This window comes from Burkholderia sp. MR1-5-21, from assembly GCF_053427715.1.
The window spans coordinates 1-57,671 of record NZ_JBSAXD010000016.1; the positions used below are offsets into that span (position 1 = coordinate 1).

Genomic DNA, 57,671 nt, shown 5'->3' on the forward strand with positions numbered 1-57,671 from the left:
ATGTCGGGAAGTTGAGATTGTGCTGCAGCTTCCTTGCTTTCCAAGAACCACTTTTCCGCTTGCGCCCATTCGCCGCACTTCGCAGCGCTGATCGCCGCCTCTCGCAGGGCAAAAGCGCGTTCGACATAATTGTCACGGCCCACCTCGTCTGCGATGTTGCGCAAGATTGATAAGGCATGCTCGTGATCTTGCGAACGCCAGTATATTTTTGCGCGAGCGCGGGATAGCAATACATTATCGCCGAATGCTTCGACGGCCTCGTCCAGCACCTTCAACGCACTTTCGCTATCGTCGACACATTCATCGAGCATGACGGATTGCGCGATCCAGCACTGAATCGTAAGCAGCCGTGTCTCCCAAGTGGCAGTCGTGATCGCCATACGGCGATATCGCTCGGCCGCGTCGGCGGCGTTCAATGCGTCGCGCTGGCGCTCCAAAGTCCATGCACTATTAATAAACACGGAGTAGTCGGGCAATACTTCGCCAACGGCGTTGAGATAAAGGGAGCGTCGGGCTGGCTCGACCTTGTCCATCTGGTTGATCACACTTTCAAGTCTCGCGACGGTGGACGGCCCTGAACTGCCGATGACAAAGAGCTGTCCAAACAGGCTTGAACATTGCTGACCCTTTTTTTCAAAATTGACCTGAAGACTGCTCAAAAATTCGTCTGCTTCCGTGATCGCTTGAAACTGCCCGAGAAGATCGAGCCAGTTGTCAAGATAATTGGCGATGCCCAAAGTGCCGAGAACAACCGCGAAGGACACCACGCGGAACCCGTGACGCATTTCGTCATCCTTCTGTTGCTCCGTCTCGCTAAACAAGGCATACGCGCATTCCGAGATCTTGTCGGTCTCCTCCGCTGCGACCAGGATCTTGAATTGCGCGAGCCGCAGCATTCCGGATACACGCAGATTGTCCGGGTAGATCGGCGCGTCGGTACGAAGTAGCTTGAACGTCGTGAGGTTCTCGGCGAGAAGCCCAACGGTGCGTTCGTCAGATGTCAAAATGCTGTGGGCGAGCATGAACAAGACTCGCTCGTTCTTGCCAAGCATCGCGTGCAGTATGATGACGTCGATGTCACCGCCGTTGATGGTGCCGCTCGACATGAACTGCGTTGCGATCGCGCTATGGATACTGGCCTGCTCGGCGGGCGACATCATCCCCTGACCAGACCGCCCCGCCAACGGAGAAACACGATAGCTGTCGCGGCCCACCGTTTCCAACCACGGCCCGATAAGAGCATCTATGCATTCACCGGCGTGTGCGAGGGGAGGCGGTGCGTTGGCAATGGTTAGTGCCATTGCGCGATCAAAACGGCCGATGGTCAAACTAAGGCGATAGAGCAAATTGCGCGTGTTCTCGGGAAGCACAGAAACAAGCGTGCGCCTCGCCGCCTCCCGTTCCGCGTCGATGTCTCCGGTTGAAAGTCCACGACCGACGATTTCAATGACATCGTTGCGGGGCCAACCGCGGGCGGCCATTCCCGCAATGAACGCATGCACCAATTGTGGATGCCCGAAGGCTCCGGCGACATAAGAAAGGCGCCCCCAAAGCTTAGGATCCCCACCGTGAACCGTTACCAGTTCCGCCGCTTCACCTTCTGTGAAATACCGACACTCAACACTGCAGCCCGCATCGAGGCCGGCGCTTGAGAGCGCTCTCGAAGTAGGTGGGAGATAGCACGTCACGATCACTGCGCGATCGCGCCGGCGCAGTGCCTCGAAGACCCGCGCCATGGACGGCGCGACAAGTGGATCGTTCAAATGATTCAGATCTTCGAAGATGATGATCGGCGAGGTTAGACCGCCGATCCGCGAGACCATCGCATCGAGGCGGGTGCGCGTTTCCTCTGGGTCGCTATTTCGAAAATCGACTATCACGAACTCATTTGCCAGCCTTCTCGCAACCGCGCGTGCCACCGAGGACTTACCGAGACCGCTCGCACCAGTGACAATGCTAGTACCGAGCCGACGCAGCCGGTCGGCAATGTCAGCCTCGATTGCCGTGCGCGGCACCATGCCCTTGGCCGGCGGTAACGCGTTGCCTTCGACGAGCCAACCCGGCTCCGCGACCGCGACAGGTAAACCTGCGCCAAGACCTGCCAATGCAGAAGTCGTCAGGCCAGACGAAATCAAAGCCAGCATGTCGGCCACTGTCCTGGGAACAAAAATCCGAGTGGCTTGGTCGACGGCGAGATAGAGGTCCGCTCGCGTTAAGACGCGATCGGCTGAATTTTTTGCAATGCTCCTCTCAAGCACTCGGTAGATCAGCACATCGGCAATGCGCGTCGCCTCGGGCGCGGCGAGGCCGAAGACATCGCGTCCGACCACGACCAGCCTTACTTCGAATTCTTTACGAAGTGCAGCGAGGTTGGGCTTGCCACAATCCCAATGGATTTTGCGGAGCATGTCGCTGCGAAGAGCCTCATCCTCTCGGTCCTTCACGAATTTCTGGACCGCCGCCGAGAACTTGTCGCTTTCCAATATCGAACGAAGCGGCCCGACATCAGCACCGGTGGCTGCGTTCCGCCAATACGCAAGACCGGATATCCCGCCGGGACGCTCGTCTACCGCTCTTTCCGTCCCAATCTCAGAGGTCGTGAAATACCGAAGCTGCACATTCACATTAGGGTTGCCGGCCACCAACGACACGAAATCTGAAACCGCGTCGCGAACGCTTTCGGTATTGAGTGTGACGGTCCCCGAGGCTTCCGTATCTTTGACCTGTACGGCTTCGAACGCTTGGTGGACGACGACAGCATAATCTTCCGCTACTTCCAAAAAGAGGCGACCCCGTTCATCGAGGTCGAGCCAAGCGAGCGCCGCTGCCGTTACCTGATAGGCATACCCACGAAGTGAATCGACAGCCTGACGGGCAGCATCACCCCGCGGCACCAACCCGTCATTTCCAGCAGTGAAAAGCTCATTTTCGTTCATCGTTGCTATTTCACTTAGTCAGCACGACCGTTTCGGCTCATGCCGGACGGCGACTCTGCGATGGCCTACTTGTCCAAGTTTAGCACTGGACCAAGACGCTTCTCTAGCAGATCGGGTAGATGATCGACGAGGCATTGGGCTTCGTCGGATCGGGCGCCTTTCGCGCGCTGAACCCCTTCGACATCTTCGCCATAAATGCGTTGGATAGTTTACCGGACCCTCGTCACGACAGATCCTCTATTGCGAACGGCCAAGATAGCTGAGGTGACGCCTGTAGGCATTGACCATTGTTTGAGTGGACGGAACGCTCGAACGTCGGCATTTGGTACCGGGCGAATGACTGCAAATGGCCGATTACACCAGTTCTACGAACACCCCACAAATCGGACCTGGCAATCCTCAATGGCAGGTCCTAGGTGGCTCGCGTAAATGCGTAGGGCCGGCACCGGGAGAAGACGTTCAGGAGGTGCCGGCACCGGTCCGGTCCGTGTCATTGTGCTGCCGAGCGCAGGTAACGCCTCTACCCGCTCAATCTGAATTTTTACTGTGCCGCAAACAGGTAACTGGATTCACCGTTTTTCTGCCGTGATGGGCGCAATTCATTCTCGCTTCGGCAACGTTTACCGTCTACATTGAACAGACGCTAAATCTAGCGGCAGGTATTGCCTCTGTGACGCCGACTGCTGCCCACGACGTCATGCGGACCTGCCGAGTGAAAAACGGGGCCATATGGAAAACGTGATATTAGAGGCTATCGCAAACAAACGGTTGATTGAGTTTTATTATCACAATCGTCCGCGAATTGCCGAACCCCACGTATATGGAGTTACAAATGGAGTCAGGCAAGTTCTCGCCTATCAGACGGGGGGACAAAGTAGCAACGGTGGACTCCCTGACTGGCGACGTTTCGACCTCAACCAGATGTCACGACTTGCGATCCTCGCTCAAACATTTCCCGGACGCCGTCCCATCCCCTCTGGGAAACATAGCTCTTGGGATTCGCGTATAGCCATCGTTGACTAGATCTCCGCAGACACGCGGCAACGGCTTCCACTGCGCCACCCCAGCAAACCGAACTGTCGTAGGTCGCAAGGTAGCGGCGCGCTCAACGTTAGCGAATGATCCGGCGAGAGACTGCTCTTTTCGGGTACCACATCGGTATCGGCAAATCTGTCTTCGCCAAAAGACACAAGAAGCTCGAATCCACAATGAAGATACAATCCGTTCGCATAAAAAATTTCCGCACGTTGAAAAACGTGACGATTCCCTTCGATTCCGTTACGACATTCATTGGGCCGAACGGCGCCGGCAAGTCAACTGTGCTTCGTGCGCTCGACTGGTACTTTAACGGCAAACCCGGTTCACTGACGGAGAAGGACTGCTCCTTCGGGGCGACTGACGAAGACATTGAGGTTCAGGTCACATTCGCTGACCTCACCGACAAGGATCGGAACGAGCTTGGCAAGTACGCTCCGGCAGAGGTCACGACCTTCACCGCGTGGAAGCGCCGCGGCCCAGACGGGGCTGAAAGCTTATCTGCGAACTCGAAGAGCTACCCACCATTCAACGCCATCCGTGGTAAAGGATCCGCTGCCGACAAGAAGGCGGCTTACAACGATCTGCGGAGCTCTGATTCGTCACTTGCTCTTCCGGCCTGGAGTAGCGCCGACGCTGCCAACCAAGTTATGACGACTTGGGAGGCTGGTCATACCGAGCATCTCACCGAAGCGCCGGAGTCCCTGCAGACCAACTTCTTCGGCTTCAATAGCGGCGGCAAGATGAGTGGGCTTTTTGACTTCGTCCTGGTCACTGCTGACCTTCGGGCGAGCGAGGAGTCGATCGACGGAAAGTCGAGCATCATTGGTCGAATTCTTGAGCGTTCAGTCGATCGCGCTGCGGCTGATGAGGAGATCGCGAAGATCGTCGAGGAGTCACGCGCAAAGCAGCAGAATGTTTACGAGGAGAAATTCAAAGCGCAGCTTGAGGCCATAACGACGCAGCTCAACGAAGTCGTCACATCTTACTCGCCCGGTCGGGCTGTCACGGTTTCACCTGCAGAGGTTGAACTCAAGGCCCCTCGGACCACATTCGAGGTGGCGGTGCGCGATGGCACAACCGAGACTGCGGTAGAGCGACAGGGGCATGGTTTTCAGCGCACGCTTCTGATCTCGGCGCTTCAACTTTTGGCACAGTCAGGTGCTGCGTCGACAGAGGGTGTCATCTGCCTGGCGATCGAAGAGCCAGAACTCTTTCAGCACCCGATTCAGGCCCAGACGTTCGCGAAGGTGCTCCGGTCGCTCGCCGAGGACGCCGGAAAGCGCATCCAAGTGACCTATGCGACTCATAGTCCTTACTTCCTTGAAGCGCGACATTTCGACCAGGTCAGGAGGCTGACGAGGTCATCTGACGAGATTCCTGTGGTCACTGTCCATCTTGCGACGATTGCTGACGTAAAGACCAAACTGAACGGTGTAGTGAGCGCCGATACAGTTGACCGCCAGCTGGACGGCATCGTGGCGAATCAGCTTGCCGTGGCACTCTTCGCGCATCGCGCTTTCCTCGTGGAAGGTACGACAGAGTCGTCAGTGTTCTATGGTATTGGCGATAAGACTTCTCTCGGCTCGCTCGAGGCCGCTGGCATCTCCATTGTCCCCGTAGGAGGCAAGGCATCCATTCCACTCACACACGCGGTCCTGACGTCAATCGGTATCCCGGTCTACGCGCTCTTTGATGCGGATGGCGGGTTTGAGGCGCGCGCGAAGGCCAATGGGAAGGCGCAAAGCAAGATCGATGAGGAGCGGAAGGGCCATGTAGCAGCGAATCGCGCGGCGCTTAAATACTTCGGTCGAACTGAGGAGGACTTCCCATCTGCCACCGTTGCTGATCAAGTAGCGATCTTTGAGGATCACCTTGAATCGTTCTTGTCGGCGAACTGGGCCGAATGGATCACGGCCTGCAAAAACGTTGAGGCCGCGGCAGGTATCAGTCTCGCGAAAAATCAACTCGCATATCGGACGGCAACACTTAAGGCCGAGGGCGCGGTGCCAGAAATGCTCATGCGGATTCTGGCCAAGGTGGAGGGTAAGTAGTCATGCATGAAATCATCTGCCCGCACTGTGGGAAGGCATTTAAGATCGACGAGGCTGGGTACGCGGACATTCTGAAGCAGGTTCGTGACAAGGAATTCGAGAAGCAATTGCACGAGCGACTTGAGCTGGCCGAGCAGGACAAGCGTAACGCTGTCGAACTCGCCCAGACTAAGGTCACCAGCGAATTGCAGAAGGCAACTGCAGCCAAGGACGCCGAGATCCAGGAACTGAAGTCCAAGCTAGATGCCGGTGAGGTGGCACGGAAGCTCGCCGTGACCGAGGCCCTTAGCGCCGTGGAAAAAGAGCGTGATGCGCTTGCGAACGAACTTCAGCAAGCGAAGCATGACAAGCAAGCCGCTTCCGAGCTAGCCGAGGTGAAGCTCGTGAACGAACTACAGAGCGCCGCCGCCACGAAGGACGCGGAGATCCAGGGCCTGAAGGCCAAGCTCGACGCCATCGAGGTTGCACAGAAGCTCGCGATCACCGAGGCAGTCAGTGCGGTCGAGAAAGAGCGGGACGAACTGAAGAGCGGCCTCGAGCGAGCGGAGCTTGAGAAACAGCTCGCAGAGAAGTCGCTCAAGGATAAGTACGAGACGCAGATCAAGGATCGCGATGATGCGATCGAACGCCTCCGTGACATGAAGGCTCGCTTGTCGACCAAGATGGTCGGCGAAACTCTCGAGCAGCACTGCGAGACCGAGTTCAACCGCATTCGAGCGACGGCGTTTCCGAAGGCATATTTCGAGAAGGACAACGACGCTCGGACTGGCAGCAAGGGCGACTACATCTTTCGTGACTCAGATGACGCTGGCACTGAGATCGTCTCGATCATGTTCGAAATGAAGAACGAGAGCGATCGCACCGCGACGAAGAACAAAAACGAAGACTTCCTGAAGGAGCTCGACAAGGATCGCACCGAGAAGGGTTGCGAGTATGCAGTGCTTGTCTCCCTGCTTGAACCCGACAGTGAGCTCTATAACACCGGGATCGTCGACGTGTTCCACCGCTACCCGAAGATGTACATCGTCCGACCGCAGTTCTTTCTTCCAATCATCACGCTTCTGCGGAATGCGGCGATGAACTCACTCAAGTACAAGTCGGAGCTGGCACTAGTTAAGGCGCAGAACATAGACATTACGAACTTCGAAACCGAACTCGAGGCATTTAAGACCGCATTCGGGAAGAACTACGACCTCGCCTCCAGGCGCTTCCAAACAGCGATCGATGAGATCGACAAGTCGATCGACCACCTGCAGAAGACGAAGGAGGCCCTCCTCGGAACCGATCGGAACCTTCGGCTTGCGAACGACAAGGCGCAGGACGTGACAATCAAGAGGCTAACTCGGGGTAACCCAACGATGGCGACCAAGTTCGCCGAGCTCAAGAATGATGGGGCTTCCGATTCTGAATGAGTCAGATCACCCATGTCCGGGGCGCGTCTTGTACGCGCAGATCGCCATAGTGAGGTCCAGCAGTTTCCGCTGCGGAAGTGTGAGTTCGCTGATGCTGGAAGCTGCCGTTCGGCTGCTCGACGCCGCCACCGTCAGCAATCCGCCGCATTGCTGACGTGGCACCCAGCCTGCCCGAATGGCAGCAAAGGCCGAGTTCCCGTCCGAAGTTGAAAGGTAACTGTCGGCCAGTAGACGACGGTCACCGCCTCGTGAGCAGCGTCATTTAGGCCGCAGCTTGATTCGGTAACCAAGCACTCGCGTGCATATGCCTCGGGTCGGTTTACCATCTTCAGGACAATGAGACCGAGCACAGGGTAATGAAAAAGCACGAACCGGTGTACAACGTGTACACGTATTTCGAAGCCGGCGAACTGCGGGCCGTGGGGATCAAGCAATATTTCCGGCAAGGGAGCGACGCAAAGAAACTGGCGTTTTTGCAAGAGCGCGCAATGCTCGACTTTTCGTCGGCGCGACGCGTGCCGCTGGCCCGACCGATGCGACGCGAGGAGTACCACGCGATGGAGCGCCTGGGCGAAACGGTTCACATGTTCGAACCACTGTTCGCCGAGGTCGGTGCGGGCATTGCCCCGCTTTTTTGCGTCACGCCCATCGTCGATGGCGTGCCCACCATCCACGTAAGTGTGCCGCTGGGGCCGCTCGATGTGTCGAAACTGCCCGACGGCGTTGCAGGACCGGGGAAAATGGACGACTACCTGTTCAAGTACATCAACGAGGAAGCCGGCACGTTCGACATGCCCGGCCTGATCCACGATGACTATTTCAAAGCTATACGGCTGCTGTTCAACAACGGGCACTTCATCTCGTGCCTCAAACTGCTGATGTCGTTCCTGGACACGATCGCTTACGTCGAGTTTGGCGATCGAGGCCGTGGCGAAACGTCGGTGTTCATCGACTGGTTGCGCACGTTCGCCGACCCGGACCCGGCTGGGGCGACGCCCGAGGAACTATGGGAGTTACGCAACAGCCTGCTGCACATGTCCAACTTGGAGTCGCGCAAGGTCGCCACGGGTAAGGTCGCTAGGCTGACGCCCTACGTTGGCGCCCAGGGTCACCCGCCGAGCACCGACCCGATGGTGAAGTACATCAATGTCTACCAACTGATCGAAGCGGTGGCGGCGGCGATCCAGCGCTGGATCATGTCGTACAACGAGCACCCGGAGAAGATGCGCAGGTTCGTGCAGCGGTACGACCGTGTTGTGTCGGACGACCGCCAGGCGATCATCCGAATGCCGCCCGCCACGGGGCCAGGGGACGGCGCGACCGAAGCCGCATGACGGCGTTTGCTGCTCCCCGCCGGTACGTGCCGCTCGCCCTGCGGCGCCGCTGTTCCTCGGTACAATTGTCAACAGACCGGCCAATACATTGGGACCAGCATGGCAACCCTGTCCTCCATCGAAAAGCGGAAACTCGAACGCTTGCTTGGCATGAGCAGCGGCTACGTGCTCAACTTTTCGGACCGCACGTTTTCCCTCTTCTTCGAGGAGCACACCGGTCTGGACATCGACGACGCCAAATACCGGATCAATATGAGTTCGGGTTCCAAGGCCAACCGGATGCGGGGCTTCTGGACCATTGAACCAGACCACATCGTTGCCAAAGTGCTGGTCGCGATGATCGAGCACGCCAACGAATATGAGTGCCTTCCGGCCGACGTGGACAATGCCCTGCTCACCGACGTGCAGAAGATCATCGACCGACTCCATCAAAACCCGTTGATTCCGGTTCCGGAGGTCGACGCGTTCACGGCCAGCGTCAACGACCTGGACTTTGAAGCAGCCGCGAAACACATACGAATGGCAATCGATCAAAACGAACCGGCTACAGCGCTTGATCGCTTGCACGTGTTCACGATCAAGTTTCTGCGCACGCACTGTGAGCGCCGCGGCATCGAGGTGAATCGGGACAAGCCGCTGCACAGCCTTATGGGCGAATACGTCAAAGCAGTTCGGGCGGCCCGACTGCTCGAGTCGGAGATGACCGACCGCATCCTGCGGAGCAGCATCAGCGTCTTGGAAGCGTTCAACGATGTGCGCAATAACAAAAGCCTTGCGCACGACAACCCCATCCTAAACCATAGCGAGGCTCTGCTGATTTTCAGCCATATCGGTGCGTCGATCCGGTTCATTCGAACGCTGGAAGGGCGAGCGGCGGGTCGATCGCGTTGAACGTTGCGTCCGAGCTGGCCCTGCGTAAGGCCGCTACAATGGGGAAAAATTGAACGCGACGCGACGCTGCTACGGCGAGCAGCCGGTTGCGAGGATCGGGGTTGAATGGACATCGCAAAGCAAAAGGAGCAGTTCAACAAGGCATACGTCCGCGCCATCGCGGCGCAGGCCGGGTTCAACCCGTCCGAGCTGGAGGTGGACGATGACAGCGTTGACCTCGAACTAAGTGGTCGCGGGTTCACCGGCGTGCTTCGCAACCCCAAGGTGCAGTTCCAACTCAAATGTACTTCGCGGGACCTTGTCTCGGGCGACGTTATCAAGTTCCCGCTGTCGCGCAAGAACTATGACGACTTGCGCGGCACCAACGTGTTGTGCCCGCGCTACCTAGCTGTTCTACTCGTTCCTGACGATCCAGCCTACTGGGTGGAACATCACCAGGAACACATGAGCATGCACAACGCATGTTTCTACGTGTCGCTGCGCGACCAACCGAGTACGACGAACAGCAATAACGTTACAGTTGACGTACCGCTGAACCAGCGGCTCACGACCGACAGCCTCATGTATCTCATGACGCTTGCGAGCAATCTGGAGCGCGCGTGATGGACCGTAACGATTTCCTGAAACGCTTGGCTGACATTACGACCGATCAACTTGCTGCGTACCTCACGCTCACAGGCTGGAGGAAGGACGCGGACCTTGGCGATCTTGCAACGGTGTGGCACCGGCCCGAACCGGACGCTATCGACGCCGAGGTGGTACTCCCCACGTCGGCGCAGCGGGCCAAAGACTTCCACAACCGCCTCGTTGATGCCGTCCGCGTACTCGCTGACTTCGCGCGGCGCACGCCGGTCGAAATCGTTTCGGATGTAATGGGCCGTTTCGCCGACCGCATCAGGGTGCGCGTGTTTCACTTCGACGTGGAAGGCGGCACCATCCCTCTCAACGATGGTGTGTTGCTGAACGAACACGCACGCGACCTGATGGAAGCAGCGGCGTGCGCATCGATGTCCAAACGCCGGCAGTTCAGCGGGCGTAGACCGGAAGAAGCCACCGAGTATCTGAAATCACTGCGGCTGGGCCAGACCGAGGTGGGTAGTTACATCGTCAACATTATCGCTCCCGTGCCGCAGCAGCAGACCACACAACTGGGCCTACCGTCCATTCCGCTGACCTCCCTGGTCACTGCCACGCTATCGTCTGGTTTGCGAGCGCTCGACAATGCGATCGAGACAGTAGCAAGTGGCGGCAGCCCGGTCGTGCTCGATGAGGCGATCAACAACGGCGCGAGCGCGAACTTATGCGATGCCTTGGTTGGATTGAGCGGTACGGACAGGAAGCGCGGGTTTGAGGTGATGATTTCGCCGGCCGGCGGAAGCGACGCCCCGAGCCTACCCGTTACGTTCGTGTTCGACCGTGACAAGGTGGAGCGGGTTGCTGAGGCCGCAGCCTACTACAAACGCGAGGACTACACCCTCTATGACCGAACGATCACGGGGTCCGTGGAGAAGCTCGATCGACCGTTGGCCGACGAAAGCGGAACGATCACGATCGTCGCGATGATCGAGGGCCTGCACAGGAAGGTGTCAGTCGAACTCGGCAAGGACGACTACCAGGAAGCGATCACCGCTCACGGTGCGAAGCATCTGGTGCAGTGCCATGGCGATGTCCGCGTCACCAATCACTCGACTCGCATGATTAACCCGCGGAACTTCACGGTAATTCGGAACGGTGAGCTGTTGTAAGCACTCAGGGGGCGGGCTACGCTCATGTATTGCTTGGCATCACCTGGTGCGGACTATCGCATTTGTTTTGGTCCGTCGTATTGCGTGCCGGCCGTTGCGCGCGACGCCCACTTGGGCGCTGTCGCGCGCTTCTAATGAGTCGTCGTTGGCCTAGCGACTACGCAAATGGTCTGTTGTAGCTTCGGAGCGGGGCAAGGCGACGGGGTGCAAGGGGTCGGCGATCGCTTTGCCTGAAACGCGCGCGCGAGATGATCGGCGTGTCCGGTCGTGGGACGCAGTGCGGCCAGAAACTGCTGTTCGGTGACTCCGCTTCGCGGTCATCTGATCGTCAGCTTGGGCCTGACAGTGGACCTCGTTGATAGGTGGCCAGTGTGTCGTCCTCCAAAGAAGTACCGCCGTGGAGCCGCGACAGAGCGCGAGGCGCATGCTTTCGCCCAGGAAGAATTACGCCTGTCGAACGATATGAGTTACAGATGCGAATGCACCCAGGCACTTCTAACTTCTAACATGGCCTCATGCTGGTTGCTGGAAAGCCGGTTGGTCTGGGCCGTTGTAGACACATTACCTCATGGGGTAATATCGCGACCATCCCGCACCGCCGCTGTCAGTCATAAACTCGGCACAGTCAGAGACCAGCTGGCAGCCTTTGGTCGTTCTGTTGCGTCAACGCGTCGACAACGTTGTTTGTCGAATCGCTTTAGCCTAAATGGAGCGTTGCGGTGATGACATAGATCGCGAAGGCATAGGATTAAGTTGCGTAATCGCAACGATGAGCATCTTTACAGTAATTTAGATTTCCCGGGGAATGGGATGCAACTTAACTGGCCGCTGATAGTCGCGCTATCGCTCATACTGCTGAAGCAGCTATATAAGCTTTTTCTTCATCACAGGCCTGACCGTATTGACTATCTTAAGGCGCTGGCAGCGCTGCCGATTGATGTATCATTTTTGGTTGTTAGTCTATTTGTAAAAGCAACAATGCAGCCTGCGCCCACAACGCAGGTATTGGTAGCTCTAATGGTAATTTATCTTGTCATTAGCCTGATCGCAACGATATTGTGGCGAGTATGCGATCGAGCAGTCACAAACAAGTTCGGTGGCCACTTCGTCTGGGCGTTTCCGCTGAATGCAGCGATATCTGGCTCCACGTTCTACGTAGCCCTTCAGTTTGTGAGATAAATCATGTCGCAAAATACGATAATTATTTCTGCCTCGATATTTGGGGCCGTCTATGTGATAAGTTTTATCGCGTACCTGGCATTTCGTCAATATATGAGATTTCGCGAGAAGGTACTTCATCTTGAGCACGCAAGGCTTGACGATTTTAGAGCCCACATGGAACGCCAGCTCATGGAGCTCAACACGAGATTCGCTTCATCGGAGGGACGCTGGCGCGAGATTAATCATCTTGTGATTGCGGGCCAAAACAAGAGAGATGATTTGTCGGATAAAAAACCTTATGCGACCCATTCAGAATTTCTTCGCTCGCACGGCATAGAGGCCGAGGACATGAAGGTTCAGGATGATTTAATATTTGTACTGACGCCGTTTCATGATGATTTTAGAGATGATTTCAAGGCTGTTGCAGAAGTGGGGCGCGAGCTTGGCTTTGTAGTGAACCGCGGAGACGAAAAAGCGAGCCATGGAGATATTTTTCCTCAGCTGTTGCGGCAGATCGTTAAGGCAAGGGTCATCGTCGCAAATATTAGTGGCCGAAATCCAAATGTCTTTTATGAACTAGGAATTGCGCACGCGCTCGATAAACCGGTCATACTGTTATCTCATAGTGAAACGGAAGTTCCCTTTGATGTCCAATCCAAGCGCATCGTGTTTTATCAGTCGTCGAATGATCTGCGTCCTGGACTGTTGAAAATGCTATCGCGCGTTCTATCTGCGCGCACTGCATGAGCCGTGTGTGATACATCCACGAGGATATTGTCAGAATTGACTATGGAACGCTCCATAGATTTGACGTGACGGCATTCATTAGGCGCTGAAAAGGCCGCATTATCGCTACCGGACGCTCGCGGCTTGTCTACCAAAAGGTATTGGCGGTCGCGGCAATGCAGTTTGCCCCTCCACGATTAACGCGCCCGGAGGGATGGGTGGCATTGGAACGTTTGGCGGCAGTGTGTTCTTACAAAAGTTCGCTCCTAGACACCGAATCCCGGCGAGCGAGGAGCGCAGCCTTTTGCGTCCAGCTCGGCCTATCGCTCGTCTGCCTACGTAAGTGCGCTAGTGACTGTTGTAGCCCGGAAGCTGCCAACTGGTCCCACGTAACCGACCGTCCGTTGACGGTCGACAGCACGTATTCACTGGCAGTGACAGCGGACATTCGTGGCCGTGATGCTCCGGATGTCCGGAAAGCGATCAATAGCTGCCACGACGAATCGCCTCCCCGAACGTCCGCAAAGGCCGGCGGATTCAACCGGTCGATGCAACACACTAGACGCTGCGTAAGCAGTGGATCCGATTCAATCGAATTGTTTCGAATCGTCAGGTTCTGGTCAATCGTGTCGTTAGACAGATCGACGTTCGCCCTGATTCGCCTTCCTCCTAGCCATCAGCGCACGCAATGACCCTGAACACGGACCAAATCGTGTGCCTATACCTATCGGCTAACGTGCATCCAATCAGCAAACGTTAGGTGACCAACGATGGTCAAATAGGCAATATCCAACTGATATCGATCGCGAGTGCGTTGTGAGCGCCGATGAATACGCCGCACGCCGTAATCTCCCCGTCGAAGCACCGCTTTCATCGAAACGCCAACAAAGGAGGAATCCGAACAATAAACAAACCGCAGTAAACGAGCGCGGGCCGCAGATGCGCCAACACCTACGACCCGCTAACCACAGCCAACTACCTAGGAGTTGCCCATGGCTAAGGCAAATGATAAATCACGCCCACCGATCACGGAGCGTTACGTAACGATTCAGGAATCCTGGGGCTTTCCGAAGGACACGGGAAAGAGGCCCGAGAGTTTTTACCCGTGGTTGAGGATCGGCGGAATGTGGCTCATCCACGACGCGGGTTTTGTCCCGGGCCAAAAGGCGCGGATAACGATCGAGCCGGGCAGGTTGATCATCACGGCGATGTGAGGTGCGTTGCTGCAACGCGATATCGGCTGGATTCGTCTGGAGACGGGCGTGCCGACCGGCTGGTATCGCGCGATCAGCGCTGCCCATCACCACTTGATATTGCACGACGACCGCGACGTCCCCGCGCCACTGGTTGCCGTGCAATGCGTGCCCGTGCCGTCGTCGTAGAACGTATGCGTTTCCGGTTGCGGCACCACGGGTCAAACAGGTTCGGTGCACCGTGCGCACCATGTGCAGCGTCGAACGGCCGCGCGGGCGCATACGAGCGGAGCGACGGCCCACCGCCGGCCGTAACCGGCAGGTCCTTGACGAACGCCTACACCTTCAACGACGCATCCAACGTCCAACGCCAAGCCCACCAAAACCCCCAACCCGACCGACCCTCCACCCGCCCCAGACAAACCCTCATACCGTGCGATAATCGAACGCAATCGCGCGATAATCGAACATTCATAACGCTAGCTCCCTTGTCCCCCTCCGCCACGCCCAGCTACTCTTGTTACCAGTAAGACGACGTAAGTAAATCGTCAATTTATCCAGAGAAACCCGGAGACAACCATGACCACACGCGCGGTTCATGAACCCCAAGGCAAGCACCAGTCGAAGAAGGCCGCCGCGAGCGGCTGGATCGGCTCGGCGCTTGAGTACTACGACTTCTTTATCTACGCGACAGCCGCCGCGCTGATCTTCCCGCAGATCTTCTTCCCGAAGGGTGACCCGAAAACGGCCATCGTCGCGTCGCTTGCGACCTACGGCGTAGGCTACGTCGCCCGCCCGATCGGCGCATTCGTGCTGGGCCACCTCGGCGACACCCACGGCCGCAAGACCGTGCTGCTCTGGTGCATGTTCATGATGGGGTTCTCGACGATCGGGGTTGGCCTGTTGCCCACCTACGACCAGGTCGGCCTGATGGCGCCGCTGCTGCTGGTGATCCTCCGCCTGATCCAGGGCTTCGCGGTCGCAGGCGAAATCTCCGGCGCGAGCTCGATGATCCTCGAGCACTCGCCCTTCGGCCGACGCGGCTTCTATTCCAGCTTCACGCTGCAGGGCGTGCAGGCGGGGCAGATCCTGGCGGCCGCCGTGTTCTTGCCGCTGGCGCACTACATGCCGTCTGACCAGTTCAACATCTGGGGCTGGCGCATCCCGTTCCTGCTGAGCTTTGTGGTCATCATCGCGGGCTATATCATCCGCCGCAAAGTGGACGAGACGCCCGCCTTCATTGAAGGTGAAGGCCGTCAGGCAAAGAAGCGCTCGCCCGTCGTCGACGCGTTCAAGTACAGCACGCCGAACATGCTGCGGGTGGTGTGCATGGCGCTGATGAACGTGATCCCGGTGGTCGCTACGATCTTCGGCGCGGCCTACGCGGTGCAGCCCGCCTACGGCATCGGCTTCGCGAAAGACGTCTACCTGTGGATCCCGGTGGTGGGCAACATCGTCGCGGTGCTGGTGATTCCGTACGTCGGCAACCTGTCCGACAGGATCGGCCGCAAGCCGCCGATCATCGTCGGTTCGCTGCTGTCGGGCCTGCTCGCGTTCATCTACCTCTACGCGATCAGCATCAAGAGCGTGCCGCTGGCGTTCGCGATGTCGCTGCTGATGTGGGGCGTGGTCTATCAGGGCTACAACGCCGTGTTCCCGAGCTTCTACCCGGAACTGTTCCCGACCCGCACCCGTGTGTCCGCGATGGCAATCGCACAGAACGTCGGCACGGCCATCACCGCGATGCTGCCGGCGCTCTTCACGGCAGTGGCGCCCCCGGGTGCCGCCAACATCTGGTTGACCGTCGGCACGATCGCGTTCGGCGTCACCGTGATCGCCGCACTGGCTGCGTTCACCGCCCGCGAGACCTATCGCGTCCACATGAACGACCTGGGCCAGCCCGACGCGCAACCGGTGGACAAGACCGAGTACGACCGCTTGCGCGCGCAGGCCCTGACCGCCTGAACTTAACTGTCGCTTTAGAGAACACCACTGACCATGATTTCCGGAAAGACCACCCTGATCGCGCACATCGGCTACCCGACCGAGAGCTTCAAGTCGCCGATGATCTACAACCCCTGGTTCGACCAGAAGGGCATCGACGCGGTCGTGGTGCCGATGGGCGTCAAGGCCGAGGACTATGCGCAGAGCTTCGAGTCGATCTTCCGCTTCACGAACCTGCGCGGCGCGCTGATCACGATGCCGCACAAGGTGACGACGGTCGGGCTCGTCGACGAAGTCACGCCCGCCGTGCGCATCGCCGGTGCCTGCAACGCGGTGCTCAAGCGTCCGGACGGCACGCTGCTGGGCGACCAGTTCGACGGCGCCGGTTTCGTGCGCGGCGTGCTGCGCAAGGGACGGCGGCTCGACGGCGCGCGTGTACTGATCTCGGGATCGGGCGGGGTGGGTTCGGCGATTGCCGCTTCGCTTGCGGCAGCCGGCGTGGCCGAACTCGCGTTGTTCGACACTCGGAGCAACACGGCCGACGAACTGGCCCAGCGGCTGCGCGAGCATTATCCGCAGCTGAAGGTAAGCACCGGTTCGAACGATCCGGACGGTTTCGAAGTGGTGGTCAACGCGACGCCGATGGGGATGAAGGAGGATGACCCGCTGCCGTTCGACGTGTCACGCCTGTCGCCCGACGCCTTCGTCGGCGAAGTGGTGATGAAATCGGAGTACACGCCGTTCCTGCGCGCAGCCCGCGACAAGGGCTGCGAAGTTCAGGTCGGCACGGACATGCTGTTCGAGATGATTCCGGCGTACCTGGAGTTCTTCGGCTTCGGCACGGCCACCGCCGAAGAGCTGCGGCGCGCCGCGACCATTGCATACTGAGGTCGACTGGAGATCGGCCTCGTCAAAGAAGAACCCCCAAAACGAAAACGATCCCTGAGAGAAACCGGATTCCACCCGCGTCCAGACGCATGCCACTCTGCGATTGCGTCAGCGACGTCACCACGATGATCCTGCCCACAACCGATTTGCTCGGGGACAAGCCTGAATGATTCGCCGCGGTTCCCTGAGCTTTGCATTGCTGTTGCCTTTCCTGCTGGCTGCGCAGCCGGTCGCGACTGACAGTTACCTGCCTGCGCTGCCGGCGATCGCTGCCGTGCTTGGCTCGGCCAGCGCCAGCCTGACGATGTTCGCGCTTGCGTTCGGCATCGGGCAGTTGCCGATGGGGAGCCTCGCCGACCGGTATGGCCGCCGTCCCGTGCTGCTGGCCGGACTGGCGGGCTACGCCGTCGCTGCACTGGCCGGCGCGCTCGCGGACACCGCGTGGATGCTGGCTGCCGCGCGTGCATTCCAGGGACTGGCCATGGCCGCGATCCTCGTATGCGCGCGTGCGGCGGTGCGAGACCTGTATCCGGCCAGCGACGGCCCGCACGTGATGGCGCGCGGGCTCACGGGGCTGGGCGCGACGGCACTGCTTGCGCCGATCGTCGGTGCTTACGTTTCGCAGCACGCGGGTTGGCGCTGGGTGCTCGCGGGCATGTGTCTGTATGCGCTCGTGCTGTGCGTCGCGTGCTGGCGCGGCTTCGAGGAAACCAAGCACCAGAACGAGTTGGCGGAGAAGCCGACCGGCAGCGTTCGAGAGATTTTCGCTAGTCCGGAGTTTCGGGCGTGGGCGCTGCTGGCCGCGACGACCTATGCCGGCGTCTTCTGCTTCCTGTTGCTCTCGCCGATGGTGTACATCGGCTACTTGGGCCTGTCGCCCCAGTTGTATGGCTGGATACCCGCCGGCGGCTCGCTGGTCTACATGGTGAGCACGATCGGCTGCCGGCATTTGCTGCATCGTCAGGGGGTATTGCTGACGGTACGACAGGGCGCGCTGCTGAGCCTGTCGGGCGCGATCATCCAGGCGTTGGGCTGCTGGCTGCTTCCGGGCAGCGCGTGGCCGCTGCTGCTGGGTCACGCGGTGTACTGCCTTGGGCACGGCATCCACCAACCTTGCGGACAGGCCGGCGCGGTCAGCGGCCTGCCGCATCTGGCGGGGCGTGCGGTGTCGTGGTCCGGCTTCATCATGATGTTCGGCGCTTTTTGCATGGGGCAGACGGCCGCAGCCTTCGTCGATCCGCATTACCGCTTCGGTGCGTGGCCGATGGTCGTGCCGATGCTTGTCGCCGGTTCAGCGCTCGTGATCATCGCATTCGCGTGGTTGCCGAAGCTCGGTCATCCGGGCAGGCCAACGTGGCGATCGACGACCGGTTCCGTCGAGTCCAAGTGAACGCGACTGCGGTTTGATCAACTGCTCGCGAGCGGCCCGATAACATCGCATCCCGACATCGGTCGCTGCAAAGTTCGTGGCCTTTGGCGGAGATGGCAGGTGTCCATTAATGTCCGGGACTTGCGACACCACCCGTGGTGCCAGGCGTGACAGTTGTCTCGGTTATCGCCGTGACGCCGGACGAATCAACCGAGCGTGTCGTAGTCACTGACGGCGCGGCAGTTCGCACCGCCCCTTGCTGCAGTGTGGGTCCGGATAGCGCCGCCGTTCCCGGTTGAGTCGCCGTACTCGACCGTACAGTCGTACTCGGTTGCGCGGCGACGCCTGGCTGCGCCGCTACGCCCGACTGAGTCGCCACACTCGGACGCGTTTCCGTACCCGGCTCGGTCACGACAACCGACGTCACATGCGGCTGCGCAGTCGCAGCGGGCTTGGTCACAGCGCTCGACGGACTCGCGACAGGCCGCGCTGACGGCGCAGGCTGAGTCCTCGCCACGGGCTGCGCTGGCGGCGCGGCCTGAGTCGATTCAACCCAACCCCCGCCCAGCGCCTTGTAAAGCTCCACCCGGCTAGTCAACCCGGCGAGCTTGTAAGTCACCAACAACTGCTGCGCCTGAAACAACTGCCGCTGCGCATCGAACACGCCGAAGTAATCGTCGACCCCATTCTGAAACCGCATCTGCGCGAGCCGCTGGGTTTCGCTGACGTCGTGGATCATCGTCTGCTGCGCCTTCACCTCGCGTTCGAAGGTCGTCCGCGCGGCCATGCTGTCCGAGACTTCCCTGAATGCGCTTTGAATCGTGCGTTCGTAGTTCGCGACATTCACGTCCTTCTCCACCGTCGCGAGATCGAGATTCGCGCTGTTGCGTCCCGCATCGAAGATCGGCATCGTCAACTGCGGTGCGAAAACCCACGCGACCCCGCCGGAAAACAACCCGGCGAGACTGGCACTCGCGACCCCGAGCATCCCGGTAAGCGAGATCTTCGGAAAGAACGCCGCCCGTGCCGCGCCGATGTTCGCATTGGCGGCAATCAGCTGATGCTCGGCGGCCATGATGTCCGGCCTGCGCTCCAGCAGCGTCGACGGCAGCCCGTCCGGAAACTCCGCCAGCAGATGCGGGTTGTCGAGCGGCATCGCATTCGTCACGCCGGCCGGCAGCGGGCCGCCGCCGATCAGCAGCGTCAACGCGTTCTCATCCTGCGCAACCTGCCGCGTGTACTGCTCGACTGCGACTTGCGCGGTCTGCACCTGCGTATCGGCACGATGCTCGTCGAGCTGCGCCATCCCGCCCGCGAGCTTGCCGCGATGGATCATCTGGGCGACGTCCTGCTGGTTCTTGAGCGTGTCCTGCGCGAGCTTGAGCAGCGCGCGATCGGCCATCAGCGTCAGATAGGCATTCCCGACTTCGGCCACGAGACTGATATGAACGCTGCGCTGAGCTTCCACGGTCGCAAGATATTGCTCCTGCGCGGCATGACTCATGCTGCGCACGCGTCCGAACAGGTCGATCTCGAAATCGGTCAGCCCGACGCCGGCAGTAAACGTGTTGATCAACGCAGACTGCCCCGGCGCGCGCAGCCCCGGGCTCACGCGCTGGCTGTTGAGTCCGAGGTTGGCGTCGATTTGCGGAAACTGCGCCGCGCGTTGCAGCCGGTACTGCGCGCGCGCCGCCTCGATATTGAGCGTCGCGATGCGCAGATCGCGGTTGTTGGCGAGCGCACGCGCGATCAGCTGCTGCAACTGCGGATCGACAAAGAACTGCCGCCAGCCGAGATCGGCGGCCGCCGGACCATTTTGCTGACCGGCATTGGCACCCGGCGTCGAATAGGCCGCGCCGGTCGGATAAGCGGACGGAATCGGCGCATCGGGCCGCTGGTAAGTCGGCTCCATCGAGCAGGCGGCGAGCGCGACGACGAGCGCCAGCGGCAGCATGCGTATCGGCGGAGAAGGGAACGGAAGGCTACGCATGATCGACGATTCCAGAGCGAGAAAAAGAAGGGCAGCGAGAAGCCGGACTCAGTCCGACAGCGCGCGCTGCATGAGGCGCGAGATCGCCAGCTTCGGCTGGCCCTGCGCTGCGATGTTGTGCGGTGGATCGCCGAACAGCATGCGGATCAGCCCGTGGCGCGCCGCGGTATCCACATGCAGTGCGACGCCGAGCAGGCGGCCCTGGCGGCGCACGATGCGGCACGGGATCCAGCCGAGTTGCGCGAGCCACAGCGCGCCTTTGGCATCGACCGGCAGCGAACCGGCTTGCGGCGTGATCACGGCCGCGCCATTGCACGACAGATCGTGCGTCGTCACCGCGTATTCCTGTTGGCCGATACGCAATCGCGCAGACACGCGATAAGGAAATCGTTCTTCCTTGCGCGGCCGAGGCAATTCCACGCATACCAGCAGCGACGTGAGATACAGCAACAGCGAGATTCCGGTCCACGCCGAATTGAACACGAGCCCCGGCGCATCAGGATCGCTCGTCAGCGCATGCCCGAGCCCGAGCGCGGACAGCACGATCAAGCTCCCGTACAGCGCCGCGAACTTGCCGTGAATGATGAGCTTCGAGCGGTCGAGGCCCTTGTTCGTGACCTTGAACGGCCGCCCGAACGGCCGGAGGATCGCGCTCGCGAGCGACGCGCTCACGGCCATCGCACAGACGATCTGCGTGACCTCGGTAAAGATCGGCAGTGCGCGCCTCCCGGTGATCCACATGCTGTAGCCCCAATAGGCGATCAGCGATGGCACCCCGTACGCGAGAAACTGCATCGGCTCGCCGTACAGCGTCGGCACGTTGAAATACCAGTACAGCAGCGGCCCGAGCAGCAGCATCAGCGTGAACGGCCGGCTCAGCCAGTGCAGCAACCCGTGCACGTAATGCAGCCGCTGCATGAACGTATAGCCGCGGCCGCGCAGCGGGCCGTCGGGCGTCAACGCGACCTGGATCGTGCCGAGCCCCCAGCGGCTGCGCTGGCTGATGTATTCGGCCAGCCCTTCGGCGGACAGCCCGACCGACAGCCGTTCGTTGAGCCAGCGCGTCACGTAGCCGTGCGGCATCAGCCGGTACGTGAGGTGGATGTCCTCGGTGACGGTGCCGGTCGGGAAGCCGCCGATGTGGTCGACGAGATCGCGGCGCACGACGAACGACGTGCCGATGCAGAACGCCGAGCCCCACGCATCCTTGGCCGGCTGCATCACGTCGAAGAACGCGCGCTGCTCGTCGACCCAGCACTCGGTCGAGCGCAGGTTGTACTGCACGGGATCGGCGTTGTAGTAGAACTGCGGTGTCTGCACGACGCCGACCTTCGGATCGGCAAACAGGCCGATGGTGCGCATCAGGATCTTCCGGTGCGGCGCGAAGTCGGCGTCGAGCACCATGATGTACGGCGCGCCGCCTTCCGGGCCCTGCGCGCTGCGATGCAGCCCGTTGTTCAGGTTGCCGGCCTTTGCATGCGTGTTGTCGGGGCGGGTCACGTAGTTCGCGCCGACCTGTTCGCAGAACGCCTTGAGCCAGTCGCGGCGCGTATCGTCGAGCACCCAGACGCGGAAGTCCGGATAGTCGATCGCGAGCGCCGCGACGATGGTCTTCTCGAGGATCTCGAGTCCTTCGTTGTAGGTCGCGATGAAGATGTCGACGCGCGGCACTTTCGCGGCGCGCCGCAGCCGCGCTTCGCCGGCATCGGCGTCGGGCGTGTGATCGCTGGTGCGCGTGAGCACGACGATCGAGATCAGCGTGTACAGCAGCGCGATGCACTCGAAGCCGAAGAAGACGTGCGCCCACACGCTCGGAAAATCCATGCGCGGGTCGGGCAGCGTCTGCGTCACGCGCCAGACCATGTACGTCAGCAGCAGCGTCGCGGCGACGCCGCCGAACAGGATGCGATCGACGGCGCGCTCGCGTTTGCCGAGCCGCGTGAGCACGCACACGATCAGCAGCACGCCGCCGTTGATGACGAGCAGGGATCGGCTTGCGAGAAAGAAATCGAACATCGTTGCTCCTGTCGAACAGATGGCGACCGAACCGGGCGCCTGGTTCGATCCCATGCAAAGTTGTTGATGCTTCAGCGCTTGTGTCGACCGGCGCTTGTGCTTCAGCACCGGCTCCGGCCCCATGCTTCGTACTCGGTCTCACTCGACGCTGTCAGCGCTTCAGCGCCGACTCAGTTCCCGTTCGCGACCTGCGCGTGAGCGCCGCCGCCGGGACAACTGCCACCGGGCAGGCATCCCCCGGGACGAAACGGATTCCACCCGGCCGCCGCGAGCACGGCCCATGCGGTCGCGCCGAGGTGCGGGAGATGGAAGTAATAGAAATCCTCGGTCTTCGACGTCGGCCCGATCGACAGCCCCGTGCGAATGCGCGCGTCGGGCGTCGCATAGAGCAGGCCGGACGGCGCGCGCTGCGACAGCAGCAGCGCCCACAGCGGCCGCACCTTGTCGCCCTGGCCGGCCGCCTGCAGCGTGAGCGCTGCCTGACCGGTGCCTTCGGTCCATACGCCGTCCGGATGCGCGTTGAAACCGTAGCCGCCGTTGATCCGATGCGCGCTGTCGACCCATGCGAGGCTGCGTCGCCAGTCCGGTGGCGCGTCGGGAATCGCGAGCAGCGGCCACAGTGACGCGTCGAGCGCCGACGGGCCGACGTTCGGGCTATGCCCGTCGTCGCGCGTGCCGATCAGGAAGCGGCCTTGCTGCGCATCCCACATCGCCGCGACGAATCCACGCGACCGATCCGCGGCCGCACGCCAGCGCGCGTCCCCGGTGCGATCGGCGAGCCAGTGGAACACCGCGTACGTATCGACGTTGTGCTCGGTCGATTTCCATCCCTGATGGATTTGTGTCGGCTCATACCCGAACTCGCCGCCGACATAGCCGGCCGGCGACGTCGCATCGAGCCGGCCCGGATCGACCCAGCCCATCAGCGCGGCGGCGCCGTCGAGATAGCGTTTTTCGTGCGTCGCTTCATGGACGGTCAGCAGCGCGAGCGCGGCCCACGCGACATTGCCGGTGGCGGTGCCGTCCTGATACGCATCCTCGAACCAGCGCTTGCTCGGTTCGTCCCACCAGCCGGGCAGCGGCGCGGGCCCGGCCGGCAGCGCGCCGGCGCGGTACGCATTGCGCAGCCGCATGTCGTGGAAGTGGCGGTCCTGCGTGCTCGCCTGCAGGAACGCGTCGGCGATGCGGCGCGCGTCGTCGGGGCGATGGCACGCGACCAGCGCGATGCTCGCGAGCGCGTTGTCGTAGACGAACGCGGCATGCGTCAGCGCGGGCGCGAGCGGCGGGCCGCCCGGCACCGCCTCGTAGCTGTCGACGAACACCGGCCCCGAGCCCGGCACGGCCGCGACGCGGTCGGCGAGCGTCTTGCAGCCTGACGCCAGCAGGTCCGCGCGCTGCGGCGACGGTGGTGCGTTGTCGGCGCCAGACGCAACGGGCGCGGCGAACATCAGCGGCGCGAGCGGCAGCATCACGATCCAGGCGATCTTGCGTAGATGGTGGATGACGGGCAGCTTCATCGGCATCGGTCCCGGTGCACGCGGCGCTACGACAACTGGCTGCGCAGCCAGTTCAGGCCGTGGCCGGCGGCCGCGCCCAGCGCGTCGAACCACGGTTGCGCGTGATCGGCGAACGACCGGAAGCCGGCTTGCCAGTTCACGTCGTCCGGAACGAAGTCGGACACGCTGCTGCCGAGCCAGCTCTGGTTGAGACTGACCTTTGCCCAGCGGCCCATCGCGCAGCTGTCCGAGGGATCGGCGCGCGTGCCGACGGGCAGCGTCGACAGCGGCCGGTCGAGCTTCGCGATCACGTAGATCTCGTTCTTCTCGATCGGCGGGAACGGCACGAAGTAGCGCGCCTGCTCGCCGTCGGACGCGCGCGGCAGCACCTCGGACACGGACGCCGGCACCGCGCGGGGCACGCCGTCCATCCGCACGTTCAGGCGCGTGCCGGGCAGCAGTTCGTCGCTCAGGCTGCGCGGGAACACGGCGACGACGCGCGACTGCCCGCAGTTGCTCGCGCGGATCAGCGTCGCGCCAGCCGCGACGCGCGTACCGGGCGGAGCGACCACGTCTTCGACGACGCCCGGTTCGCTGGAACCGATCTTGAGATTGGACAACCGGTCGAGCCGCGCCTTCTCGGCATCGATCATCTTGCCGACGGACTGGCCGTACGACTCGTACTGTGTCATCTGCGCTTTCAGTTGCACGATGTCCGCGCTGAGCAGCCGGCCGTGCTGCTCGAGCGACGACACGGAGCCGTCGCTGGCGGACGCGTAGACCTTGTTGCGCGATGCATTGCCGTCGGCCGTCGCGTGATCGAGCTCGGCGGCCGCCGCGGCCTTCGCGTTCGACAGGATCGACAACTGGTAGCGCGATGCATTGGTGTAGGCCTCGCTGACCGCACCGGCCTCCTGCATCGCCTGGTTGCGGCTGACGACGTCGGCCTGCTGGTCGACCTGCGCCTTCGCGACATTGAGCCGTGCCTGCAGCGCGCGGATGCTCGCCGCGTGTTCCTGTTGCGACGCGCTCTGGTAGCGCTGCAGGTCGTGGCCGTTGGTGGCGAGCTGGCTCTCGTCGCCCGCGAGCTGCGCACGCGCGGCGTCGTAGTGCTGCTGGTTGTCGAGCGCCTTGCCGGTGAGGTCGATCAGCAACGCGCGATCGATGTTCGGGTTCTGCACCGTCATCAGCGGCTGGTTCGCCGCGAACGGCTTGCCGGTCGCGACGAGCTGCTGCATCACGATGCCTTCGACCGGCGACGTGACGAGCGCCACCTGGCTGTCGACCACGGCCCGTTCCGACGAGCGCGTGAAGATGTTCGGGAACATGATGGTCAGCACGACCCACGCGACGAACAGCACCACGCCGTAGCCGACCGAGCGCACGGCGAGGTGCCACAGCGGACGCCGCACGGCGGACGGGCGGCGCGCGACGGGGGCGCCATGCGGCGCGGGCGCGCCGGGGACGCTCTCGGGCGGGCGGTTGTCGAGTTGCTGGTCAGACATAAGGCTCTCCTGCAAGGCAAACGCGCGAACGAGCGGACGAAACGCATCGCATGCCCGGTGCGGGCATCAGCGCCGGGCGCCGTCGTCGAAAGCAAGCCGGTGCCGCTGCGCACGAACGCGTGCGCGCTGGCCCCGGCCCACCTGTGTCGCTGGTTGTCCGCAGTGCATCCGCTCCGAGCGTTCGTCGGATCGACACACTGTCTGAACGGGCCGGCTTGGGCCGGCCACCTGATTGGCCCCTCTACCGCAGGCCTTGCTGAATGTGGTCTTGCAACCGTGTTGACGGCTCGCAGTCATTCGCCGAGGCACACCTGGAAGCGGCGCTGCGAGTCAATTCAGACTAGTGAAGTCGCCGGGCCGGTACTGTAAGTGTGTGTAAAAGATGATTTCTTTGAGACCCCAAATAACGCGTGTTAAGTGACTGCATAGTTATGCCGCTATCGTTGTCGGCCGTTTGTAACGCAATGGGCCCGATCCGAAGACGGATCGCAGTGGTCATCACATGCCGTCATCCGGCGGTATCCGTGGCAATCGGGCACGACGCGACGTCTCGCTGCGCTCGATGCGATGCGGACGTCATGCATTGCCGCGGTCGCACGACGATGCGACCGCACGATCCGTACCTGTTGGTCGGTCATCGTCGCGACCATTCGAACGGGCCGTTCGGCGTCGGGCGTCATGTTTGCATCCGGTACGCATCCGCCATGCGGAACTGTGCATGCACCGACCATTGCTCGACATCCGCGCGCAGATCGGCGACGATTTCGCAAACAACATCCTGACGTCACGCACATGACTGTCGATCACCAACCGGTATGGATGCCTGTCGCGATGAGAGAGCGCGGCGTGCGTCGTTTCCCCGCGGGCGAGACGAATCCCCGCATCGTCGAGTACAACAACCACACGAACCTCGTCGGCTATGACGACAAGATCTCGTGGTGCTCGTCGTTCCTCAACTGGTGCATGACGCACGCGGGCTTCCGCGGCACGGGCTCCGCGCTCGCGCGGTCGTGGCTCGAATGGGGCAGGGTGCTCGAGCGGCCGGTCTACGGCTGCATCGCGGTACTGACGCGCGACGACCCGGCGAGCTGGAAGGGGCACGTCGGGTTCTATCTGCGCCACGACGACGAGAACGTCTACCTGTTCGGCGGCAATCAGCTCGAAGAAGTGCGCGAGCTTGCCTATCCGCTCGACACCGTGATCGGGTACCGGTGGCCCGAATAGCGGGCGTTCACGTCTCGAACCGTCACACGCAGCCCGGCTGCGCGTTGCTACACTCCTGCAGGTTGGTCGCGGCATTCACTTGCTTGTCGCTTCCTCGGGCGCGTCGGCCTGTCGCACGCGCCCATGCCCTGGTGCAAATGAACAAGGAGAGAGCAGTGCAAAACGGGAACCTCCGTCTTTACGCGGATTCGGAATACACGAGCCCGTACGTGATGTCGGTCTACGTCGCGCTTCAGGAAAAATCGCTGCCGTTCGAGATGATCACCGTCGACCTCGGCAATCGCGCGCATTTCGCGCCGGACTACGCGGCGGCATCGCTGACGCAGCGCGTGCCGACGCTCGTTCACGACGACTTCGCGTTGTCGGAATCGTCGGCGATCGCCGAGTATCTGCATGACGCATTCCCCGGCGCGCCGCTGTATCCGGCCGACAGTCGCTTGCGCGCGCGAGCGCGGCAGGTGCAGGCGTGGCTGCGCAGCGACCTGATGCCGATCCGCACCGAGCGTTCGACCGAGGTGCTGTTCTACGGGCCGTCCAGCGAGCCGCTGTCGAATCTCGCGCAGGCCGCCGCGCAGAAACTGTTCACCGCCGCCGACAAGTTGCTCGCGCCGGGCGCGGCAAATCTCTGCGGCGACTGGTGTATCGCGGACGTCGACCTCGCGGTGATGTTGAACCGTCTCGTGCTGAATGACGATCCGGTGCCGCCGCGCCTCGCGGACTACGCGCGTACGCAGTGGGAGCGGCCGTCGGTGCAGCAGTGGGTGAAGTTGAAGCGTCCGCCGCAATAAGCGGCACGCGACCGCTGGATCGGTAACACCGCATTCCGGCATGACGGGCCGTTCCGGCCACCCCCGGACGGCCCGCCGCGCATCACTGCACGACGCGTCACGCGCGGCTCCCATTGCCACGATCGATCAATTCGCTGCGACCGCTTCCGCCTTCGCGCCATCCGCCGCATCGTTCCTGCTCCACCCGCCGCCCAGCGACCGATACAGCGCGACCGCCGACAGCGCATGTTCGCGGCGTACCTGATTGAGCGCATCCGAATCGCGCAGATACACTTCCTGCGCGGACAGCACGTCCAGGAAATCCGTCGCACCGCCCTTGTAGAGCTTGTTCGCGAGATCGAGCGCCTTGTCCGACGCGGTGAGCGCGCTGTTCAGCCGCTGCGTCGCCGCGGTCGTGCTGACGAGATCCGCGCGTGAATCCTCGACTTCGCGCAGCGCCTGCAGCATCGTCTGCCGCAGCCCGAGTTCCGACTCGCGCATCCGGCTTTCGCTTTGCGCGATGTCGGCCGTGATGCGCCCCGCATTGAAGATCGGACTCGTCGCGCTCAACGCCGCGCTGAACAGGTTGTCGGTCAGCGTCGGCAGGCCGAGGTACGACGCGGCAAGAATGCCGTCGGACAGGTTCAGCGAGAACTTCGGATACCGCTCGGCCTTCGCGACGCCGACCTGCGCCGCGCGGCGTTCGACCTGCGCATACGCGGTCAGCACATCCGGCCGGCGCAGCAGCGCTTGCGACGGCAGCGTCTGCGGCGTGCCGGCCGGCGGCGCCGGAATGTCGGCCGCCTGCGCGAGCACGAGACGATCGACCGACTCGGGTGTACGGCCCGAATACACGGCGATCAGGTTCAGCTGATGCGCGATCTGCGCCTGCGTCGGCGGAATGCGCGCTTCGAGCGCATCGAGCTGGTTCTGCGCGCGCGTGACGTCGAGTTCGGTCGACAGCCCGAACGCCTGCCGCTTGCGCGTCAGGTCGAGCGCGCGCTGCCGGATCTGCGCGTTGTCCTGCAGGATCCGCAGCTCCTGCTGCGCCCACCGCAGGTCGACATAGGCCGACGCGGTGTCGGCCGCGAGCGCGAGCCGCATCGCGTCCTCCGCATGTTTCTGACCGACGAGTTCGGCCTTCGCGGCGAGCAGATCGAGCCGTTCTCCGCCGAACACATCGGGCGACCAGCTCAGCGCCAGGCCGGCACCGGCCTGCTTCACGTAGCCGAGCGGCGGCGGCGTGTTCTGGCGCGTGTAGGCCCCGTGCGCAGTCGCATCGAGTTCGGGCAGCAGCACCGAGCGTTTCTGCACCGTCAGCGCCTGCGCCTGCTGCACGCGCTCGGCGGCCGCCTTCAGGTCGAGATTGCCGTCGAGCACGGTCGCGATCAGCTGGTCGAGCACGGGATCGCGGAACTGCGCCCACCACGTGGCGGCATCGACATCGGCATGCGGCACGTCGGTGTCCCATGCGGCCGGCGCGAGCGTTTCGACCGACTCGTGCAGCGCCGGATGCTGCGCGGGCTGCACCGCGCAGCCGGCGGCGAACACGCTGACGGCGACTGCGACAAGAAGCTTCTTCATGGTGAATTCCTTAGTGCGCGTCCGGCGGTGGCGCGCCCGCTGAAATGGGTTCGGAGAACATCACCGCGGCCAGCGCGACGACGAAACACAGCGACAGCGCATAGAACGCATCGGCATAGGTGAGCGTCAGCGCTTCGCGATAGATCAGGTGATGGAGGTTCGCGAGTCCGGACTGCGCGGCGTTCAGCGTGTCGCCGGCAACGGACATCCAGTACGCGGTCTGCCGGTCGAGCAGCGCGGCGATCTGCGGCTGGCCGGCCGTCACGTGCTCGTTGAGGCGCAGGTAATGAAAATTCAGCCGGTCGTTGAGCATCGTCGCGCTGACCGCGATGCCGATTGCGCCACCGAGGTTGCGCATCAGGTTGAACAGGCCGCTCGCCGACTTGAGCCGCGACTGTGGCAGCGAGCCAAGCGACATCGTGACGATCGGCGGCACGCTGAACTGCTGGCCGATCCCGCGCAGCGCCTGCGGCAGCAGCAGCTCACGCCAGCCCCAGTCATGCGTGATCGGCGTGTACAGATAGCAGCCGAGACCGAAGCACACGAGCCCGAACACGAGCAGCACGCGCATGCTGACGAAGCGCGTGGCGAACGCATACGCGCCGAGCGCCAGCATCTGGAACGCGCCGACCGACAGCAGTGCGATGCCGATCTGCAGCGAATTGAAGCCGCGCACCTGAGCGAGGAACAGCGGCGTCAGGAACACCGTCACGAAGATCCCGATGCCCGTGACGAACGACAGCAGGCTGCCGATCCCGAAGTTGCGGACCGCGAGCGCGCGCAGATCGACGATCGGATCCTTTGCGGTGAGCGCGTGCACGATGAACAGGAAGCCGCAGATCCCGGAGATCCATGCGCACGCGACGATCACGTGATCGCTGAACCAGTTCTTGCGCGGGCCTTCTTCCAGCACGTATTCGAGGCAGCCGAGGAAACCGGACATCAGCACGATGCCGAGATAATCGCCGCGCTTGAGCAGTCCGAGGTCGGGTTTGTCGATGTGCACGTAGCGCGGCACCAGCGCCGCGACGGCGATGCCCGGCGCGAGGTTCAGGTAGAACAGCCAGTGCCACGACCACTGATCGGTGATCCAGCCGCCGATCACGGGGCCGATGGCCGGTGCGAGCGACGCGAGCGCGCCGATCGTCGTCGATGCGACGATCCGCTGCTTGCCGGGGAACAGCACGAACGCGGTCGTGAACACGGTCGGGATCATCGCGGCGCCGAGCGCGCCCTGCAGCCCGCGAAACAGGATCATCGAGTTGATGTCCCACGCGAGGCCGCACAGCATGCTCGTGATCGTGAAGCCGACCGCCGACGCGACGAACAGCCAGCGCGTCGACAGCACTTTCGACAGCCAGCCCGACATCGGGATCACGATGATCTCCGCGATCAGGTAAGCGGTCTGCACCCACGACAGCTCGTCCTGGCTCGCGGACAGGCCGCCGCCGATGTCGCGCAGCGACGACGCGACGATCTGGATGTCGAGCGTCGCCATGAAGAACCCGACGCACATCAGCGCGAACGCGAACACGCGCTGCTTCATCGGTTGCGACGCGGGGTCGCCGGAGAAACCGGTGGTCATGAGCGGCTCCGCGTCAGTGCGTAGGGTCGGTATGCACGGTCACGACCGCGGACAGGCCCGGGCGCAGCACGTTGTCGAGGCCCGGCTGAGCGTCGAGATGCACGCGCACCGGCACGCGCTGCACGATCTTCGTGAAGTTGCCGGTCGCGTTCTCCGCCGGCAGCACGCTGAACGTCGCGCCGGTCGCGGGCGCGAGGCTGTCGACGCGGCCGTGCAGGGTCACGCTCGATGCGTCGAGCGACACGTCGACACGGTCGCCCGCGCGCATCCGTTTCAACTGGTCTTCCTTGAAGTTCGCATCGATCCACAGGCCCGACGCAGGGACGATCGTCAGCAGCGGCACGCCGACGTTCGCGAGCATCCCGACCCGGCCCGTGCGGTTGCCGACGTAGCCGTCGACGGGCGAGCGGATCGTCGTGTACTCGACGTTCAGCGCCGCGACCCGTTGCGCGGCGAGCGCGGTGTTCACGCGCGCGCGCGCGTCGACGAGTTGCGCGCCGAGCACGTCGAGCTGCCGTTTCGCGGCGAGCAGCGCGGCGTCGCTGCGGTCGACTGCCGCGGTCGCCTTCGAATAGTCGGCATCGGCGCGCTCGACGATCTGGTTGGAGACGGCGTCGGATTTCACGAGTTCGCGGTAGCGCGACTTGTCGGAGGCGGCGCGCGTCAGTTCGGCAGACGAAGCGCTTTTCTCCGCCGCGCTCTGGCCGATCACCGCGTATTGCAGCTGCTGCTTCGCTTCGAGTTCGGTCACGGCCGCACGCGCGCTGTCGACTTCGGCCGTCGCCTGCGCGAGTTTCGCGTCGTAGTCGCGCGCGTCGAGCCGGACGAGCACGTCGCCGGCCTTCACGCGCTGGTTGTCGGTCACCAGGATGGCGTCGACGAAGCCGTTCACCTTCGGCGCAAGCACCGTGACGTTGCCGCCGACGTAGGCATCGTCGGTGCTTTGCTCGAAGCGCAGCACGAGATCCCAATAGAGTCCCGCGGACGCCACCACGACGACCACGGCCAGCACGGCGACCTTCATCCACGGCACGCGGCGGCGCTGCCGCGCGACGTGCTCGACGGGAGCCGCCTCTCGGGAAACGGATGTCTGGGTCGTATCCATCGATTCACCTATGTATATGCACCTATTGGATCGATCGACGCGACGCGCCGATCGGAGGATTGCTTCAACGTTCCGGAATGTTGTGCGTGATCCGGAACAGTTCGTCTCTGAGCTGGGCGGCTTGCGTCGGTCCGAAGCGCCGTTCGAACGCCTCCTGCGCGGCCAGCCAGTGCGTGTGCGCGTGCGCGATCTTCGCTTCGCCGTCGCCGGTCAGCGCGAACGTGAGCCGCCGGCCGCTGCCTTCGTTGCGGCCGGCGACGAGCGCCGCGCCGACGAGCGGCTTCAGCGCACGCAGCAGCGCGGTGCGTTCGATGACCAGCACGGCCGACAGTGCCGCCATCGTCAGGCCGGGGCGGTCGCGCAGCAACGCGAGGATGCTGTACTGCGACGCGGTGACGCCCGCGTGTGAAAGGTAGCGCTCGTAAAACTGCGAGATCCGGCGGGCGGCCTGCCGGACAGCGAAACAGTCGTCATCGGTGAGCGAGTACTTGTGCATGTGCACATCATAGTGAGCGGGGCCGCGCGAAGCGATGCGCGGCGACAGATCAGATTGGTTCGCCGGTTGTACCAATCGGCGGGCGGCAGCGTCGTGTCGGGTGTTCATCCGGCCGGATGCCGGACGCGCGCGTTTGGCGGCGTTCGGCGACGCGCGCCGTCCGGAGGCGTCTTCGATATCGGCAATCGGCGCGGCGCCGCTAGCCGGCGGTGACCGGCTCGACAGCCTCGGCGGCTTGGCCGGCGTAGGCCGTCGCATACTCGATGAACGCCTTGACCTTCGCCGGCAGCAGCGCGCGGTTCGCATACGCGAGCTTGATTTCGACGAACGCATTGACGAGATCGGCGTCCTCGAGCAGTTGAACCAGCGTGCCCGACGCCAGCTCCTGCTCGACGAGTCCCCTCGGCACGACGCCGATCCCGAAATGGCGCAGCACCATCTCGCGGTTGAACACCGGGCTGTTCGACGACATGTCGAAGTGGTACGGCACGGTCAGCGTGTCGCCGTCGACGCGGAACGCGAGCGCCGGGCGCCGCAGCGACGGCGACAGCGGCACGAACGGGTGGTCGGCCAGATCAGCCGGCGTGGCCGGGTGGCCGTGCGTGCGCAGATACTCGGGCGTCGCGACGATCACGACCGGAATCCGCTCGAGCAGCCGTACGACGGTCGATTCGGTGGTCAGCATGTACGGCACGACGATGCCGATGTCGTAGCCCTCGCCGACGAGATCGACCGGGCGCTCGGTCAGCGTGACGTCGAGGCGCACTTTCGGATACGCGGCCTTGAAGCCCGCGATCAGCGGCACGAGCCGGCTCAACGCGGCGGTGGTGTGCGCGACGAGCCGCAGCAGGCCGTCCGGCTCGCGCGTGTGCGTCACGGCTTCCGCTTCGAGCGCGTCGAGTTCGTCGAGCACGGCCGCGCAGCGCTCATAGATGCGCTCGGCCGTCTCGGTCAGCGACACCTGCCGCGTCGTCCGGTGCAGCAGGCGGCTGCCGAAACGCATTTCCAGATCGGCGATCGCACGCGACACGACGGGGCGCGCGAGGCCGTGGATGTCGGCGGCGCGGGTGAAGCTGCGATGCTCCACCACCGACCGGAAAATCCGCAGCTTGTCGAAGTAGTCCATGTGCGTCTCCTCGCGCTCGAACTTGGGGCTGGGCAGCGGGGCAGTCGTGAACGGCTCGCGACGATCCGGCCCCGGGTGCATGCGGCGATCCGCGCGGCGACGGCCATCCCCACAGCCACCCGATACGGCGAAGTATACGTTGACTTTATGCATATGCACATATAAATTGCCTGCCATGGATGACATTCAGATTGCCGGTGCGTGCAACTGCTTCGCGCTGCGTCAGGCGACGCGGTTCGTCACGCAAATCTACGAGCGCCATTTGAGCCCGGTCGGCGTGACGCCGGCGCAGTTCTCGATCATGGCGATCCTGTCGCGCCGGCCCGACGTGATGATGAGCGATCTCGCCGATGCGCTGGTGATGGACCGCACGACGCTGCTGCGCGCGCTGAAACCGCTGCAGCGCGACGGATTGGTCGCCACCGGCATATCCGAGCACGACGCGCGCGCGCATGCGCTCAATCTGACGAAACAGGGCGTGCGCGTGTTCGGTCAGGCGAAGCGTGCGTGGCAGGCCGCGCAGGAAGAGTTCGAGACGCAATTCGGCCAGGGCCGCGCGAAGGCGCTGCGCGACGAGCTGTTCAGCCTGACGGGCAAGCGGTGAATCGACGGGGAAGGCAACGCTCGGACAGCGCCGCTGCATCGGCTGTTCTGTATCGTCCCCGTGTTCTTGCCGCGTAGCGATCCCGCCCGTTCATCGACCGCCGGCGACTTGATGGGCACGCGGCAATTGCCGGGATCAGCGCCGGAAGGCGCGCGTGAACGTCCCCGATCCCGGCTCCGCGAACGCATCGTCGCTTGGGGCGCGACGCTCAAGGTTCGCCATCGTTTCCTTTTTCATGCGTGGCCGCTGTCCCCGTCAACGCGGCGGCCGCGTCGCGAAATGCGCTCGGCGTCTGCCCGGTCCAGCGCCGGAACGCCCGCGTGAAATTCGCCGGATCGGTGAATTGAAGGCGCTCGGCGATGGTTTTCAGGTCGAGATCCGACGCCGCGAGCAACTGCTTCGCATCCCGATACCGCGCTTCGTCGAGCAACCGCCGATAGCTCGCGCCAGCTTCCTCTAATCGCCGCCGCAGCGTGCGCGTCGACACGAGCAGTTGCTGCGCGAGTGTCTCCGGCCCCGGATACCCGCCCGCCGCGCGCGCCAGCTCGGCCCGCACACGCTCGACCAGATCGCCTTCCTCCTGCCTGACCTGCGCGAATTCGCGCTCGACCTGCACAAGTGCCTGCCGGTGCGCGACTTCGTCGGCGAGCGGCAGCGGCCAGTCGAGCACGTCGTGCGCGATCCACAGCGCGTTGGCTGCGCAGCCGAATCGCACCGGAGGCAGCTGATCGCGATAACGCGCGAAATATTCCGGTTCCGGCCACGCGAACTGCAGCGCGATGTCCGGCGATGCGCGCCCGGACAACTGCGCGATGCTCTGCGCAAGCCCGGTCAGCACGAACTCGAACATCACGTGATGCTGCAGCACGGGGCTTGCCTGCACGCCATGCAGTTCGAGCGTCGCGCCGTGCGCGTCCTCGGCATAGGTCAGACGGTATTGCCGGTTGCGCATCCGGAAGTAGCGGATCGTCACCTGCAGCGATTCGCGGATGTCCCGCGCGGTCAGCGTCGCGTAGCCGAGAAAGCCGTGCACGGTCGTCTTGAGCTGGAGCCCGAACGCGAGGCCGATCCCTTCGTCGCCGCCGATCGCGATCGCGTTCAGCACGAGCCGGCCCCATTGCGACGGCGCGACGCGCGCGTCCGGCTCGGCCAGCACGGTGTCGCGCAGGCCCGTGCCCGCGCGCACCGCGGCAAGATCGACGCCGCGCGCGGCCAGCACCTGCAGCAGCAGGCGCGGATAGGCGACCGGAATCGTTGGCCGGCGCAGCCCGAGGCGGTCCTTGGCAAGCGGGGAAGTCATCGGTTCCTTGGCCGGAAATGACAAGCATTATGGCTGTTTGCCCCCTCACGTTCAAGGCGGCGCGCGGCCTACGATGACAGTCATCGCTTTCCGTTCCAACGATCATGACGACACAGTTTCCGCACCTGCTGGCGCCGCTCGATCTCGGCTTCACGACGCTGAAGAACCGCGTGCTGATGGGCTCGATGCATACGGGCCTCGAGGACAGCCGCAAGACGCTGCCGCGGCTTGCCGAGTATTTCGCCGAACGCGCGCGCGGCGGCGTCGGCCTGATGGTCACCGGCGGCTTCGCGCCGAACGTGGCCGGCTGGACCAAGCCGTTCGGCGGCACGCTCGCAACGTCGTCGGCCGCACGCCGGCATCGCGTGATCACCGACGCCGTGCACGCCGAAGACGGCAAGATCGCGTTGCAGATCCTGCACACGGGCCGCTACGGCTATCACCCGTTCGCGGTCGCGCCGTCGAAGCTCAAGTCGCCGATCTCGCCGTTCACGCCGCACGCGCTGACCGCGCGCGGCATCGAGCGGCAGATCCGTGCATTCGTCCGCTGCGCGCAGCTCGCGCGCGAGGGCGGCTACGACGGTGTCGAGATCATGGGCTCCGAGGGCTACCTGATCAACCAGTTCATCTCGCTGCACACCAACAAGCGCACCGACGAGTGGGGCGGTGCTTACGAGAACCGCATCCGCCTGCCGATCGAGATCATCGAGCGTACGCGCGAGGCGGTCGGCCGCGACTTCATCCTGATCTACCGACTGTCGATGCTCGACCTGATCCCGGACGGCAGCGACTGGAACGAGGTCGTGCAGCTCGCGAAGGCCGTCGAGCGCGCGGGCGCAACGATCATCAACACGGGGATCGGCTGGCACGAGGCGCGCGTGCCGACGATCGCGACGTCGGTGCCGCGCGGCGCGTTCGCGTGGGTCACGAAGAAGATGAAAGGCGAGGTCGGCATCCCGCTCGTGACGACGAACCGGATCAACCGGCCGGAAGTCGCCGAGCAGATCCTGGCGGACGGCTGCGCGGACATGGTGTCGATGGCGCGTCCGCTGCTCGCCGACGCCGAATTCGTGAACAAGGCCGCGCAGGGGCGCGCGGACGAGATCAACACGTGCATCGGTTGCAACCAGGCGTGTCTCGACCATGCGTTCAAGAACCGGATCGCGTCGTGTTTGTTGAACCCGCGTGCTTGCCACGAGACGGAGCTGAAATACGCGCCGGCGCCGAAGGCGAAGCGCATCGCCGTCGTCGGCGCGGGGCCGGCCGGGCTCGCGTGTTCGACAGTGCTCGCGCAGCGCGGCCATCGGGTCGACCTGTTCGATGCGGCGGCCGACATCGGCGGCCAGTTCAACATGGCGAAGCGGATCCCGGGCAAGGAGGAGTTCCATGAGGCGCTGCGCTATTTCCGCCGGCAGATCGAGTTGACCGGTGTGTCGCTGCACCTGAACCGGCGTGTCGACGCGAGCGACCTGATCGCGGGCGGTTACGACGAAATCGTGCTCGCGACCGGCGTGTCGCCGCGCGATCCCAAGATCCCGGGGCAGGACGGCGCGAACGTGTTGAGCTATATCGACGTGCTCGCGGGCAACCGGCCGGTCGGCAAGCGGGTCGCGGTGATCGGCGCGGGCGGGATCGGCTTCGACGTCGCGGAGTTTCTGGTGCAGGACGGCGTGTCGCCGGCGCTCGATCTCGACGAATGGAAGGCCGAATGGGGTGTGACGGATCCGGCCGCGACGCGCGGCGGCGTGACGCGCGCGCAGACGACGCCGCCGGCCCGTGAGGTCACGCTGCTGCAGCGCAAGGCCGCGCCGCTCGGCAAGGGGCTCGGCAAGACGACCGGCTGGATTCACCGCGCGACGCTGAAGATGAAGCAGGTGAAGATGATCGGCGGCGTGAACTACGAGCGGATCGACGCGCGCGGGCTGCACGTGTCGTACGGCGAGAAGCGCACCGATCCGGAGCTGATCGAGGTCGACACGATCGTGCTGTGTGCGGGCCAGGAACCGCAGCGCGCGCTCGTCGAGCCGCTGCAGGCGGCGGGGCGGTCGGTGCACCTGATCGGCGGCGCGGAACTGGCCGCCGAACTCGATGCGAAGCGTGCGATCGACCAGGGCGCAAGGCTGGCGGCGCGGCTGTAACGCGCGTATTGCGTGCCGCAGGGCGGTGCTCCCGTACGGCCACGTACTTGTCGCAGCGTCAGCTCCCGCCCAACGATCGCTTTCGCATCGCGCGTGCGATCGTCGGGCCTGATTCGCCATCGGCGGTGTGAACAGCGGCCGATATTGGCTGTCGGCCGGTTCACACCGCTGACGGCGCACGCTGCCGATGCTCAGGCGGCCTCGGCCTGCTCCGCGGCTTCCGCCTCGAGCATCGCCTTCACGATCAGATAGACGGCCGGCAGGTCGTCGTCGTCGCGGCGCCAGTCCACCGGATCCTCGACGTCCGCGGCCAGCAGGCGGCTGTCGCGCAGCCGGATGAACGCGTCGATCACCGCCGGATCGTTCCGGTTCAGGAACCCCGAATTCGAGAAAGCCAGCTCCTCGACGTCGAGCAGCGCGCGCCAGCTCATCGTGCGCACCGCGGCCGGGTGCGTGCGCCGGCGCAGGCCGAGCGCACGCTGGGCCGGCCCGCCGACGACACGCTGCAGGTCGACGACCGCCCGCTGCGCGGCGCGCTCGAAGTGGACGGGATTGAAGCCGGGTTGCTCGGGATCGAAAGCGGATGACTGGAACATGGTCGCCTCACAAGGTCCGTCCGTCGAAGGTGACGGAAATCGGGTCATATGGTCAAAAGCACTGTAAATATATACAGTGATTCGGGCGGTTTCAAGTCCTGGATCGAGAAAATTGGCAGTGGCTGTCAGCGAGCGGGTGGGGAGATTGGCGAGGGCGATCAGCGAGGGCACCGGATGAGGGTGACTGGCGAAGACGATCAGCGAGGGCAACGGATGGGGGCGACTGGCAAAGACTATCCGCGCGAGTAACCTGCGGAGGTGGCCAGAGTGGGGAGCCGGCGGAGTCACTCGGCGAGCGCCATCGACAGTCCGTCGTTGCGACGCGCCGAGCCGGCCGCATGCGGGTCACACCGAAGCGGCGATCGTGTCGCGCAGCCAGCGATGGGCCGGGTCGCGATGCGCGCGTTCGTGCCACAGCATCGACATCTCGTAACCGGGCACCTCGACAGGCGCATCGACGATCCGCAGCGCGGGTGCGTCGCGCACGAGGCGCTCGGGCAGCATCGCGACGAGATCGGTATGGGTGACGGCCGAGATCGCGAACAGGAAATGCGGCACGGACAGCGCAACCCGGCGCGTGACGCCGAGCGGCTCGAGCGCCTTGTCCGTCACAGCGACGAATCCTCCCCCGTCCGGCGACACGATCACGAACTCGAGCGCGCAGAACTGCGCGAGCGTCGGCCGCCGTTTCAGCTTCGGATGTCCGGCGCGGCCGACGAGCACGTAGCGCTCGGTGAAGAGCGCGCGGCGCCGCATGCCCTCCGGCGAACCGTCAGTCGTGTGAAACGCGATGTCGATTTCGCCCAGCTCGGCCTGCTTCGTGATGCGCGGCGGCGCGAGTTCGACGACCGCGACGCGTGTGCCGGGCGCGGCCGAGTACAGCTTGTTCAATGTCGGCAGCACGATCGTCGATTCCGCGTAGTCGGTCGCGGCGAGTCGCCACGTATGGGTCGCGGTGCCCGGATCGAACGGCGTGGCAGGCAGTACCGCACGCTCGACGGATTCGAGCGCTTCCCGCAGCGGTTCGCGCAGCGCCTCGGCGCGTGCGGTCGGCCGCATTCCGCGCGGGCCGGGCAGCAGCAGCGGATCGCCGAACACGTCCCGCAGCTTCTGCAACTGCACGCTGACCGATGGCTGCGACATGTTCAGCTTCTCGGCCGCGCGCGTGACGTTGTGCTCGGACAGCAGCACGTCGAGCGTGACGAGCAGGTTCAGGTCGAGACGTCTGAGATTAGTCATGGCTATACCTGGGATATTGGAAATTCATTTCAAATATACCTACAGGTTCGGCATCCTGCTGACATTCAAGCAACGGAGTGCCTGGTCATGAATGTTCTTATCGTCTACGCCCATCCCGAGCCGCGGTCGCTGAACGGCGCGCTGCGGGATTTCGCCGTGCAGCGTCTCGAAGCGGCAGGCCATACGGTGCAGGTGTCGGACCTGTACGCGATGAACTGGAAAACGACGCTCGACGCGGACGATATCCCGGACCTCGCGCCCGATATGCGCTTCGATCCGTCGGTCGACTCGAAGCGCGCGTTCGAGCGAGGCACACAACCCGACGACATCGCGCGCGAACAGGCGAAGCTGAAGTGGGCCGATGCGGTGATCCTGCAGTTCCCGCTGTGGTGGTTCACGATGCCGGCGATCATGAAGGGTTGGGTCGAGCGCGTGTATGCGTGCGGCTTCGCGTATGGGGTCGGCGAGCATTCGGATTCGCACTGGGGTAATCGGTACGGCGAAGGCTCGCTCGCGGGCAAGCGCGCGATGGTGCTCGTGACGACGGGCGGCTGGGAATCGCACTACAGCCCGCGTGGCATCAACGGCGCGATCGACCAGGTGCTGTTCCCGATCCAGCACGGGATCCTGTTTTACCCGGGCTTCGACGTGCTGCCGCCGTTCGTGATCTACCGGACGGGAAAGATGGATGACGCGCGGTTTGCGGCAACGCGCGATGCGCTCGGTGCGCGTCTCGACAGTCTGTGGGAGACGTCGCCGATTCCGTTCCGCCGGCAGAATTTCGGCGATTACGACATTCCTGCGTTGACGTTGAAGGCGGAGATCGCGCCGGAACGGGTGGGGTTCGCGGCGCATGTGGAGGAGGCGGGGCGTTGACGCCCGATCAGTGACGGTCGCGGAGGCGCCGTTCGATATGCAGGCGTCCGGGCGGCGGGGAGCGCCCGGAGATGCAGACCGTGCGAGCACGCGATAAGGCGCGCAAAGCCCGATCACGAAGTGAAGCGGGCGGCCTGAGTGGAATCACAGGTCGCCCGCGTTGCGCATTCTCGCGGCCGCACTGCGACGGCCACGTTTGCACTGCTCAATTACCGATCATCTTCCCGAATCGAAGACGGATGCCGGCACAGCGCCCGCACCTCGAGGTTCATGTACGGAAACAGCGGCAACTGGCTCAACGTGTCATGCAGTTGCTGCACGCTGTCGACATCGAAAATGCTGACGTTCGCATACTGCCCTGCGATCCGCCACAGATGTCGCCAGACGCCTTCGTGCATCAGGCGCTGGCACATTGCCTTCTCTTCGGCCTTCAGCGTCGCCGCCTTGACCGGATCCATATCCGCCGGCAGATGGACGGTCATTTCCACATGAAACAGCATCACTCGCTCCTTGCGTTATCGGTTCGTCGCACAACCGCTCAGGCTTGCGCGCGCACGCGTTCGACTTCGCTCTCCGGCACGTTCGCGCGATCCTTGATCAGCGTGAAGTCGAAGTCGATCAGCGCGAACTGGCCATCGACGCCGTAAGGCTTGCCTTCCGCGCCTTCGGCTTGCTTGACCTTCGGAATCAGCCCTTCGCGAGTCGCGAACGCGAAGTCGTCCCAGATGTGCGGATCGCCTTCGATGTTGATCTGCGTCGTCAGCTTACGATAACCGTCCGCGGAAACGAAGAAGTGAATGTGCGCGGGACGATGGCCGTGACGGCCGAGCTGGTCGAGCAGCTGCTCGGTCTTGCTGCCCGGCGGCACGCTGTAGCCGACCGGCAGCACGCTGCGGAAGCTGTAGCGGCCTTCGGCGTCGGTGCGGATCGAGCGGCGCAGGTTGAACGCCGGCTGCGATTGATCGAAGTACGAATAGTTGCCGAGATGGTTCGCGTGCCACACTTCGACGAGCGCGTTCGCGAGCGGCGCACCATCGTCGCCGAGCACCTGGCCGCGCATGATGAGCGTCTGGCCCGGATCGGTGCCGTCGTCGAGGCGCGCGTGGCCGACCGATTCCGGCGCGCCCGCGACATACAGCGGCCCTTCGATCGTGCGCGGCGTGCCGCCGTGGATGCCGGCCTTCGCTTCGGCTTCGTCCATCCGCACGTCGAGGAAGCGTTCGAAACCGAGGCCCGCGGCGATCAGGCCGAATTCCTTGCCGGCTTCGTTCAGGTAGTTGAGCGCGGTCCAGAACTCGCTCGGCTGCACGTCGAAATCCTCGATCGTGTAGCACAGGTCCTTCACGATCCGGTTGACGATCGCGCGCACGCGCGGGTTGCCGGGCTTTTCAGCGGCATCGTCGAAGGTCTTCAGCAGCGCGTCGATGGCGTCCTTGTTCATCTGTGTCTCCAATATCGGGTGTCGTGCGGGGAATCAGCGGGCGTCGCGTCGCATCCGTTCGATGCGGGCCCAGTCGAAGGTAATGCCGAGGCCGGGCGTCGCCGGCAGGTGCAGCTTGAAATCCTCGTAACGCAGCGGCTCGACGAGGATCTCCTCGGTCAGCAGCAGCGGGCCGAACAGCTCGGTGCCCCATTGCAGCGAGCCGAACGTGCTGAACAGTTGCGCGGATGCCATCGTGCCGGCCGCGCCTTCGAGCATCGTGCCGCCGTACAGGCCGATGCCGGCCGCCGACGCAATCGCCGCGACGCTCGCCGCGCCCTGCAGGCCGCCCGATTGCGCGATCTTCACTGCGAACACGTCGGCTGCGCGGTCCTGCGCGAGCGCGAATGCATCGACGGGGCCATGCAGCGCTTCGTCGGCCATGATCGGAATCTGCGCGAGCTGCGTGAGGCGCTTCAGGCCCGCGCGGTTGGCCGCCGCGATCGGCTGCTCGACGAGGCTCACGCCGGCCTCCGCGAGACGCGGGCCGGCCCAGATCGCGTCGGTTTCGGTCCACGCCTGGTTCACGTCGATCCGCACGTCGCCGCGCTCGCCGAGCGCGCGCTTGATCGCGATCACGTGCGCGACGTCGTCGGCCACCGCGTTCGAGCCGATCTTCAGCTTGAACGTGCGGTGGCGGCGCGCGTCGAGCATCGCTTCGGCTTCCGCGATGTCGCGCTGCGTGTCGCCGCTCGCGAGCGTCCAGGCAACGTCGACCGCGTCGGTCGTGCGGCCGCCGAACAGCTCGGACAGCGGCACGCCGAGGCGGCGTGCCTGCGCGTCGAACAGCGCGGTTTCGAGCGCGCACTTCGCGAAGCGGTTGCCCTGGAACAGCTTGCGCGCCCGCGCCATCGCGGCGCCCGGACGGGTGGCGTCCAGCCCTTGCAGCAGCGGCGCGAAGTAGGTGTCGATGTTGACCTTGATGCTCTCCGGGCTTTCCTCGCCGTATGCGAGGCCCCCGATCGTCGTCGCTTCGCCGACGCCCTCGATACCGTCCGAGCATCGAACCCGGACCAGTACGAGGGTCTGGCAATTCATCGTGGCGACCGACAGCTTGTGGGGGCGGATCGTCGGCACGTCGACAAGCAGTGTCTCGACGCGGTCGATGGTGGCGGCAGTTGCTATCATGCGATTCCTCCTGTTGGTGCACATGGTAGGAACAACCGCCCGGCGGCGTCCAACACTCTTTCCGACTACTTCCATACTTTCGAGGTATGCAATGGAATTGCGTCAGCTCCGGTACTTCATGGCCGTCGCCGAGGAGATGAACATCACGCGGGCGGCCGAGCGCCTGCACATGACGCAGCCGCCGCTCAGCCGCCAGCTTCAGGCGATCGAGGACGAGATCGGCCTGCCGCTGTTCGAGCGCGGCGCGCGGCCGCTGAAGCTGACGGAGGCGGGGCGGGTGTTCTATGCGCAGGCGAAGCGGCTCGTCGACCAGGCCGACGAGCTCGGCCCGCTGACGCGGCGGCTCGCGCAGATGTCCGAGCGGATCGTGATCGGCTTCGTGCCGTCGACGCTGTACGGCGCGCTGCCGGACGTGATCCGCGCGTTCCGCGAGGCGCAGCCGGACGTCGAGCTGTCGCTGATCGAAATGTTCACGCTCGAGCAGCTCGGCGCGCTGAAAGGCGGGCGCATCGACGTCGGGTTCGGCCGGCTGCGGTTCGACGACGACCAGCTCGTGCGCGAGGCGCTGATCGAGGAAAAGCTGATCGCGGCGCTGCCGGTCGGCCATCCGCTCGCCGATCCGGACCGGCCGCTCACACTGGCCGATGTCGCGAACGAGACGCTGATCGTCTATCCGAGCACGCCGCGGCCGAGTTTCGCGGACCAGCAGTTGTCCGCGCTGCGCGACGGCGGGCTCGCGCCGGCCGCCGTGCATGAAGTGCGCGAATTGCAGACGGCGCTCGGGCTCGTCGCCGCAAAGGTCGGCGTGTCGCTGGTGCCGGAGAGTGTCGAGGGCGTGCGGGTGAGGGGCGTCGTGTACCGCCGCCTGCCAGAGCCGGTCGCGACGTCGCCGATCATCATGAGCCGCCGGCTGCATGACGAAAGCCCCGCGACGGCGGCGTTCTGCGCGATCGCCCGCGCGATGATCGCGCCGGCGGGCTGACGACGGCTTTTGCGACGCGTATCGCAACTAACGGTCAGTTCCGGGGCCCTACATCGGCACGGGGCCGTGCAGTGAACCTGCTTGCAGGCGCAGGCGCAGGCGCAGGCGCAGGCGCAGGCGCAGGCGCAGGCGCAGGCGCAGCCGCAGGCGAAAAAAATGATGAAGAACGTGAACGCCGTGGCCGAAAACGCGCAGGAAATTCGCCCCGCACGCCGCCTCAGCGCTTGCCGTCGAGCGTCTCCGACGGCAGTTCGCCGAACGTTTCCCGATACGCGATCGCAAACCGGCCGAGGTGCGTGAAGCCGCAGTCGAGCGCGATGTCGGCGATCCGCCGCTCGCTGCCCGCGGCGCGCAGCAGGTCACGTGCATGCTCGAGCCGCGCGTGGCGCAGGTACTGCATCGGACTCATCCCGCGAAACTGGATGAACGCATCGCGCAGTGTGCGCTCCGGCACGCCGGCCGCGCCGACGATGTCGGCGAGCTGCAGCGGCTGCGCGTAGTGGGCCGCGACGAATTCCTGCGCGCGCCGCATGAAGCCCGGCACGGGGTCGTGGCGCGATGGGGGAATGGCCGACGGCGGATGCCCTTCGATCAGCAGGTCGATCAGCAGGTGTTCGAGTTGCGACGCGACGCGCGGATTCGCGCTCGCGCGCTCGAGCAGGGCCGGTGAGCCCGCGACCAGCATCAGCTGCTGGCGCCACGCGGCAAGCGCCGCGTCGCTCACGCGCAGCACGGGGTCGAGCGTCGCGCGCGGATCGCCGGTCAGCGCAGCGACGGTGGCCGCATCGATGCGCAGCACGAACTGCTCGCAATCGGCGGACAGCTGCGCATCGAAGCGCTCGCCTGGCGCGCACAGCACGCCGGTCTGCCCGTCGACGCCGACCTGCCGGCCCATCGCCCGCACGTCGGCCTGCCCGGACAGGCAGAACATCAAAAGGTAATAGCCGTCGACCGCGTCGACCTGCACGCGCATCGGTTCGCCGAACGCGATCGCGCCGATCCCGAGCCCGCCGATCCGCACGAAATCCATGTGCGACGCGCCGTGCACGCGGCCGCTCGGCAGCAGCGCATGCGGCTGCATCACGCGCGAGATCCGCTCGCGCGTCTCGTCGAGATCGCGGGATTCGAACAGCCGGTGCGCGCGCAGCGCGAGCGGCTCGAACGACATTGGGGGCATGGGCATCGGTCTGGTTATTGGGACGCGTGCTTCGATCCGACGAATGGGGCGGGATCGGACGACGGCGTCACGTGTGCCGCCATCCTAGCGCAGAAACCTGCCGGAAGTGGATACTGCGCCGCCACATTTGCAGATTCCGGATAGACGGCGGATTTTAGGTTTTCAAAAATTGGCTCCATCAAAACATCCCAACCGGATCGACAAGGAGTCCGACATGGAGCAGACAGAATCGCCAGTCCTGTTCGCGGCGCGCGGCGACGCGTCCGACGTGAGGTTCCCGCACGACGACGGCTCGCGCGTGCCGTACAAGGTGTTCAGCTCGCGCGCCGTCTATGACCGCGAGCAGGAACGCATCTTCCGCGGCCCGACGTGGAACTTCGTTGCGCTGGAAGCCGAAGTCCCGAATGCGGGCGACTTCAAGAGCACGTTCGTCGGCGACACGCCCGTCGTCGTCACGCGCGCCGAGGACGGCTCGCTTGCCGCGTGGGTGAACCGCTGCGCGCACCGTGGTGCGCAGGTGTGCCGCAAGTCGCGCGGCAACGCGACGTCGCATACCTGCGTCTATCACCAGTGGAGCTTCGACAACACCGGCAACCTGCTCGGCGTGCCGTTCCGGCGCGGCCAGAAGGGCATGACCGGGATGCCGTCGGATTTCGATCCGAAGCAGCACGGGCTGCGCAAGCTGCGCGTCGACAGCTATCGCGGCCTCGTGTTCGCGACCTTCAGCGACGACGTGATGCCGCTGCCCGACTATCTCGGCGAGCAGATGCGCCCGTGGATCGACCGGATCTTCCACAAGCCGATCGAATACCTCGGCTGCACGCGCCAGTACTCGAAGTCGAACTGGAAGCTGTACATGGAGAACGTGAAGGACCCGTATCACGCGAGCATGCTGCATCTGTTCCATACGACCTTCAACATCTTCCGCGTCGGCATGAAGGCACGCTCGATTCCGGATGCGAACCACGGGCTGCACAGCATCATCACCGTGACGAAGACAAACGACGACACGTCGGCCGCGTACAAGCAGCAGAACATCCGCTCGTTCGACGAGGGATTCCATCTGGAGGACGAATCGATCCTCGATCTCGTGTCCGAGTACGACGAGGACTGCACGAACCACATCCAGCCGATCTTCCCGCAACTCGTGATCCAGCAGATCCACAACACGCTGGTCGCGCGGCAGATCCTGCCGAAGGGGCCCGACAACTTCGAGCTGATCTTCCACTTCTTCGGTTATGCCGACGACACGCCTGAGCTGCGCGCGCTGCGCATCAAGCAGGCGAACCTCGTCGGGCCGGCCGGCTACATCTCGATGGAAGACACCGAAGCGACCGAGCTCGTGCAGCGCGGCACGGTGCGCGACGGCGACGCGACGTCGGTGATCGAGATGTCGCGCGGCAATCCGGACCAGCAGGACACGGTCATTACCGAAAGCCTGATCCGCAAGTTCTGGGTCGGCTACCAGAAGCTGATGGGCTATTGAAGCGGGAGCGTGAAATGACGGAAGACATGAAGACGTGGTTCGAAATCCACATGCTGCAGAACCGCTACATCGGCCACCTCGACAACAACCGGCTCGAACAGTGGCCGGAGATGTTCACCGAGGACTGCACGTACGAGATCGTGCCGAAGGAAAACGCCGACCTCGGGCTGCCGGTCGGGATCGTCCACTGCACGAACCAGCGGATGCTGCGCGACCGTGTGGTGTCGCTGCGGCACGCGAACATCTTTGAAGAGCACACGTACCGGCACATGACGTCGGGGCTGACGATCGTCGCGGCGCGCGACGGCGAGATCGACACCGAGAGCAACTATGTCGTCGTGCAGACGCGCAGCAACGGCGAATCGAACGTGTACCAGGCCGGCAAGTACTACGACACGGTCGTGCGTACGCCCGACGGTCTGCGCTACAAGACGAAGCGCGTGATCTACGACACGTCGCGCGTGCAGACACTGCTCGCCACCCCGATCTGACAGTGAGGAACGACATGAGCGAAGCAACGTTGACCGAGTGGCATCCGCTCGGCGCCTTCGACGAATTCTCCGAAGACGAACCGGCGGCGCGCGTCGCCGGGCAGAAACCGATCGCGATTTTCCGGATCGGCGACGAACTGTTCGCGATGCACGACCTGTGCACGCACGGTCACGCGCGGCTGTCGGAAGGCTATGTCGAGGACGGCTGCGTCGAATGCCCGCTGCATCAGGGGCTGATCGACATCCGCACCGGTGCGCCGAAATGCGCGCCGATCACGGAACCGGTGCGGACCTATCCGATCCGGATCGTCGACGGACAGGTGGAAGTCAATGTCGGCTGATCCCATCGTGATCGTCGGCGCCGGGCACGCCGCGCGGCGGGCCGCCGAGGCGCTGCGCGAGCGCGACGCCGACGTGCGCATCGTCATGATCGGCGCGGAGCGCGAACTGCCTTACGACCGGCCGGCATTGTCGAAGGACGCGTTGCTGAGCGACGACGGCGAGCAGCGTGCGTTCGTGCGCGATGCCGCGTGGTACGACGCGCAGCGGATCGAGCTGCGGCTCGGCACGCGGGTGGACGCGATCGAGCGCGACGCGCAGCGCGTGCGGCTCGCCGACGGCGCGACGCTGCCGTATCGGCGGCTCGTGCTTGCGACCGGCTCGCGGGTCCGCACGTTCGGCGGGCCGGTGGACGCGGGCGTGCCGCTGCACTATGTGCGCACGGTCGCCGATGCGCGCGCGCTGCGTGCGGCGCTGGCGCCGGGCAAGCACGTCGCGGTGCTCGGCGGCGGGTTCATCGGTCTGGAAGTCGCGGCGGCCGCGCGCCAGCTCGGCTGCGTAGTGACGGTGATCGACCCGGCTGCGCGATTGCTGCAGCGTGCGTTGCCTGAAGTGGTCGGCGCGTTTGCGCAACGGATGCACGACGGGCGCGGCGTCGGGTTCCGGCTGTCGACGCTGCCGCGCGCGATCCGGCGCGGCGCATCGGGCAAAGATTCGGGCGGTGCGGTGGTCGAGACGGATCGCGGCGACGTGCCGGCCGATGTCGTGGTCGTCGGGATCGGTGTCGTACCGAACGTCGAGCTCGCCGAAGCGGCGGGGCTCGACGTCGACAACGGCGTGCGCGTCGACGCGGGCTGCCGCACGAACGATCCGGCGATCTTCGCGGCGGGCGAGGTGACGATGCACTTCAATCCGCTGCTCGGCCGGCACGTGCGGATCGAGTCGTGGCAGGTCGCGGAGAACCAGCCGGCAGTCGCGGCGGCGAACGCGCTCGGTGCTGACGAGACCTATGCGGAGCTGCCGTGGCTCTGGTCGGATCAGTACGACTGCAACCTGCAGATGCTCGGGCTGTTCGGCGGCGAGAGGACCGCGGTCGTGCGCGGCGATCCGTCCAACGGGCCGTTCACGGTGTTCGGGCTCGGCGACGACGGCAAGATCGTCGCGGCCGCCGCAGTGCGCGCGGGGCGCGATATCGGTGCGTGCCGCCGGATGATCGCGGCGGGTGCGGTGCCCGATCCGGTGCGGCTTGCCGATCCGGCCGTGAACCTGAAGATGTTTTTGTGACGAAAGGGCGTGCGGTGGGCGTTGCCGGCTCGCATCGGCGATGACGCAGCCGGTCGTGCGCGCGTGGCAGGCGACTGCGAGGCGTGAGGCGTAAGGCGTAAGGCGTAAGGCGTAAGGCGTAAGGCGTAAGGCGTAAGGCGTAAGGCGTAAGGCGGCGGCGGCGGTGGCGCGGCCCCGTCGCGCTCGCCAGCGCGTTTGTCGGCCGCCGCGAAATCGGGGATATTAGCGCCATCGCCGATTCGCCTGCCGCCATGACGCCGGACAAAGCCCTCGAACTGAATCGCAGCAAGCGACGCGCGCTGTCGTTGCTGCTCGTCGCCGTCGCGGTGTTCGCGACCACGATCTTCCTGCCGCGTGGCGTGTGGGTCGACGGGATCAAGGCGGTGGCCGAGGCCGCGATGGTCGGCGCGCTCGCCGACTGGTTCGCGGTCGTCGCGCTGTTCCGCCGCGTGCCGATCCCGATCGTGTCGCGCCACACCGAAATCATTCCACAGAACAAGGACAAGATCGCCGACAACCTCGCGATCTTCGTGCGCGAGAAATTCCTCGGCCCCGACGCGCTCGCCGCGCAGATCCGCCAGCACGATCCGGCGCAGATGCTCGGTGCGTGGCTCGGCGAGCCCACGAACACCGACGCGCTCGGCGGCTACGTGACGAAGCTGATGAGCTTCGCGCTCGACATGACCGACGACGCGCGGATTCAGTCGTTCGTACACGACGCGTTTCGTGCGGTCGTCGACAAGGTCGACCTGTCTCAATCGGCCGGCGCGATCCTCGATACGCTGACGAAGGACGGCCGCCACCAGGCGCTGCTCGACGATGCGATCGAGCAGGTCGTCGATGTGCTCGCGAAACCCGAGAACCGCGAGGTGATCGCGGGCTTCATCGTCGAATGGCTGAAGACGCAGTATCCGAAATTCGAGAAGATCATGCCGACCCACTGGCTCGGCGAGAACGGCGCGGAACTGGTCGCGAACGCGGTCAGCCGTGTGCTCGAAGGCGTGGCGGCCGATCCCGAGCATGAATTGCGCCAGCGCTTCGACCGGGTCGTCGAACGCCTGACCGAGCGCCTGAAGCACGACCCCGCATTCATCGAGAAGGGCGAGGAGATCAAGCGCTACATCCGCGACGGCGATGCATTCAACACGTACGTGAAGGATCTGTGGGACCAGTTGCGCGCGTGGCTGAAGGCCGATCTCGCGCGCGCCGATTCGACGCTGCACCGGCAGGCCGCGACGCTCGGCGGCTGGCTCGGCGCGCGGCTCGCGGAAAGCCCGGCATTGCGTGCTTCGCTGAACGAACACATCGAGAAGGCCGTGTACGAGATGGCGCCGGATTTCGCCGACTTCCTGATGCGCCACATCCGCGACACGGTGCGCAACTGGGATGGGCGCGAGATGTCGCGGCAGATCGAGCTCAACATCGGCAAGGACCTGCAGTACATCCGCATCAACGGCACGCTGGTCGGCGGGCTGATCGGGCTCGGGCTGTATCTCGTGTCGCTCGTGCCGCGTTGGGCGGGCGGCTGGCTGCATTGAGGCAGCAGTGGTCGCGGATGCGATCTCCAGCGTGGATTGCTTTGCGGGACGCGTGCCTATGCGTGCGTGTGCGCGCGCGGTTCGACCTTCCGATCGATCTCACTGCGCGTCGGCAGCGTTTTGAGATCGTACGTGGCTTGCAGGTTCAGCCAGAATTCCGGCGACGTGTCGAAGTAGCGTGCGAGCCGGTAAGCGGTATCGGCCGTGATCCCGCGCCGTTCCTTGACGATTTCATGCAGGCGGGTAGCCGGTACGTTCAACGCGAGTGCAAGCGCGTTGACACTCATTTCCAGCGGCGTCAGGAATTCCTCTCGCAGGATTTCGCCCGGGTGGATCGGACGCATTCCATTCTTGAGCATATCGTTCTCCAATCAGTGATAGTCAACGATCTCGACGTTGGCGCGACCGGCGCTGGCAGGGAAAGGGCGCGACGTCGCGCGCCCCGATTCAGACGTGCGCTTTCGACCCGTGCAGTTGCAGGCCGAGCGCCTTGATGACCTTCAGGATCGTGCCGAAGCTCGGGTTGCCGTCGTGCGACAGCGCCTTGTACAGACCTTCGCGCGACATGCCGGCATCGCGCGCGACCTGCGACATCCCGCGTGCGCGCGCGATCACGCCGAGCGCGTGCGCGATGAAGGCCGGATCGTCGCCGGCCTCCTGCAGACAGGCTTCGAAGTACTCGGCCATGTCGTCTTCGGTCTTCAGATGTTCGGCCGAATCCCACGGCCGGGTCTTGATCTTGTCCATCGATCACTCCGTATCGAGATGCTCGAGCATCGCGTGGGCGGCGCGTATGTCCGCCTGTTGCGTCGACTTGTCGCCGCCGCAAAGCAGGATTACCCATACCGATTCCCGCCGGACGTAGTAGACGCGATAGCCGGGGCCGTGGTCGATACGCATTTCGACGATCGGCGAGCCGGCGGATTTCCAGTCGCCCGGATTGCCCATCGCGAGACGGTCGATGCGTGCCTGGATGCGGCGTTTCGCGATGCGGTCCCGCAGGCCGTCAAACCATGCGTCGAAGACTTCGGTGGTTCGGATGGTGAATGATGGAGGAATGTAGGGCATCGATTGCAATATGTCAACCATGGTTCACAGGCGTGACGTGCTGATTTCCGTTGCCCTCACCATAAGGCCGCCCGCTACATTTGTCGGTTCAATGGCCATTCGGCCGATCCATCCGTGACAGCTCGGCGCGGCCGGCGATCGAAGTCGGCATTTCCCGATTCCGTCTACAATCGAAAACGTCTTTGCCGCCGGCGCGCGTTCGTTGCGCGCCGGCGGATCCGTTCGTTCTCCGGGTTCCGGGGACGCCGCCGCGCGCTGCGCGGCGGGCAAGTGCAGTGGTGTGTGTGCAGCAGGTAAACGTCCGCGCGCCGTAGGCCGGCGCGCGTCCTGAGCGCCGCGCGTCCGTAGGCCGGGCGGGCGGCATCAACCGAGAGTCCCCCATGAAAGCATCGGATCTGTTCGTGAAGGCGCTGGAAGCCGAAGGCGTCGAGTATGTGTTCGGCATTCCCGGCGAGGAAAACCTCGATCTGCTCGAATCGCTGCGGCGATCGCGGATCAAGCTCGTGCTGACCCGGCACGAGCAGGCGGCCGGTTTCATGGCCGCCACCTACGGGCGCTTGACGGGCAAGACGGGCGTCTGCCTGGCGACGCTCGGTCCGGGCGCGACCAACTTCGTGACGGCGGCCGCGTACGCGCAGCTCGGCGGGATGCCGATGCTGATGATCACCGGGCAGAAGCCGATCAAGTCCAGCAAGCAGGGCCACTTCCAGATCGTCGACGTCGTCGACATGATGCAGCCGCTGACGAAATTCACGCGGCAGATCGTGTCGATCGGCAACATTCCGTCGGCCGTGCGCGAAGCATTCCGGCGCGCGGAGGAAGAGCGCCCCGGCGCGGCCCACCTCGAGCTGCCGGAGGACATCGCGCACGAGGAAGGCGACGGCAAGCCGATTCCGCGCAGCTACAGCCGGCGGCCGATCGCCGAGGAGAAGGCGGTCGCGCACGCGGTCGATGCAATCCAGGCGGCGCGCTATCCGCTGCTGATGATCGGCGCGGGCGGCAATCGCAAGACGACCCGCAAGATCCTGGTGGAATTCGTCGACCAGACGGGCATCCCGTTCTTCACGACGCAGATGGGCAAGGGCGTGATCGACGAGACGCACCCGCTGTGGCTCGGCAACGCGACGCTGTCGGACGGCGACTTCGTGCACCGCGCGATCGAGCACGCGGACTGCATCATCAACGTCGGCCACGACGTGATCGAGAAGCCGCCGTTCTTCATGCGCGCGGACGACAAGACCGTGATCCACGTGAACTTTCTCGGCGCGCAGGTCGACCCCGTGTATTTCCCGCAGATCGAGGTGGTCGGCGACATCGCGAACGCGGTGTGGCAGATGAAGGAAGCGATCGCGCCGCAGCCGCACTGGGACTTCGCGCGCTTCGCGATGATCAAGGAGCACTTCGAGGCCCACCTGCAGAAGGGCCAGCACGATCCGCGCTTCCCGATGTATCCGGTGCGGATCGTGAACGACCTGTACAACGCGCTGCCGGCCGACGGGATCGTCTGTCTCGACAACGGGATGTACAAGATCTGGTTCGCGCGCTACTGGCGCGCGCACGAGCCGAACTCGCTGCTGCTCGACAACGCGCTCGCGTCGATGGGGGCCGGCCTGCCGTCGGCGATCGCGACGAAGATCGTGCATCCGCAGCGCAAGGTGATCGCCGTCTGCGGCGACGGCGGTTTCATGATGAACTCGCAGGAGCTGGAAACGGCCGTGCGGCTGAAGCTCGACATCGTCGTGATGATCCTGCGCGACGACGCGTTCGGGATGATCCGCTGGAAGCAGGAGAACATGAACTTCCCCGACTTCGCGATGACGCTGCAGAACCCCGATTTCGTGTCGTATGCGCAAAGCTACGGCGCACACGGCCACCGCGTCGAGGCGGCCGACGATCTCGAGCCGCTGCTGCGCGAATGCTTCGCGTCGCCGGGCGTGCACGTGATCGACGTGCCGATCGACTATTCGGACAACGAACGCGTGCTGAACCGCGAGATCAAGCGCCTGTCGGCGCAGCTCTGAATTTCCCGTTCACAGGAAGGAGTCGTTCCATGTTGAAGGAAACCTATCCGTACTACCTCGCCAACGAGGCCGTCTACGCGAACACCGATCTGGAAGTGACGGACAAGTTCAGCGGCAAGGTCGCGACGCGCGTCGCGCTGGCCGACGCGCAGGCGATCGATGCGGCGATCGGCGCGGCGGTCGATGCCGCGAAGCCGATGCGCGAGCTGCCGGCCTACAAGCGCCAGGCCGTGCTCGATCACTGCGTCGCGCGCTTTCGCGAGCGCTTCGACGAGCTGGCCGAGGCGCTGTGCATCGAGGCCGGCAAGCCGATCAATGATTCGAAGGGCGAAGTGACGCGGCTGATCGACACGTTCCGCGTCGCGTCCGAGGAATCGGTGCGGATCGACGGCGACGTGATCAACCTCGAGATCTCCGCGCGTGCGCAGGGCTACACGGGCTATACGAAGCGTGTGCCGATCGGTCCGTGCTCGTTCATCTCGCCGTTCAATTTCCCGCTGAACCTCGCCGCGCACAAGGTCGCGCCCGCGCTCGCGGCCGGCTGCCCGTTCGTGCTGAAGCCGGCGAGCCGCACGCCGATCGGCGCGCTGATCATCGGCGAAGTCCTCGCGGAAACCGACCTGCCGAAGGGCGCGTTCTCGGTGCTGCCCGCGCATCGCGACGGCGCGGACCTGTTCACGACGGACGCGCGCTTCAAGCTGCTGTCGTTCACGGGCTCGCCCGCGGTCGGCTGGGCGCTGAAGGAGAAGGCCGGCAAGAAGAAAGTCGTGCTGGAGCTGGGCGGCAACGCGGCCGTGATCGTCGACGCGGACCAGCGCGACCGGCTCGACTACGTGGTCGACCGGCTCGCGTTCGGCGCGTTCTATCAATCGGGCCAGAGCTGCATCGGCGTGCAGCGGATCCTCGTGCACGCCGACGTGTACGACGCGCTGCGCGAAAAGCTGATCGCGAAGACACGTTCGCTGAAGATGGGCGACCCGAAGGATCCGGCGACGTTCGTCGGGCCGATGATCTCCGAATCCGAGTCGCGCCGGCTCGAAGGCTGGATGGACGCCGCCGTCGCGGCGGGCGCGAAGATCGTCGCGGGCGGCAATGTCGACGGCGCGATGTTCGAGGCGACCTTGCTCGAACACGTCGGCCGCGAGCAGGACCTGTACCGGAAGGAGGCGTTCGGCCCGGTCGCGATCCTCGAGAAGTTCGACGACTTCGACGATGCGCTCGCGCGCGTGAACGACAGCGACTTCGGGCTGCAGGCCGGCGTGTTCACCGATTCGCTCGCGCATGCGCAACGCGCATGGGACGAGCTCGACGTGGGCGGTGTCGTGATCAACGACGTGCCGTCGTTCCGCGTCGACAACATGCCGTACGGCGGCGTGAAGGATTCGGGCCTCGGCCGCGAAGGGATCCGCTATGCGATCGAGGACATGACCGAGCTTCGCCTGATGGTCGTGCGGCGCAGGTAGCGCGCGGCGCCTTGCAATCCTCCGGCGGCACGCGGGCCGGCGATGGCGCCGGCCACGTGCCGCGTTGCATTTCGGCCTGTGTGAATGTGCACCGATACACAACGCAGCTTCGGCGTCGGGCACGCTGCATGGCTATGGGCATGGGCATGGGCATGGGCATGGGCCGGGCAAGGCGTGCGCGCCGAACGCCCTCGACTGCCTGCACGGCATCGTGATGTAATCGCGCGACACGGGCAATTGGGGTATGACACCCGGCTGCCGGCGGATTAATTCCTCGCGAGGTTGATTCATGTCCCCCGTCTCGGCATTCAAGCTGGTCTTGTTGTCATTCGTCGCGATCGTCGCGCTCGAATGCATCGCGAAGCGCCTGCGGCTGCCGCCCGCCGCCGCGCTGCTGATTGGCGGCATCGGCATCGCGTTCATTCCGGGCCTGCCGCCGATCAACCTCGACCCCGATCTCGTGCTCGTCGTGTTTCTGCCGCCGCTACTGATGCACGGCGCGTATTTCTCAGTATGGGAGGAGTTCAAGCGCAACGTCGGCGGGATCCTGCTACTCGCGATCGGCGCGGTCGTGTTCACGACGTTCGCCGTCGGCTTTGTCGTGCACTGTGTCGTACCGTCGCTGCCGTGGGCCGCGTGTTTCGCGCTCGGCGCAATCGTGTCGCCGCCCGACGCGGTCGCCGCGAAGGCCGTGCTCGAACGTGTCGCGTTGCCGCGCCGGCTGATGGTGCTGCTCGAAGGCGAGAGCCTGCTGAACGATGCGGCCGGCCTCGTGCTGTTCCGCTTCGCGGCCGTCGCCGCGCTGACCGGCGCGTTCAGCTTCCAGCATGCGCTCGTCCGGTTCGCGGAGCTAGGGCTCGGCGGCGTCGTCGTCGGCATCGTGATCGGCTGGCTCGTCGTGCGTTTCATGAAAGTGCTCGACGACGACTACCTCGTGATCACCGTTTCGATGCTCGCCGGATGGATCGGCTACATCGCGGGCGAAATGCTTGCGGTGTCGGGCGTGATCGTGACCGTCGTGGTCGGCATGATGCTCGGCTGGCACCAGCACGAAGTGTACTCGGCGGCGGTGCGCACGCGCGGCACCGCGTTCTGGCTGGTCATCGTGTTCCTGCTCGAGGCGCTCGTGTTCGTGTTGATCGGCCTGTCGCTGCGCGGCGTGATCCACCGGCTCGGCGGCTTCGAGCAGGTGATCGGCACGATGATGCCGGCCGTGCTTGCGGTGCTGGCCGCGGTGGTCGTGTCGCGCTTCGTGTGGATCTATGCGGTCGAGGCGCTGAAGTGGCCGACACGTGCACTGACGCGCAGCCAATGCGGGCCCGACTGGAAGGCCGCGACGGTGATGAGCTGGGCCGGGATGCGCGGCGTCGTGACGCTCGCGGTCGCGCTGTCGCTGCCCGACGCAATGCCGGGCCGCGACCTGATCCTCGTCGCCGCGTTCGCGGTGATCCTCGTCACCGTGCTGCTGCAGGGCACGACGATCGGCCCGCTGATCCAGCTGCTGCGGCTCGCGCAGCATCCCGCGCAAGCCGCGCACCACCTGAGCGAGCCGCAGGCCTGGGCGCGCGTCGAGGCCGCTCAGCTCGCGGCGATCCAGCCGCTCGTGCGCGATGCGAGCGGCGTGGTGATCCACCCGCGCCTGCTCGAGCAGTACACGTATCGCGCGGAACTGACGCAACGGATGCAGCATGAGCCCGCGTATCCGGAAAGCGCGCGCGCCGCGCACTACGACGTCGTGCTGGCCGCGATCGCGGCGGGACGTGCGGAACTGCTGCGGCTGCATCGCTCCGGACAGATCCACGACGAAATGCTGCACGCGCTCGAGCGCGACCTCGATCTGCAGGAAGTGTCCGCGCAGCACGCGCGCGGCTGAACGCCGACCCGCCCGACGCTCGCGTATACCCCGTTCCGGCCCCTTCCACAGCGGCGCCGCTTCGCCGCCTTGCAGCGCATGCAAGCATGACCGCGGCGGCTATGTCGCGATGCGCGGTTTCTGTCCGGAAAATGATTCGATTCAACCAAACGCGACACTTTTCGTGAATTTGGCAAAACCGGCACGGGACAAGATAGATGCTTGACTCTAATTTCATTTAGAATCAGCCGGTTATGTTTATTGAGAGACGCAGCGGGGGAAGGAGTGCGAGCGGCGACGGGGAAAATCGATGCTCGCAGCCCCGTGAGGCAATGCCGACGGGCCAGATCGGCAAATACATACAGGTCTCTCTTCCGTAAAAATAAGATTGTGTTTAAGTCGGATAAACAACTCTCATGAAAGAATCGATTGGATATTCGGCATATGAAACGGCATTTATGAAAGAATCGAACGAGGAAAACCCGTCGGATTGTCTTGAATCCGGGTTATCGGTCCTGCTCGTCGACGATCAACCGTTCGTCGGCGAAGTGATCCGCCGCGCGCTGCGCAGCGAGCACGACATCGACCTGCACGTGTGCACCGACGCGCAGCGGGCGATGGCCGTCGCGCGCGACGTGAAGCCGACGGTGATCCTGCAGGACCTCGTGATGCCGAACATCGACGGTCTCGACCTCGTCCGCGCGTGGCGCGCGGATCCGGGCACCGCACGCGTGCCGATCATCGTGCTGTCCGCGAAGGAAGAGCCGGTCGTCAAGCGCGAGGCGTTCGTCGCCGGCGCGAACGACTATCTGGTCAAGCTGCCCGACGCGATGGAGCTGACGGCGCGCATTCGCTACCATTCGAATTCCTATCTGATGTCGCGCCAGCGCGACGAAGCGCTCGATTTCCTGTCGCACGACATGCGTTCGCCGCAGACGTCGATTCTCGCGCTGCTCGACGTATACCGCGCCGAGCACGGCGACATGCCGCCGATCATGGAGCGGATCGCGGGCCATGCGCGCCGCGCGCTCGCGCTTGCCGACGGCTTCATCCACCTGACCCGCGCGCAATCGGAGCGGCGCGCGCA

Annotated in this window: 48 protein-coding genes and 1 pseudogene (1 of these 49 running past the window's edge); 29 read left to right on the forward strand and 20 right to left on the reverse strand. The window is 64.1% G+C overall.

Features of this window, described 5'->3' with window-relative positions:
• A partial coding sequence (locus ACV229_RS21605) for a hypothetical protein (RefSeq protein ID WP_448085142.1) occupies positions 1-2,936 on the reverse strand: 2,936 nt, incomplete at its 3' end.
• A gap of 119 nt (positions 2,937-3,055) precedes the next feature.
• Here ACV229_RS21605 and ACV229_RS21610 point away from each other — a divergent pair.
• The 14 genes from ACV229_RS21610 (at position 3,056) to ACV229_RS21675 (ending at position 18,709) form a co-directional block, all read left to right on the forward strand.
• A complete protein-coding gene (locus tag ACV229_RS21610) occupies positions 3,056-3,199 on the forward strand; it encodes a hypothetical protein (protein WP_448085143.1) in 144 nt (47 codons plus the stop codon).
• A gap of 945 nt (positions 3,200-4,144) precedes the next feature.
• A complete protein-coding gene (locus ACV229_RS21615; protein ID WP_448085144.1) occupies positions 4,145-6,025 on the forward strand; it encodes an ATP-dependent nuclease in 1,881 nt (626 codons plus the stop codon).
• A 2-nt stretch (positions 6,026-6,027) separates the two neighbouring features.
• Entirely contained in the window at positions 6,028-7,437 is a 1,410-nt protein-coding gene (locus ACV229_RS21620) for a DUF2130 domain-containing protein (protein WP_448085145.1), read from the forward strand.
• Between the two features lie 356 nt (positions 7,438-7,793).
• The gene (locus ACV229_RS21625; protein ID WP_448085146.1) at positions 7,794-8,771 is read left to right on the forward strand and encodes a hypothetical protein; all 978 of its coding nucleotides are present in this window, start codon (positions 7,794-7,796) and stop codon (positions 8,769-8,771) included.
• 99 nt (positions 8,772-8,870) lie between these two features.
• Positions 8,871-9,662 (forward strand): abortive infection family protein, encoded by a 792-nt coding sequence (locus ACV229_RS21630; RefSeq protein ID WP_448085147.1) that lies wholly within the window; start codon positions 8,871-8,873, stop codon positions 9,660-9,662.
• 105 nt (positions 9,663-9,767) lie between these two features.
• Positions 9,768-10,265, forward strand: coding sequence for a DUF4365 domain-containing protein (locus ACV229_RS21635; RefSeq protein WP_448085148.1), 498 nt, complete (start codon positions 9,768-9,770; stop codon positions 10,263-10,265).
• Positions 10,265-11,407, forward strand: coding sequence for a hypothetical protein (locus tag ACV229_RS21640; RefSeq protein WP_448085149.1), 1,143 nt, complete (start codon positions 10,265-10,267; stop codon positions 11,405-11,407). Before ACV229_RS21635 ends, ACV229_RS21640 begins: the two co-directional genes overlap by 1 nt.
• Before the next feature lie 810 nt (positions 11,408-12,217).
• On the forward strand, positions 12,218-12,586 hold the full coding sequence (locus ACV229_RS21645) for a hypothetical protein (RefSeq protein ID WP_448085150.1): 369 nt from the start codon (positions 12,218-12,220) through the stop codon (positions 12,584-12,586).
• A 156-nt stretch (positions 12,587-12,742) separates the two neighbouring features.
• Entirely contained in the window at positions 12,743-13,315 is a 573-nt protein-coding gene (locus ACV229_RS21650) for a hypothetical protein (RefSeq protein WP_448085151.1), read from the forward strand.
• A 971-nt stretch (positions 13,316-14,286) separates the two neighbouring features.
• On the forward strand, positions 14,287-14,508 hold the full coding sequence (locus ACV229_RS21655) for a SymE family type I addiction module toxin (RefSeq protein WP_448085152.1): 222 nt from the start codon (positions 14,287-14,289) through the stop codon (positions 14,506-14,508).
• A gap of 6 nt (positions 14,509-14,514) precedes the next feature.
• Positions 14,515-14,676, forward strand: coding sequence for a hypothetical protein (locus ACV229_RS21660; protein ID WP_448085153.1), 162 nt, complete (start codon positions 14,515-14,517; stop codon positions 14,674-14,676).
• 390 nt (positions 14,677-15,066) lie between these two features.
• A complete protein-coding gene (locus ACV229_RS21665; RefSeq protein WP_448085154.1) occupies positions 15,067-16,452 on the forward strand; it encodes an MFS transporter in 1,386 nt (461 codons plus the stop codon).
• A gap of 33 nt (positions 16,453-16,485) precedes the next feature.
• Entirely contained in the window at positions 16,486-17,319 is an 834-nt protein-coding gene (locus ACV229_RS21670; RefSeq protein WP_448085155.1) for a shikimate dehydrogenase family protein, read from the forward strand.
• Positions 17,320-17,485: 166 nt separating this feature from the next.
• Entirely contained in the window at positions 17,486-18,709 is a 1,224-nt protein-coding gene (locus ACV229_RS21675; RefSeq protein ID WP_448085156.1) for an MFS transporter, read from the forward strand.
• Between the two features lie 106 nt (positions 18,710-18,815).
• Here ACV229_RS21675 and ACV229_RS21680 read toward each other — a convergent pair whose 3' ends face one another.
• The 4 genes from ACV229_RS21680 to ACV229_RS21695 all read right to left on the reverse strand — a co-directional run bounded on the left by ACV229_RS21680 (position 18,816) and on the right by ACV229_RS21695 (position 25,695).
• Positions 18,816-20,678: an efflux transporter outer membrane subunit gene (locus ACV229_RS21680; protein ID WP_448085157.1), complete on the reverse strand. Its 1,863-nt coding sequence runs from the start codon at positions 20,676-20,678 to the stop codon at positions 18,816-18,818.
• Between the two features lie 48 nt (positions 20,679-20,726).
• A complete protein-coding gene (locus ACV229_RS21685) occupies positions 20,727-22,694 on the reverse strand; it encodes a glycosyltransferase (protein WP_448085158.1) in 1,968 nt (655 codons plus the stop codon).
• Between the two features lie 170 nt (positions 22,695-22,864).
• Complete coding sequence (locus ACV229_RS21690; protein ID WP_448085159.1) at positions 22,865-24,211, reverse strand: hypothetical protein; 1,347 nt, start codon at positions 24,209-24,211, stop codon at positions 22,865-22,867.
• A gap of 26 nt (positions 24,212-24,237) precedes the next feature.
• Positions 24,238-25,695 (reverse strand): HlyD family secretion protein, encoded by a 1,458-nt coding sequence (locus ACV229_RS21695; RefSeq protein WP_448085160.1) that lies wholly within the window; start codon positions 25,693-25,695, stop codon positions 24,238-24,240.
• Positions 25,696-26,487: 792 nt separating this feature from the next.
• Between ACV229_RS21695 and ACV229_RS21700 the strand changes: the two genes are divergently transcribed.
• Together ACV229_RS21700 and yfcF are read left to right on the forward strand one after the other, a co-directional pair.
• Positions 26,488-26,919, forward strand: coding sequence for an NlpC/P60 family protein (locus ACV229_RS21700; protein WP_448085161.1), 432 nt, complete (start codon positions 26,488-26,490; stop codon positions 26,917-26,919).
• A gap of 155 nt (positions 26,920-27,074) precedes the next feature.
• Complete coding sequence (gene yfcF / locus ACV229_RS21705; RefSeq protein ID WP_448085162.1) at positions 27,075-27,707, forward strand: glutathione transferase; 633 nt, start codon at positions 27,075-27,077, stop codon at positions 27,705-27,707.
• A 126-nt stretch (positions 27,708-27,833) separates the two neighbouring features.
• Here the strand turns inward: yfcF and ACV229_RS21710 are convergent, their stop codons facing one another.
• The 5 genes from ACV229_RS21710 to ACV229_RS21730 form a co-directional block, all read right to left on the reverse strand.
• Positions 27,834-29,270 (reverse strand): efflux transporter outer membrane subunit, encoded by a 1,437-nt coding sequence (locus tag ACV229_RS21710; RefSeq protein WP_448085163.1) that lies wholly within the window; start codon positions 29,268-29,270, stop codon positions 27,834-27,836.
• Between the two features lie 10 nt (positions 29,271-29,280).
• On the reverse strand, positions 29,281-30,855 hold the full coding sequence (locus ACV229_RS21715) for a DHA2 family efflux MFS transporter permease subunit (RefSeq protein WP_448085164.1): 1,575 nt from the start codon (positions 30,853-30,855) through the stop codon (positions 29,281-29,283).
• A gap of 13 nt (positions 30,856-30,868) precedes the next feature.
• Positions 30,869-31,960, reverse strand: a complete 1,092-nt coding sequence (locus ACV229_RS21720) for an HlyD family secretion protein (RefSeq protein WP_448085165.1) — start codon at positions 31,958-31,960, stop codon at positions 30,869-30,871.
• 64 nt (positions 31,961-32,024) lie between these two features.
• Positions 32,025-32,456, reverse strand: coding sequence for a MarR family winged helix-turn-helix transcriptional regulator (locus ACV229_RS21725; protein WP_448085166.1), 432 nt, complete (start codon positions 32,454-32,456; stop codon positions 32,025-32,027).
• A gap of 199 nt (positions 32,457-32,655) precedes the next feature.
• Positions 32,656-33,582 (reverse strand): LysR family transcriptional regulator, encoded by a 927-nt coding sequence (locus ACV229_RS21730; RefSeq protein WP_448085167.1) that lies wholly within the window; start codon positions 33,580-33,582, stop codon positions 32,656-32,658.
• Between the two features lie 175 nt (positions 33,583-33,757).
• Here ACV229_RS21730 and ACV229_RS21735 point away from each other — a divergent pair, with 175 nt between their 5' ends.
• Positions 33,758-34,186, forward strand: coding sequence for a MarR family winged helix-turn-helix transcriptional regulator (locus ACV229_RS21735; protein ID WP_448085168.1), 429 nt, complete (start codon positions 33,758-33,760; stop codon positions 34,184-34,186).
• Positions 34,187-34,394: 208 nt separating this feature from the next.
• On the opposite strand, the pseudogene ACV229_RS21740 reads toward ACV229_RS21735, so the two are convergent.
• A pseudogene (locus ACV229_RS21740) lies at positions 34,395-35,514 on the reverse strand (AraC family transcriptional regulator ligand-binding domain-containing protein).
• Between the two features lie 76 nt (positions 35,515-35,590).
• On the opposite strand from ACV229_RS21740, the gene ACV229_RS21745 reads away from it, so the two are divergent.
• Positions 35,591-37,624 carry an oxidoreductase gene (locus ACV229_RS21745; protein WP_448085169.1) on the forward strand — a complete coding sequence of 678 codons (2,034 nt, stop codon included), beginning with the start codon at positions 35,591-35,593 and terminating at the stop codon, positions 37,622-37,624.
• Between the two features lie 191 nt (positions 37,625-37,815).
• Here ACV229_RS21745 and ACV229_RS21750 read toward each other — a convergent pair whose 3' ends face one another.
• Both ACV229_RS21750 and ACV229_RS21755 read right to left on the reverse strand, forming a co-directional pair.
• Positions 37,816-38,220, reverse strand: a complete 405-nt coding sequence (locus ACV229_RS21750) for a DUF2471 family protein (RefSeq protein WP_448085170.1) — start codon at positions 38,218-38,220, stop codon at positions 37,816-37,818.
• Positions 38,221-38,565: 345 nt separating this feature from the next.
• Complete coding sequence (locus ACV229_RS21755) at positions 38,566-39,459, reverse strand: LysR family transcriptional regulator (RefSeq protein ID WP_448085171.1); 894 nt, start codon at positions 39,457-39,459, stop codon at positions 38,566-38,568.
• An 87-nt stretch (positions 39,460-39,546) separates the two neighbouring features.
• Between ACV229_RS21755 and ACV229_RS21760 the strand changes: the two genes are divergently transcribed.
• Positions 39,547-40,335 (forward strand): NAD(P)H-dependent oxidoreductase, encoded by a 789-nt coding sequence (locus tag ACV229_RS21760; protein ID WP_448085172.1) that lies wholly within the window; start codon positions 39,547-39,549, stop codon positions 40,333-40,335.
• A 209-nt stretch (positions 40,336-40,544) separates the two neighbouring features.
• Here ACV229_RS21760 and catC read toward each other — a convergent pair whose 3' ends face one another.
• The 3 genes from catC to ACV229_RS21775 are packed head-to-tail and all read right to left on the reverse strand — an operon-like array spanning position 40,545 to position 42,943.
• Positions 40,545-40,835: a muconolactone Delta-isomerase gene (gene catC, locus ACV229_RS21765; RefSeq protein ID WP_448085173.1), complete on the reverse strand. Its 291-nt coding sequence runs from the start codon at positions 40,833-40,835 to the stop codon at positions 40,545-40,547.
• Between the two features lie 38 nt (positions 40,836-40,873).
• Entirely contained in the window at positions 40,874-41,776 is a 903-nt protein-coding gene (gene catA / locus ACV229_RS21770; RefSeq protein WP_448085174.1) for a catechol 1,2-dioxygenase, read from the reverse strand.
• Between the two features lie 33 nt (positions 41,777-41,809).
• Positions 41,810-42,943: a muconate/chloromuconate family cycloisomerase gene (locus tag ACV229_RS21775; RefSeq protein WP_448085175.1), complete on the reverse strand. Its 1,134-nt coding sequence runs from the start codon at positions 42,941-42,943 to the stop codon at positions 41,810-41,812.
• A 91-nt stretch (positions 42,944-43,034) separates the two neighbouring features.
• Here ACV229_RS21775 and ACV229_RS21780 point away from each other — a divergent pair, with 91 nt between their 5' ends.
• Positions 43,035-43,925, forward strand: coding sequence for a LysR family transcriptional regulator (locus ACV229_RS21780; RefSeq protein ID WP_448085176.1), 891 nt, complete (start codon positions 43,035-43,037; stop codon positions 43,923-43,925).
• A gap of 217 nt (positions 43,926-44,142) precedes the next feature.
• On the opposite strand, the gene andR is transcribed toward ACV229_RS21780, so the two are convergent.
• Positions 44,143-45,102, reverse strand: coding sequence for an anthranilate 1,2-dioxygenase regulatory protein AndR (gene andR / locus ACV229_RS21785; RefSeq protein ID WP_448085295.1), 960 nt, complete (start codon positions 45,100-45,102; stop codon positions 44,143-44,145).
• Between the two features lie 214 nt (positions 45,103-45,316).
• Here andR and andAc point away from each other — a divergent pair, with 214 nt between their 5' ends.
• From andAc to ACV229_RS21810, 5 genes are all read left to right on the forward strand, one after another.
• Complete coding sequence (gene andAc, locus ACV229_RS21790) at positions 45,317-46,588, forward strand: anthranilate 1,2-dioxygenase large subunit AndAc (protein WP_448085177.1); 1,272 nt, start codon at positions 45,317-45,319, stop codon at positions 46,586-46,588.
• A 14-nt stretch (positions 46,589-46,602) separates the two neighbouring features.
• Entirely contained in the window at positions 46,603-47,079 is a 477-nt protein-coding gene (gene andAd, locus ACV229_RS21795; RefSeq protein WP_448085178.1) for an anthranilate 1,2-dioxygenase small subunit AndAd, read from the forward strand.
• Between the two features lie 14 nt (positions 47,080-47,093).
• A complete protein-coding gene (gene andAb / locus ACV229_RS21800; protein WP_448085179.1) occupies positions 47,094-47,420 on the forward strand; it encodes an anthranilate 1,2-dioxygenase ferredoxin subunit AndAb in 327 nt (108 codons plus the stop codon).
• A complete protein-coding gene (andAa, locus tag ACV229_RS21805; protein WP_448085180.1) occupies positions 47,410-48,642 on the forward strand; it encodes an anthranilate 1,2-dioxygenase system ferredoxin--NAD(+) reductase in 1,233 nt (410 codons plus the stop codon). Before andAb ends, andAa begins: the two co-directional genes overlap by 11 nt.
• A 251-nt stretch (positions 48,643-48,893) precedes the next feature.
• Positions 48,894-50,180, forward strand: coding sequence for a DUF445 domain-containing protein (locus ACV229_RS21810; RefSeq protein ID WP_448085181.1), 1,287 nt, complete (start codon positions 48,894-48,896; stop codon positions 50,178-50,180).
• Between the two features lie 56 nt (positions 50,181-50,236).
• Here the strand turns inward: ACV229_RS21810 and ACV229_RS21815 are convergent, their stop codons facing one another.
• From ACV229_RS21815 to ACV229_RS21825, 3 genes are all read right to left on the reverse strand, one after another.
• On the reverse strand, positions 50,237-50,539 hold the full coding sequence (locus ACV229_RS21815; RefSeq protein WP_448085182.1) for a HigA family addiction module antitoxin: 303 nt from the start codon (positions 50,537-50,539) through the stop codon (positions 50,237-50,239).
• Between the two features lie 88 nt (positions 50,540-50,627).
• Positions 50,628-50,927: an addiction module antidote protein gene (locus ACV229_RS21820; RefSeq protein WP_448085183.1), complete on the reverse strand. Its 300-nt coding sequence runs from the start codon at positions 50,925-50,927 to the stop codon at positions 50,628-50,630.
• Positions 50,928-50,930: 3 nt separating this feature from the next.
• Positions 50,931-51,248 carry a type II toxin-antitoxin system RelE/ParE family toxin gene (locus tag ACV229_RS21825; RefSeq protein WP_448085184.1) on the reverse strand — a complete coding sequence of 106 codons (318 nt, stop codon included), beginning with the start codon at positions 51,246-51,248 and terminating at the stop codon, positions 50,931-50,933.
• Positions 51,249-51,628: 380 nt separating this feature from the next.
• Here ACV229_RS21825 and ACV229_RS21830 point away from each other — a divergent pair, with 380 nt between their 5' ends.
• The 4 genes from ACV229_RS21830 to ACV229_RS21845 all read left to right on the forward strand — a co-directional run.
• Complete coding sequence (locus ACV229_RS21830) at positions 51,629-53,269, forward strand: acetolactate synthase large subunit (protein WP_448085185.1); 1,641 nt, start codon at positions 51,629-51,631, stop codon at positions 53,267-53,269.
• 29 nt (positions 53,270-53,298) lie between these two features.
• Positions 53,299-54,732 carry an aldehyde dehydrogenase family protein gene (locus ACV229_RS21835; RefSeq protein WP_448085186.1) on the forward strand — a complete coding sequence of 478 codons (1,434 nt, stop codon included), beginning with the start codon at positions 53,299-53,301 and terminating at the stop codon, positions 54,730-54,732.
• Positions 54,733-55,021: 289 nt separating this feature from the next.
• Complete coding sequence (locus ACV229_RS21840; RefSeq protein ID WP_448085187.1) at positions 55,022-56,605, forward strand: Na+/H+ antiporter; 1,584 nt, start codon at positions 55,022-55,024, stop codon at positions 56,603-56,605.
• Between the two features lie 395 nt (positions 56,606-57,000).
• Positions 57,001-57,671: the 5' portion of a hybrid sensor histidine kinase/response regulator gene (locus ACV229_RS21845; protein ID WP_448085188.1), read on the forward strand. It continues 463 nt past the right edge of the window; only the first 671 of its 1,134 coding nucleotides appear in the window; the start codon lies at positions 57,001-57,003; the stop codon falls past the right edge of the window.

Bases quoted from the DNA above. Each gene is read 5' to 3' on its own strand.
- ACV229_RS21820 (WP_448085183.1), bottom strand. From the start codon at position 50,927: ATGGACAAGATCAAGACCCGGCCGTGGGATTCGGCCGAACATCTGAAG.
- ACV229_RS21710 (WP_448085163.1), bottom strand. From the start codon at position 29,270: ATGAAGAAGCTTCTTGTCGCAGTCGCCGTCAGCGTGTTCGCCGCCGGC.
- ACV229_RS21715 (WP_448085164.1), bottom strand. From the start codon at position 30,855: ATGACCACCGGTTTCTCCGGCGACCCCGCGTCGCAACCGATGAAGCAG.
- ACV229_RS21830 (WP_448085185.1), top strand. From the start codon at position 51,629: ATGAAAGCATCGGATCTGTTCGTGAAGGCGCTGGAAGCCGAAGGCGTC.
- catA (WP_448085174.1), bottom strand. From the start codon at position 41,776: ATGAACAAGGACGCCATCGACGCGCTGCTGAAGACCTTCGACGATGCC.
- ACV229_RS21760 (WP_448085172.1), top strand. From the start codon at position 39,547: ATGAATGTTCTTATCGTCTACGCCCATCCCGAGCCGCGGTCGCTGAAC.
- ACV229_RS21625 (WP_448085146.1), top strand. From the start codon at position 7,794: ATGAAAAAGCACGAACCGGTGTACAACGTGTACACGTATTTCGAAGCC.
- ACV229_RS21780 (WP_448085176.1), top strand. From the start codon at position 43,035: ATGGAATTGCGTCAGCTCCGGTACTTCATGGCCGTCGCCGAGGAGATG.
- ACV229_RS21675 (WP_448085156.1), top strand. From the start codon at position 17,486: ATGATTCGCCGCGGTTCCCTGAGCTTTGCATTGCTGTTGCCTTTCCTG.
- ACV229_RS21775 (WP_448085175.1), bottom strand. From the start codon at position 42,943: ATGATAGCAACTGCCGCCACCATCGACCGCGTCGAGACACTGCTTGTC.
- ACV229_RS21810 (WP_448085181.1), top strand. From the start codon at position 48,894: ATGACGCCGGACAAAGCCCTCGAACTGAATCGCAGCAAGCGACGCGCG.
- andAd (WP_448085178.1), top strand. From the start codon at position 46,603: ATGACGGAAGACATGAAGACGTGGTTCGAAATCCACATGCTGCAGAAC.
- ACV229_RS21755 (WP_448085171.1), bottom strand. From the start codon at position 39,459: ATGACTAATCTCAGACGTCTCGACCTGAACCTGCTCGTCACGCTCGAC.
- ACV229_RS21725 (WP_448085166.1), bottom strand. From the start codon at position 32,456: ATGCACAAGTACTCGCTCACCGATGACGACTGTTTCGCTGTCCGGCAG.
- ACV229_RS21650 (WP_448085151.1), top strand. From the start codon at position 12,743: ATGGAACGCCAGCTCATGGAGCTCAACACGAGATTCGCTTCATCGGAG.
- ACV229_RS21730 (WP_448085167.1), bottom strand. From the start codon at position 33,582: ATGGACTACTTCGACAAGCTGCGGATTTTCCGGTCGGTGGTGGAGCAT.
- ACV229_RS21735 (WP_448085168.1), top strand. From the start codon at position 33,758: ATGGATGACATTCAGATTGCCGGTGCGTGCAACTGCTTCGCGCTGCGT.
- ACV229_RS21690 (WP_448085159.1), bottom strand. From the start codon at position 24,211: ATGAAGCTGCCCGTCATCCACCATCTACGCAAGATCGCCTGGATCGTG.
- andAa (WP_448085180.1), top strand. From the start codon at position 47,410: ATGTCGGCTGATCCCATCGTGATCGTCGGCGCCGGGCACGCCGCGCGG.
- ACV229_RS21825 (WP_448085184.1), bottom strand. From the start codon at position 51,248: ATGCCCTACATTCCTCCATCATTCACCATCCGAACCACCGAAGTCTTC.
- ACV229_RS21645 (WP_448085150.1), top strand. From the start codon at position 12,218: ATGCAACTTAACTGGCCGCTGATAGTCGCGCTATCGCTCATACTGCTG.
- catC (WP_448085173.1), bottom strand. From the start codon at position 40,835: ATGCTGTTTCATGTGGAAATGACCGTCCATCTGCCGGCGGATATGGAT.
- ACV229_RS21840 (WP_448085187.1), top strand. From the start codon at position 55,022: ATGTCCCCCGTCTCGGCATTCAAGCTGGTCTTGTTGTCATTCGTCGCG.
- ACV229_RS21640 (WP_448085149.1), top strand. From the start codon at position 10,265: ATGGACCGTAACGATTTCCTGAAACGCTTGGCTGACATTACGACCGAT.
- ACV229_RS21630 (WP_448085147.1), top strand. From the start codon at position 8,871: ATGGCAACCCTGTCCTCCATCGAAAAGCGGAAACTCGAACGCTTGCTT.
- ACV229_RS21695 (WP_448085160.1), bottom strand. From the start codon at position 25,695: ATGTCTGACCAGCAACTCGACAACCGCCCGCCCGAGAGCGTCCCCGGC.
- ACV229_RS21815 (WP_448085182.1), bottom strand. From the start codon at position 50,539: ATGCTCAAGAATGGAATGCGTCCGATCCACCCGGGCGAAATCCTGCGA.
- ACV229_RS21720 (WP_448085165.1), bottom strand. From the start codon at position 31,960: ATGGATACGACCCAGACATCCGTTTCCCGAGAGGCGGCTCCCGTCGAG.
- ACV229_RS21700 (WP_448085161.1), top strand. From the start codon at position 26,488: ATGACTGTCGATCACCAACCGGTATGGATGCCTGTCGCGATGAGAGAG.
- ACV229_RS21635 (WP_448085148.1), top strand. From the start codon at position 9,768: ATGGACATCGCAAAGCAAAAGGAGCAGTTCAACAAGGCATACGTCCGC.
- ACV229_RS21670 (WP_448085155.1), top strand. From the start codon at position 16,486: ATGATTTCCGGAAAGACCACCCTGATCGCGCACATCGGCTACCCGACC.
- ACV229_RS21615 (WP_448085144.1), top strand. From the start codon at position 4,145: ATGAAGATACAATCCGTTCGCATAAAAAATTTCCGCACGTTGAAAAAC.
- ACV229_RS21655 (WP_448085152.1), top strand. From the start codon at position 14,287: ATGGCTAAGGCAAATGATAAATCACGCCCACCGATCACGGAGCGTTAC.
- andAb (WP_448085179.1), top strand. From the start codon at position 47,094: ATGAGCGAAGCAACGTTGACCGAGTGGCATCCGCTCGGCGCCTTCGAC.
- andAc (WP_448085177.1), top strand. From the start codon at position 45,317: ATGGAGCAGACAGAATCGCCAGTCCTGTTCGCGGCGCGCGGCGACGCG.
- ACV229_RS21665 (WP_448085154.1), top strand. From the start codon at position 15,067: ATGACCACACGCGCGGTTCATGAACCCCAAGGCAAGCACCAGTCGAAG.
- ACV229_RS21620 (WP_448085145.1), top strand. From the start codon at position 6,028: ATGCATGAAATCATCTGCCCGCACTGTGGGAAGGCATTTAAGATCGAC.
- ACV229_RS21745 (WP_448085169.1), top strand. From the start codon at position 35,591: ATGACGACACAGTTTCCGCACCTGCTGGCGCCGCTCGATCTCGGCTTC.
- andR (WP_448085295.1), bottom strand. From the start codon at position 45,102: ATGCCCCCAATGTCGTTCGAGCCGCTCGCGCTGCGCGCGCACCGGCTG.
- ACV229_RS21680 (WP_448085157.1), bottom strand. From the start codon at position 20,678: ATGCGTAGCCTTCCGTTCCCTTCTCCGCCGATACGCATGCTGCCGCTG.
- ACV229_RS21835 (WP_448085186.1), top strand. From the start codon at position 53,299: ATGTTGAAGGAAACCTATCCGTACTACCTCGCCAACGAGGCCGTCTAC.
- ACV229_RS21750 (WP_448085170.1), bottom strand. From the start codon at position 38,220: ATGTTCCAGTCATCCGCTTTCGATCCCGAGCAACCCGGCTTCAATCCC.
- ACV229_RS21685 (WP_448085158.1), bottom strand. From the start codon at position 22,694: ATGTTCGATTTCTTTCTCGCAAGCCGATCCCTGCTCGTCATCAACGGC.
- ACV229_RS21610 (WP_448085143.1), top strand. From the start codon at position 3,056: ATGATCGACGAGGCATTGGGCTTCGTCGGATCGGGCGCCTTTCGCGCG.